General features: G+C 70.3%; 65 protein-coding genes and 1 pseudogene. 42 read left to right on the forward strand and 24 right to left on the reverse strand.

Annotated elements, in window-relative coordinates; genetic code table 11:
• Positions 1–92: 92 nt before the first annotated feature.
• The 16 genes from AB0G74_RS27330 to AB0G74_RS27405 form a co-directional block, all read right to left on the reverse strand.
• On the reverse strand, positions 93–1,010 hold the full coding sequence (locus AB0G74_RS27330; RefSeq protein ID WP_361151264.1) for a peptidoglycan-binding protein: 918 nt from the start codon (positions 1,008–1,010) through the stop codon (positions 93–95).
• 58 nt (positions 1,011–1,068) lie between these two features.
• Complete coding sequence (locus AB0G74_RS27335; RefSeq protein ID WP_361151267.1) at positions 1,069–1,209, reverse strand: hypothetical protein; 141 nt, start codon at positions 1,207–1,209, stop codon at positions 1,069–1,071.
• Positions 1,206–1,922: a hypothetical protein gene (locus AB0G74_RS27340; RefSeq protein WP_361151269.1), complete on the reverse strand. Its 717-nt coding sequence runs from the start codon at positions 1,920–1,922 to the stop codon at positions 1,206–1,208. Before AB0G74_RS27340 ends, AB0G74_RS27335 begins: the two co-directional genes overlap by 4 nt.
• A complete protein-coding gene (locus AB0G74_RS27345; RefSeq protein ID WP_361151272.1) occupies positions 1,922–3,034 on the reverse strand; it encodes a hypothetical protein in 1,113 nt (370 codons plus the stop codon). Before AB0G74_RS27345 ends, AB0G74_RS27340 begins: the two co-directional genes overlap by 1 nt.
• Positions 3,031–4,098 carry a hypothetical protein gene (locus tag AB0G74_RS27350; protein WP_361151275.1) on the reverse strand — a complete coding sequence of 356 codons (1,068 nt, stop codon included), beginning with the start codon at positions 4,096–4,098 and terminating at the stop codon, positions 3,031–3,033. The genes AB0G74_RS27345 and AB0G74_RS27350 overlap by 4 nt, the downstream gene beginning before the upstream one ends.
• A gap of 53 nt (positions 4,099–4,151) precedes the next feature.
• On the reverse strand, positions 4,152–5,069 hold the full coding sequence (locus tag AB0G74_RS27355; protein ID WP_361151278.1) for a phage tail protein: 918 nt from the start codon (positions 5,067–5,069) through the stop codon (positions 4,152–4,154).
• Positions 5,070–5,367: 298 nt separating this feature from the next.
• On the reverse strand, positions 5,368–6,630 hold the full coding sequence (locus AB0G74_RS27360) for a hypothetical protein (RefSeq protein ID WP_361151280.1): 1,263 nt from the start codon (positions 6,628–6,630) through the stop codon (positions 5,368–5,370).
• Positions 6,627–7,811: a phage tail protein gene (locus AB0G74_RS27365; protein WP_361151282.1), complete on the reverse strand. Its 1,185-nt coding sequence runs from the start codon at positions 7,809–7,811 to the stop codon at positions 6,627–6,629. Before AB0G74_RS27365 ends, AB0G74_RS27360 begins: the two co-directional genes overlap by 4 nt.
• Positions 7,812–7,847: 36 nt before the next feature.
• Positions 7,848–8,693 (reverse strand): hypothetical protein, encoded by an 846-nt coding sequence (locus AB0G74_RS27370; protein ID WP_361151284.1) that lies wholly within the window; start codon positions 8,691–8,693, stop codon positions 7,848–7,850.
• Positions 8,694–8,709: 16 nt separating this feature from the next.
• On the reverse strand, positions 8,710–9,030 hold the full coding sequence (locus AB0G74_RS27375) for a hypothetical protein (protein ID WP_361151287.1): 321 nt from the start codon (positions 9,028–9,030) through the stop codon (positions 8,710–8,712).
• Between the two features lie 95 nt (positions 9,031–9,125).
• Positions 9,126–9,425, reverse strand: coding sequence for a hypothetical protein (locus AB0G74_RS27380; RefSeq protein WP_361151289.1), 300 nt, complete (start codon positions 9,423–9,425; stop codon positions 9,126–9,128).
• A 90-nt stretch (positions 9,426–9,515) separates the two neighbouring features.
• Positions 9,516–10,118: a phage tail protein gene (locus AB0G74_RS27385; RefSeq protein WP_361151291.1), complete on the reverse strand. Its 603-nt coding sequence runs from the start codon at positions 10,116–10,118 to the stop codon at positions 9,516–9,518.
• Positions 10,119–10,310: 192 nt separating this feature from the next.
• Positions 10,311–10,769: a hypothetical protein gene (locus AB0G74_RS27390; RefSeq protein WP_361151294.1), complete on the reverse strand. Its 459-nt coding sequence runs from the start codon at positions 10,767–10,769 to the stop codon at positions 10,311–10,313.
• Positions 10,770–11,109: 340 nt separating this feature from the next.
• A complete protein-coding gene (locus AB0G74_RS27395; RefSeq protein ID WP_361151298.1) occupies positions 11,110–11,355 on the reverse strand; it encodes a MerR family transcriptional regulator in 246 nt (81 codons plus the stop codon).
• Entirely contained in the window at positions 11,352–11,987 is a 636-nt protein-coding gene (locus AB0G74_RS27400) for a hypothetical protein (protein ID WP_361151300.1), read from the reverse strand. Before AB0G74_RS27400 ends, AB0G74_RS27395 begins: the two co-directional genes overlap by 4 nt.
• A gap of 207 nt (positions 11,988–12,194) precedes the next feature.
• Positions 12,195–12,491 carry a WhiB family transcriptional regulator gene (locus AB0G74_RS27405; protein WP_361151302.1) on the reverse strand — a complete coding sequence of 99 codons (297 nt, stop codon included), beginning with the start codon at positions 12,489–12,491 and terminating at the stop codon, positions 12,195–12,197.
• A 194-nt stretch (positions 12,492–12,685) separates the two neighbouring features.
• Between AB0G74_RS27405 and AB0G74_RS27410 the strand changes: the two genes are divergently transcribed.
• From AB0G74_RS27410 to tuf, 6 genes are all read left to right on the forward strand, one after another.
• On the forward strand, positions 12,686–13,129 hold the full coding sequence (locus AB0G74_RS27410; protein WP_361151305.1) for a helix-turn-helix transcriptional regulator: 444 nt from the start codon (positions 12,686–12,688) through the stop codon (positions 13,127–13,129).
• A 382-nt stretch (positions 13,130–13,511) separates the two neighbouring features.
• On the forward strand, positions 13,512–14,273 hold the full coding sequence (locus AB0G74_RS27415; protein WP_361151307.1) for a hypothetical protein: 762 nt from the start codon (positions 13,512–13,514) through the stop codon (positions 14,271–14,273).
• 600 nt (positions 14,274–14,873) lie between these two features.
• Positions 14,874–15,245, forward strand: coding sequence for a 30S ribosomal protein S12 (gene rpsL, locus AB0G74_RS27420; RefSeq protein WP_003948652.1), 372 nt, complete (start codon positions 14,874–14,876; stop codon positions 15,243–15,245).
• A gap of 2 nt (positions 15,246–15,247) precedes the next feature.
• Positions 15,248–15,718: a 30S ribosomal protein S7 gene (rpsG, locus tag AB0G74_RS27425; RefSeq protein WP_006347241.1), complete on the forward strand. Its 471-nt coding sequence runs from the start codon at positions 15,248–15,250 to the stop codon at positions 15,716–15,718.
• 38 nt (positions 15,719–15,756) lie between these two features.
• Positions 15,757–17,883, forward strand: coding sequence for an elongation factor G (fusA, locus tag AB0G74_RS27430; RefSeq protein ID WP_361151310.1), 2,127 nt, complete (start codon positions 15,757–15,759; stop codon positions 17,881–17,883).
• Between the two features lie 153 nt (positions 17,884–18,036).
• Positions 18,037–19,230 (forward strand): elongation factor Tu, encoded by a 1,194-nt coding sequence (gene tuf, locus AB0G74_RS27435; protein ID WP_361151312.1) that lies wholly within the window; start codon positions 18,037–18,039, stop codon positions 19,228–19,230.
• A gap of 121 nt (positions 19,231–19,351) precedes the next feature.
• Here the strand turns inward: tuf and AB0G74_RS27440 are convergent, their stop codons facing one another.
• The 3 genes from AB0G74_RS27440 to AB0G74_RS27450 all read right to left on the reverse strand — a co-directional run bounded on the left by AB0G74_RS27440 (position 19,352) and on the right by AB0G74_RS27450 (position 23,069).
• Positions 19,352–21,499 (reverse strand): PIG-L family deacetylase, encoded by a 2,148-nt coding sequence (locus tag AB0G74_RS27440; RefSeq protein ID WP_361151375.1) that lies wholly within the window; start codon positions 21,497–21,499, stop codon positions 19,352–19,354.
• 257 nt (positions 21,500–21,756) lie between these two features.
• Positions 21,757–22,059 (reverse strand): hypothetical protein, encoded by a 303-nt coding sequence (locus AB0G74_RS27445; RefSeq protein ID WP_361151314.1) that lies wholly within the window; start codon positions 22,057–22,059, stop codon positions 21,757–21,759.
• Between the two features lie 38 nt (positions 22,060–22,097).
• Positions 22,098–23,069 carry a hypothetical protein gene (locus AB0G74_RS27450; protein WP_361151317.1) on the reverse strand — a complete coding sequence of 324 codons (972 nt, stop codon included), beginning with the start codon at positions 23,067–23,069 and terminating at the stop codon, positions 22,098–22,100.
• Positions 23,070–23,241: 172 nt separating this feature from the next.
• Between AB0G74_RS27450 and AB0G74_RS27455 the strand changes: the two genes are divergently transcribed.
• Positions 23,242–23,829, forward strand: coding sequence for a Uma2 family endonuclease (locus AB0G74_RS27455; RefSeq protein ID WP_361151320.1), 588 nt, complete (start codon positions 23,242–23,244; stop codon positions 23,827–23,829).
• Here AB0G74_RS27455 and AB0G74_RS27460 read toward each other — a convergent pair.
• Together AB0G74_RS27460 and AB0G74_RS27465 are read right to left on the reverse strand one after the other, a co-directional pair.
• Positions 23,820–26,027 (reverse strand): RNA repair domain-containing protein, encoded by a 2,208-nt coding sequence (locus tag AB0G74_RS27460; protein ID WP_361151323.1) that lies wholly within the window; start codon positions 26,025–26,027, stop codon positions 23,820–23,822. The two genes, AB0G74_RS27455 and AB0G74_RS27460, sit on opposite strands and share 10 nt — an antisense overlap.
• On the reverse strand, positions 26,014–27,885 hold the full coding sequence (locus AB0G74_RS27465; protein WP_361151325.1) for an RNA ligase family protein: 1,872 nt from the start codon (positions 27,883–27,885) through the stop codon (positions 26,014–26,016). Before AB0G74_RS27465 ends, AB0G74_RS27460 begins: the two co-directional genes overlap by 14 nt.
• A 777-nt stretch (positions 27,886–28,662) precedes the next feature.
• Between AB0G74_RS27465 and rpsJ the strand changes: the two genes are divergently transcribed.
• The 31 genes from rpsJ to truA all read left to right on the forward strand — a co-directional run bounded on the left by rpsJ (position 28,663) and on the right by truA (position 46,314).
• The gene (gene rpsJ, locus AB0G74_RS27470; protein WP_003948644.1) at positions 28,663–28,971 is read left to right on the forward strand and encodes a 30S ribosomal protein S10; all 309 of its coding nucleotides are present in this window, start codon (positions 28,663–28,665) and stop codon (positions 28,969–28,971) included.
• 14 nt (positions 28,972–28,985) lie between these two features.
• Positions 28,986–29,630, forward strand: coding sequence for a 50S ribosomal protein L3 (gene rplC, locus AB0G74_RS27475; protein WP_361151327.1), 645 nt, complete (start codon positions 28,986–28,988; stop codon positions 29,628–29,630).
• A gap of 6 nt (positions 29,631–29,636) precedes the next feature.
• Complete coding sequence (gene rplD / locus AB0G74_RS27480) at positions 29,637–30,290, forward strand: 50S ribosomal protein L4 (protein ID WP_358823833.1); 654 nt, start codon at positions 29,637–29,639, stop codon at positions 30,288–30,290.
• Positions 30,290–30,622, forward strand: coding sequence for a 50S ribosomal protein L23 (rplW, locus tag AB0G74_RS27485; protein WP_358823834.1), 333 nt, complete (start codon positions 30,290–30,292; stop codon positions 30,620–30,622). Before rplD ends, rplW begins: the two co-directional genes overlap by 1 nt.
• A 51-nt stretch (positions 30,623–30,673) precedes the next feature.
• Positions 30,674–31,510, forward strand: a complete 837-nt coding sequence (gene rplB / locus AB0G74_RS27490) for a 50S ribosomal protein L2 (RefSeq protein ID WP_361151331.1) — start codon at positions 30,674–30,676, stop codon at positions 31,508–31,510.
• Between the two features lie 12 nt (positions 31,511–31,522).
• Positions 31,523–31,804 carry a 30S ribosomal protein S19 gene (rpsS, locus tag AB0G74_RS27495; RefSeq protein ID WP_003948639.1) on the forward strand — a complete coding sequence of 94 codons (282 nt, stop codon included), beginning with the start codon at positions 31,523–31,525 and terminating at the stop codon, positions 31,802–31,804.
• Between the two features lie 51 nt (positions 31,805–31,855).
• Positions 31,856–32,203 (forward strand): 50S ribosomal protein L22, encoded by a 348-nt coding sequence (gene rplV, locus AB0G74_RS27500; RefSeq protein WP_361151378.1) that lies wholly within the window; start codon positions 31,856–31,858, stop codon positions 32,201–32,203.
• Entirely contained in the window at positions 32,203–33,036 is an 834-nt protein-coding gene (gene rpsC, locus AB0G74_RS27505; protein ID WP_361151333.1) for a 30S ribosomal protein S3, read from the forward strand. Before rplV ends, rpsC begins: the two co-directional genes overlap by 1 nt.
• A gap of 5 nt (positions 33,037–33,041) precedes the next feature.
• Positions 33,042–33,461: a 50S ribosomal protein L16 gene (rplP, locus tag AB0G74_RS27510; protein ID WP_006347227.1), complete on the forward strand. Its 420-nt coding sequence runs from the start codon at positions 33,042–33,044 to the stop codon at positions 33,459–33,461.
• Complete coding sequence (rpmC, locus tag AB0G74_RS27515; RefSeq protein WP_351565954.1) at positions 33,461–33,685, forward strand: 50S ribosomal protein L29; 225 nt, start codon at positions 33,461–33,463, stop codon at positions 33,683–33,685. Before rplP ends, rpmC begins: the two co-directional genes overlap by 1 nt.
• A complete protein-coding gene (gene rpsQ, locus AB0G74_RS27520) occupies positions 33,685–33,963 on the forward strand; it encodes a 30S ribosomal protein S17 (RefSeq protein ID WP_006347225.1) in 279 nt (92 codons plus the stop codon). Before rpmC ends, rpsQ begins: the two co-directional genes overlap by 1 nt.
• A 98-nt stretch (positions 33,964–34,061) precedes the next feature.
• A complete protein-coding gene (gene rplN, locus AB0G74_RS27525) occupies positions 34,062–34,430 on the forward strand; it encodes a 50S ribosomal protein L14 (RefSeq protein WP_003956455.1) in 369 nt (122 codons plus the stop codon).
• 2 nt (positions 34,431–34,432) lie between these two features.
• Positions 34,433–34,756: a 50S ribosomal protein L24 gene (gene rplX / locus AB0G74_RS27530; RefSeq protein ID WP_351226551.1), complete on the forward strand. Its 324-nt coding sequence runs from the start codon at positions 34,433–34,435 to the stop codon at positions 34,754–34,756.
• Positions 34,756–35,313: a 50S ribosomal protein L5 gene (gene rplE, locus AB0G74_RS27535; RefSeq protein ID WP_358823837.1), complete on the forward strand. Its 558-nt coding sequence runs from the start codon at positions 34,756–34,758 to the stop codon at positions 35,311–35,313. The genes rplX and rplE overlap by 1 nt, the downstream gene beginning before the upstream one ends.
• Before the next feature lie 5 nt (positions 35,314–35,318).
• On the forward strand, positions 35,319–35,504 hold the full coding sequence (locus AB0G74_RS27540) for a type Z 30S ribosomal protein S14 (protein WP_003956452.1): 186 nt from the start codon (positions 35,319–35,321) through the stop codon (positions 35,502–35,504).
• A 211-nt stretch (positions 35,505–35,715) separates the two neighbouring features.
• Entirely contained in the window at positions 35,716–36,114 is a 399-nt protein-coding gene (gene rpsH / locus AB0G74_RS27545; RefSeq protein WP_006347222.1) for a 30S ribosomal protein S8, read from the forward strand.
• A gap of 21 nt (positions 36,115–36,135) precedes the next feature.
• On the forward strand, positions 36,136–36,675 hold the full coding sequence (gene rplF / locus AB0G74_RS27550; RefSeq protein WP_361151340.1) for a 50S ribosomal protein L6: 540 nt from the start codon (positions 36,136–36,138) through the stop codon (positions 36,673–36,675).
• Positions 36,676–36,678: 3 nt separating this feature from the next.
• The gene (rplR, locus tag AB0G74_RS27555; RefSeq protein WP_361151342.1) at positions 36,679–37,062 is read left to right on the forward strand and encodes a 50S ribosomal protein L18; all 384 of its coding nucleotides are present in this window, start codon (positions 36,679–36,681) and stop codon (positions 37,060–37,062) included.
• Between the two features lie 46 nt (positions 37,063–37,108).
• Positions 37,109–37,714: a 30S ribosomal protein S5 gene (gene rpsE, locus AB0G74_RS27560; protein ID WP_030201551.1), complete on the forward strand. Its 606-nt coding sequence runs from the start codon at positions 37,109–37,111 to the stop codon at positions 37,712–37,714.
• A complete protein-coding gene (rpmD, locus tag AB0G74_RS27565; protein ID WP_006347219.1) occupies positions 37,714–37,896 on the forward strand; it encodes a 50S ribosomal protein L30 in 183 nt (60 codons plus the stop codon). The genes rpsE and rpmD overlap by 1 nt, the downstream gene beginning before the upstream one ends.
• A gap of 1 nt (position 37,897) precedes the next feature.
• Positions 37,898–38,353: a 50S ribosomal protein L15 gene (gene rplO / locus AB0G74_RS27570; protein ID WP_361151346.1), complete on the forward strand. Its 456-nt coding sequence runs from the start codon at positions 37,898–37,900 to the stop codon at positions 38,351–38,353.
• Positions 38,354–38,608: 255 nt separating this feature from the next.
• The gene (secY, locus tag AB0G74_RS27575) at positions 38,609–39,928 is read left to right on the forward strand and encodes a preprotein translocase subunit SecY (RefSeq protein ID WP_361151348.1); all 1,320 of its coding nucleotides are present in this window, start codon (positions 38,609–38,611) and stop codon (positions 39,926–39,928) included.
• A complete protein-coding gene (locus AB0G74_RS27580; protein WP_361151350.1) occupies positions 39,928–40,581 on the forward strand; it encodes an adenylate kinase in 654 nt (217 codons plus the stop codon). Before secY ends, AB0G74_RS27580 begins: the two co-directional genes overlap by 1 nt.
• Before the next feature lie 196 nt (positions 40,582–40,777).
• On the forward strand, positions 40,778–41,617 hold the full coding sequence (gene map, locus AB0G74_RS27585; RefSeq protein WP_361151353.1) for a type I methionyl aminopeptidase: 840 nt from the start codon (positions 40,778–40,780) through the stop codon (positions 41,615–41,617).
• Positions 41,618–41,866: 249 nt separating this feature from the next.
• Entirely contained in the window at positions 41,867–42,088 is a 222-nt protein-coding gene (gene infA, locus AB0G74_RS27590; protein WP_003956442.1) for a translation initiation factor IF-1, read from the forward strand.
• Between the two features lie 59 nt (positions 42,089–42,147).
• The gene (gene rpmJ / locus AB0G74_RS27595) at positions 42,148–42,261 is read left to right on the forward strand and encodes a 50S ribosomal protein L36 (RefSeq protein WP_003956441.1); all 114 of its coding nucleotides are present in this window, start codon (positions 42,148–42,150) and stop codon (positions 42,259–42,261) included.
• Between the two features lie 197 nt (positions 42,262–42,458).
• A complete protein-coding gene (gene rpsM, locus AB0G74_RS27600; protein WP_006347214.1) occupies positions 42,459–42,839 on the forward strand; it encodes a 30S ribosomal protein S13 in 381 nt (126 codons plus the stop codon).
• Between the two features lie 64 nt (positions 42,840–42,903).
• Positions 42,904–43,308, forward strand: coding sequence for a 30S ribosomal protein S11 (gene rpsK, locus AB0G74_RS27605; protein ID WP_003956432.1), 405 nt, complete (start codon positions 42,904–42,906; stop codon positions 43,306–43,308).
• Between the two features lie 182 nt (positions 43,309–43,490).
• Positions 43,491–44,513: a DNA-directed RNA polymerase subunit alpha gene (locus AB0G74_RS27610; protein WP_003956430.1), complete on the forward strand. Its 1,023-nt coding sequence runs from the start codon at positions 43,491–43,493 to the stop codon at positions 44,511–44,513.
• A gap of 282 nt (positions 44,514–44,795) precedes the next feature.
• Positions 44,796–45,308 (forward strand): 50S ribosomal protein L17, encoded by a 513-nt coding sequence (gene rplQ / locus AB0G74_RS27615; RefSeq protein ID WP_361151356.1) that lies wholly within the window; start codon positions 44,796–44,798, stop codon positions 45,306–45,308.
• Between the two features lie 106 nt (positions 45,309–45,414).
• Positions 45,415–46,314, forward strand: coding sequence for a tRNA pseudouridine(38-40) synthase TruA (gene truA, locus AB0G74_RS27620; protein WP_361151358.1), 900 nt, complete (start codon positions 45,415–45,417; stop codon positions 46,312–46,314).
• Here the strand turns inward: truA and AB0G74_RS27625 are convergent.
• Positions 46,285–47,229, reverse strand: a complete 945-nt coding sequence (locus tag AB0G74_RS27625) for a hypothetical protein (RefSeq protein WP_361151361.1) — start codon at positions 47,227–47,229, stop codon at positions 46,285–46,287. The two genes, truA and AB0G74_RS27625, sit on opposite strands and share 30 nt — an antisense overlap.
• A gap of 55 nt (positions 47,230–47,284) precedes the next feature.
• Here AB0G74_RS27625 and AB0G74_RS27630 point away from each other — a divergent pair, with 55 nt between their 5' ends.
• A complete protein-coding gene (locus AB0G74_RS27630; protein WP_361151364.1) occupies positions 47,285–48,907 on the forward strand; it encodes an ATP-binding cassette domain-containing protein in 1,623 nt (540 codons plus the stop codon).
• Between the two features lie 35 nt (positions 48,908–48,942).
• Here AB0G74_RS27630 and AB0G74_RS27635 read toward each other — a convergent pair whose 3' ends face one another.
• Complete coding sequence (locus AB0G74_RS27635) at positions 48,943–49,524, reverse strand: hypothetical protein (RefSeq protein ID WP_361151366.1); 582 nt, start codon at positions 49,522–49,524, stop codon at positions 48,943–48,945.
• 461 nt (positions 49,525–49,985) lie between these two features.
• Here AB0G74_RS27635 and rplM point away from each other — a divergent pair, with 461 nt between their 5' ends.
• The 3 genes from rplM (at position 49,986) to glmM (ending at position 52,547) form a co-directional block, all read left to right on the forward strand.
• Positions 49,986–50,429, forward strand: a complete 444-nt coding sequence (rplM, locus tag AB0G74_RS27640) for a 50S ribosomal protein L13 (protein WP_358823851.1) — start codon at positions 49,986–49,988, stop codon at positions 50,427–50,429.
• 43 nt (positions 50,430–50,472) lie between these two features.
• Positions 50,473–50,991: a 30S ribosomal protein S9 gene (gene rpsI, locus AB0G74_RS27645; RefSeq protein WP_361151369.1), complete on the forward strand. Its 519-nt coding sequence runs from the start codon at positions 50,473–50,475 to the stop codon at positions 50,989–50,991.
• A gap of 197 nt (positions 50,992–51,188) precedes the next feature.
• A complete protein-coding gene (gene glmM, locus AB0G74_RS27650; RefSeq protein WP_361151372.1) occupies positions 51,189–52,547 on the forward strand; it encodes a phosphoglucosamine mutase in 1,359 nt (452 codons plus the stop codon).
• 22 nt (positions 52,548–52,569) lie between these two features.
• Here glmM and AB0G74_RS27655 read toward each other — a convergent pair.
• Positions 52,570–52,654: pseudogene (locus AB0G74_RS27655) on the reverse strand (M4 family metallopeptidase); the annotation flags it as partial.

The raw sequence follows: 52,654 nt of genomic DNA on the forward strand, positions 1-52,654 counted from the left end.
ACAACGCTGGGGGCACCCCCGTGTCCGAAGGGCTACGGGGGAGAGTGTGCGTGCCGGGCGTCGCGGGCCAGGCGGGACTTTCGCAACACGCCCTACCCGGTGTAGGGGACTTTGAGGGCCTGCCAGGAGGCGTGGCCCGGCCAGCCGTCGGCGTCCGAACCCCGGTAGCCGAGCTTGCGCTGCCAGCGGGCGTACGACCGCCGGTCCGCGTCGCTCCAGCGGGGCCCGGGGCCCACCGCGTACTCGGAACACCCCTCGGCGACCAGCCGCCGCCCCATGGCGGTGATCACCGGGGAGCTGGGGCCGGACCGGAAGAAGGCCGTACCGGGGAAGGGGTGGTGGCGCGGGGTGCCCGGTCCGGTGGCGGGCGGGTCCACGGGTCGGCCGGGGGGCCGTTCGCCGAGGCGGCGGGCGATCGAGGTCCGCAGGTCGGGCATGGTGAATCCGCGGGGGTCCGGCTTCCGGTTCGACCACTCCAGATGGCCGATGACGCTCTTGGCGCTCCAGCCGTGGGCCCGGCAGAGCGCGGCCGAGGCCCGGACGATCGCCTCGGTCTGGGCGGCGGGCCAGGGGTCCTCGCCGTCGCCGAGGTTGACGCACTCGAAGCCGTAGAAGTGACGGTTGCCGTCGACGGCGCCCGGGCTGCCCTGGTGCTCGTTCGTGGGCGGCGGCCGGGTGCCGTACCGCTCGGCCGCCACCGCGCGCAGGACGTCCGGGTCGCCGCCGCCCGCGTGGTTGGCCCGGCCGTGGCCGACCAGATGGACGGTGCCGTCCTTGGCGATCACCCCGTGGCAGAGGGGACCGGGCAGGTCGGGACGGCCCCGGGAGCAGAGGGCGACCGTGGATGCCGTACCGGAGCTGACGGTGTGATGGATCATCACTCCGTTGACGGGCCCCCAGGGGCCGGTGTGATCACGGTTGTGGGTGCGCCAGCCGGGGCGCTCGACGACCGTGACGCCCTCGGCGCGCAGGGCGGCGAGCAGCCGGGCGGCGGTGAGTGGGGTGGCCATGGGTTGTCCTTACGTCGGCGGAAGGCGGTCTCGCGCGGCGCGCCGCTCGGCCGCGCTCTCAGTGGTCACCGGGTACCGGGGCGGGCTGCGGCTCGGGGGCCGGTGGCAGCCGCAGCTCGCCACCGGGCGGTACGTGGGTGGTTTCGGCGGCTTCGGGTCGTGGCCCGGAGTCCCGGGGACGGCGGGGTGGCAGGCTCATGACTGGCGGCCCTCCGCGTACAGCACGCCCACCGCGGCCCGGCCCGTACCGGCCGTGACCCGGCCCTCGACATGGAGATTGCTCCAGCTGTAGCCGGGGCTCCCGTGGAGGGCGGTCACCTCCTCGGTGAAGGCGGTACCGGTGGCGGTCACCACCTGGCCGAGCCGGGCCGTCGTACCGTCGGCGGCGAGATAGCGGACCCGGGCCTCGACGGTGGTGCCGGGGTCGGCCTGGACCCAGACACCGACCGAGATCCGGGGGTGCTGGAGATACATGCCGCCCTGGAGTACCCGGGTCCAGTCCGCGGAGGTGATCGCGGCGGGCGCCGGATAGAGGGGGATCGGGATGTACGGCCGGGCGAGCCCGGCCCCGGCGGCGTCGTCGGCGACGACCACGGCCCCGGCCCGGTCCTGGACGTTCAGGGACTGGCCGCCGTCCCCGGAGCCGTACAGACCGAGGGCGAGGGTGCCGTCGTCCCGGCGGAACAGCACGCCCTGCTGCCGGCTGCCGTCGGCGTTGACCCCGATGGCTCCCAGGGTGATCAGCTCGGTGTCCGTACCGTCGCGGACACTGAGCCGCCCGGCGTCCGTCATGGTCAGGGCGCCGGTGACGGCGCCCTGGGCCGGGCGGGTGACGGCCGCCAGGGACACCCGGTCCAGTCGGCGGCGCAGATCGTGGATGAGGTCGATGAGGTCTTCGGGTAGGGCGGGCATCAGAGCGCCTCCAGAAAGAGTTCGGCGGTCTCGGGGCGGCCCCGCTGGGGTGGGGTGATCTTCACCCCGACCACGCGGAACCGCTGGTCGAGCCCGGCGGGGTGCCATTCGTCGGTGATCCGCAGCCGGACCGACCGGCCGATCAGCTGCGGCGGTACCGGGATCCGCTCGTCCAGCCGTACGGTCACCTCGGGCACGGTGACCACCCCGTGGGCCTTCGCGAGCTGGGCCCTGGCCAGCCGGAAGAGCCGGATCGGGTTCTTCACCTGCGGATGGTCCGAGCTGAGGTCGATCCGGGGGTAGCCGCCCTCGATCAGCCGGTGGGCCACGACCTCCGGCGAGACGATCGGGCGGCCCTCCTGGTTGGGGGAGGTGGTCTCCCGGGTGGCGCCCCGGGCCCGGGCGTGGGTGCCGCCCCGGGTGGCGTCCCGGGGGAAGGAGTAGGTGAGGATCGAGCCGGGCCGGTCGAGGACGAGATCGTCGCCCTCGTGCAGGATCCGGGGCGAGCGCAGCCGGAGCCGTTTCGTCCGGGTGCCGGTGTCCGGGTCGCGGCTGACCTCGATGTAGTGCTCGAAGCCGTTCTCGGCGTCGGCGAGTTCCCGGATGGCCTCGTCGGCGACGATCTCGTCGCCGTCCCGCCAGACGACCTCGGCGGTCTCCCCGGACAGTTCGTCGCCGATCGCGACGCCGATATCGCCGCCCGCCGTCTCCTGGAGATAGCTCCACAGCTGCCGGACGAGGAGGAGTTCGTCCTGGGGCGCGGTGTGGACGAAGTCCCGGCGGATCCGGCGCCGGGCCGGGTACGAGTCGAAGGTCGCGGCCTGGACGGCGAGGGACATCACGCCCTTGTCGTCGGCGCTGAGGGTCGACGTCCACAGGATGCCGCCCCACCACAGGTCGCCGCCGCGTTCCAGATAGACGGCGGTCCGGCCGTCCTCGATCGCCCGGGCGCGCTCGGCGGTCCGGGCGTCGGGGATCGACAGGGTGCCGGTGAGCGATCCGGAGCGGCCGATGTAGTCGTCGACCTGGACGTCCCGCAGGGGGAGCGAGTCGATGGGCCGGTCGGTACGGAGATCGCAGAACAGCACCCGGTAGGGGCTGACGGCCGTCATAGGGTGACCGCCGCCTCGTAGGTGCCGCTGCCGACGATGTAGTCAGTGGGCTTCCAGGTCCACGGGTAGCTGCGGTCGGCGATACCGACGAAGGAGTGGACGCCGGCACGTGCCTTGGCGGAGCTGATGTGCAGTTCGAAGACGTTGACGGTGGCGATCCGGATCCGGGCGTTGGCCCGGTCCGCCGGGGTCGGGACCTGGTCCTCGGCCTGGTTCACATCGCCGTAGCCCGCGCAGTGAAGGGTCCGGGCCGCCGTCACCGGCAGGCTGAACCGCCAGTTGGAGTTGTTGCCGCTGCCGAAGGTGGTGGTGGTGCCGAAGGTGATCCGGAAGTTGAAGTGGACGGTGGACGCGATCTGGACGTAACGGCCCTCCACGTTCGCGTTGCCGTAGTTCGGCGCGGTTCCGGCGGTCGCGGTCCAGGTCGGCCGCCAGTCCTGCCAGACCGGGACCCGGGGGTAGGCGAACCAGTCGGTGCCGTCGAACCGCTCCAGCCGCTCGCCGGTGTCCCGGTACTGGCCCCGGTACTGGCCCCGGAAGCCGTGGGTGGGCACGATGCCGCCGAGCGCCGCGGTCGGGTAGCGGCGGTTCTCCACGCCGCTGCCCCAGTTGACCGACCCGGCGCTCTTGGGGACGTTGACCACATAGAGCGGCAGGGCGTTGGGCGGGGTCTGCGGTTCGACCGGCGCGGTGGCCGACTCCGCGCCCTGGATCACCCGGATCACGGCCTGGTTGGTGGCGCCCCCGTCGAAGGCGCTGTCCTCGATCGCCAGCACGATCAGGTCCTTGCGGTCGCCCCCGGGGGTGCCCGGGGCGATGGTGACGGTCTCCACCTCGGTCACCGCGACCATGTAGGCGCCCTGGAGAGACGCGGTCTGGACGACGGCCCGGCCCGGCTGGATCGTGCACTGGAGGGCGCTGGCGCCGCGGAGTTCGAGACCGCCGGGGACGACCCCGCCCCGGGAGGTCAGCTCACCGGTGGGGGTGAGCAGCAGGGAAGTGGCGAGCCGGGTGTCCTGCTGGGTCTGCCCGGTGGGGGCGTGCCAGACGCTGCGAATGGTCATGGGGTGCTCCTCGGAGGTTCGCGATGGGAGTTATGGGAGGGCCGGGGGCGTGGTCACCATTCGGCGCTGCGCCAGTTCACGGCGAGGGTCGCCTCGGGCGCGGCCGTACGCGGCCGGAAGGCGAGGTCGTTGACGCCGGGCTCCAGGGTGAACAGCTCCTCGGGGGTGCTGTCGGGCGCGGCGGTGTGGCGGCGGGACGCGGTGCCGTTGAGGGTGACCGAGCCGTCGGCGGTGTCGACGGCGAGTTCGTCGTTGGCGCCCAGGTCGATGAGGTAGCGCAGCCGCCGTCCGGTGGTGCGGTTGACGACCACGGGCTGGGAGCAGGGGCCGCGGAAGGTGATCCGGGGGTGGGCGGGGGCGCTGCCGTCGTTGTCCACGGCCAGATCGCCGTTGACGGTCGGCAGCCCCCAGACCAGGGGCCAGGTCAGCGGCCAGGCCAGCCCGGTCCCGGGCCGGGGCGCGCCGGTCACCAGCCGCCGGGCCTCGACGGCGTACCGGCGTGGATCGGTGGCCAGCCACTGGAGGGTGACCCGGCCGACGCCCTGGGCCACCAGGGACCGGTCGGCGGGCAGTACGCGCTGGACGAGCCGGGCCCGTACCGCCAGGGTCTCGCCGTGGATCCGGACCGCGAGCCACTGCTGCGCGTCGGCGAGGGCGAGGGCCCGGCGCAGCTCGCGCAGGGTGAGGGCGGGGTCCGTACCGGGTGCGGGCAGTACCCAGACCTGGCCGGTGATCCGGCGCGGCCGGGCGTACTGCGCTCCGGGCCAGGCGCCGTGCGTGGTGGGCCGGTCGGCGTCGGTGGTGTCGGCGTCCGGCAGGTCCTCCCAGCCGGTCAGGCCCTGCCGGTCGATCTCGTACGGGGTACCGGGGCCGAGCAGCAGTCCGCCCCACTGGATCTGCCCGTCGAGGGTGATCCGTGAGGCGGGGGCGATTTCGATGTCGGCTGTGATGGGCGGGGCGGGTGTGGCCATGGGGCCGTCACCTCCTGGGGCGAAGTCGGCGGTACGGGCCGGGGCGCGGCGGGCCGGTCCCGGCGCGGGGCGAGGGCGCGTCGCGGGGTCGGGGAGTACGGCGTGCTTCGTACGCGGCCGGGGCCGGTTTGGCGCCAGTGCTGTGACCGGAAAGGTTTGCCGTGGGCCCGCGGCGTTCGGTGCGGTGCGTCGCAAGGCGGAGGTCCACGGCTCGTACTGGACGTACTTGCGTGGTCCGACAACGCGGCGAAGTGCCGTGCCGGGCGTCGCGGGCCGGTGAACGTTTCCGGTCACAGCACTAGGCCGCGCGGGTGAGGAAGAGCAGGTCCTCGGCGATGTCATGGGCCGTGGCTCCGGCCGGCTCGTGGAAGGACTCCACCCGGCGGAGCCGCCGTACGGTACGTGACGACCGGGCGTCGGGCTCGGCCGCCCGCAGCCCGGCGACGTCCCCGAGCGGGGTGATCGAACCGGGGAGCGTGCCGTGCGGCGGGCTGACCAGGCCGCCCTCCGCCAGGAAGGAGACGATCTTCTTGCCGATCGACTTCGGGTCGAACAGCTTCTTGAAGTCGATGGCCTCCCATTTCTCGATCAGCCATTCGACGAACCGGGCGGGGGCGTGCACGAAGCCGGTGAAGCCCTGGAAGCCGAGGGCGATTCCGTCGGCGATCCCCCGCAGCAGATCGCCGGTGGCGTCCTTGACCCGGTCGAAGAACGGCGGGATCTTGTCCCGGATCCACCGGGCGGCCGGGTCGACGACCGCCTTGATGCCGTTCCACGGGTCCCTGACGAGCTTGGTGAAGTTCGTCAGCGCCTTCTTGATGCCGTCGCGGGCGGCGGCGAAGGCGTTCCTGACCGTGGTGCCGATCGACTTCACGGGGTCGACGATCCGGTCCCGGACGAAGCGGATCCCCGTCTCGACCGCCTCCCGGGCCTTCGAGATCACCGGGAAGACCTTCTTCTTGATCCAGTCGAAGCCCTCGCGGAGCTTGTCGAACCCCTTCTTGACCAGGCGCTGACCCGTCTCGGTGTTGAGCGCGAAGTCCACCAGCAGACCGATCACGGTGACCGCGATCGCGGCGGCCCCGCCGAACGGGTTGGCCTGCATGGCGACCGTGATCGCGGCCATCGCGACCGCGCCCCCGGTCAGCCCGATCCCGAGGGTCGTCAGCAGGGGCGAGGCCAGCCCGATGGCCGTGCCGAGCGGGCCGACGAGCCGGTCGAAGGCCCCACCGCCGTCGGCGAGCCGCTTGGCGGCCCGGCCCGACGAACGGGACGAATCACGGGCCTTGGCGATCTGACCGGCCGCGATACCGGAGTTCCGGCCGACCGCCCGGATCGGGGCGAGCGCGGGGGTCGAACCGTCCCGCAGCCCGGCCAGCGCCGTACCCGCGTCCCGGGCCGCGGCCCTGATCCGGTCGGCCGCGCCGCGCGCCCCGCCGACCTGCCGCACGGCGTTCCGGACGGCCCCCACCGCCCCGTCGTGCCGGGACCGCAGGGTGCTCATCGGACCGGCGACCCCGGCCAGCGGATTCAGCGCGCGGGAGGCGGCGATCGTACTCATCCGCGCGCCTTGACCAGGAACATCAGCGCCTTCGCCGTGGCCCGGGGGTCACTGGTGGGCGCCGCGTGGTAGTGCTCGATATGGAACCCGGGACCCGCGCCCGCGCCCGACTGGGCCCGGGCCCGCAACGCCGTGTGCCGCAGCAGCCGGTTCAGCTTGGAGAGCGGCAGTACGGCTTCGGCCTCACCGGCCTCCGCGATGATCGCCGGAACGCCGCCGGCCCGGGGCGCGACCAGTCCGCCCTCGGCCAGCTTGCCGATCCTGGGGATATCGGGGAGGCCCTTGCCGCCGATACCCGGCACCCAGTTCGGCACCTTGAAGTCAATGGAATTGATCTTGCCGATCGCGCCGTTGATGATATCGATGACGCTGTTGATCGGGGCCTTGACCTTGTCCTTGATCTTGCCGAAGGTATCGCTCGCGATGTCCTTCAGCTTGCCCCACTTCTTGCCCAGCTCGTCCTTGACGTGCGTGAACACCTTCGGGACCTTCTGGATGAAGTCGGCGACGGGCTTGATATAGCCCTTGATCTTGCCCCAGATGTCCTTGACGGTGTTCCGGGCCGTTCGCAGCGGGCCCTCGATCCGCTTCTTGACCGCCTCGAAGCCGTCCTTGACGTACTTCCTGATCTTTCCGACGATGTCCGAGACCTTCTCCCGGGCCTTGTCGAAGATCCGCTTGATCAGGGCGCCGAAGTCCTTGATGACCGGGCCGACCTTTTTCCAGACCGTCTCGATGGCCTTCTTGACGGCGTCGAAGGCCGTCTTCACGACCCGCCGCAGGGTCTTCGACTGGGTCGCCATCTCGACGACCTTCTCGATGAGCGGCATGAAGAGTTCGAGCAGCCGGGTGAAGATATTGCCCTTCATGGACTTGTTGAGTCCGTCCATGCCCCGCTTGGCGTTGTCCGCGCCGCCTTTGAACTTGCCGATACTGGTACCGCCGGTCTGCCCCGACCGCCCGGCCTTGGCCACCGCCTTCTCGGCACTGTCCGCGTTCCGCCGCAGGGTCCTCAGCTCGGACGCGGCCCCCTTGGCCGCGTCCTTGAGCTTCTTGACCCCGCCTTCGCTGTTCTGCGCGCCGTTCTTGAGTCCGTTGGCGGCGCGCCCGGCGCTGTCGGACCGGTCCTTGAGCGTTTTGAGGGAGCCATTGGCATTGTTGAGTGCTCTGACCAGAGACATCGGGAGTCTCCTTCGTTCTCCGTTTCCGGGGTCGGGTCAACGTCCGTCGACGGCCTGGGTGAGGTTGTTCACGTCCTGGGTGAGGGGGCGCAGGTTCGGGGCGGCGACGGGCTGACCCCCCGCCCCGGGCCGCGCGGTGGTACCGGCGTTGCCGGGGGCTCGGCGCTGCTGGCCGGTCGTGCCCTGGCCGTCCCCGCTCCGGTTGCCTCCGCCGCCCGCGCCCGGGGTGTTCCGCGGCGCGCCCGGCCGGTCGCCTTCGAGTGCCGCGATACGTCTGCCGAGCAGATCCATCTCGCGTTGCGCCTGGTCCATGGGGGTGCGCCAGGCGCGTTCCTCGTCGTCCGGGGAGAGGCCGATCCGGGCCCGCATCGAGCCCGCCTGGGCCTGCCGCAGCTGGTAGAAGCGTCGTCTCGGCTGCGGGGCCGGGTCCGCGCCGGACTCCGGGGCCGGGGCCGGGTCAGGGTCCGGGACACCGTGCAGCCAGCGGCGGACCCTGTTCCCCGCTCCGTAGATCGGTCTGCGCACGATGTTGTTGACCTTCTCCGAGAGGTCGAAGATCGCCAGGTCCATCTTGACGAGCACCAGGCCGAGGGCGAGCAGGAACACATCGGGCTGGGCCTTGACCATCTCGGGGCTGATATTGAACGGACCGATCTGCGTTCCGCCGCCCCCGCCGCCGCCCCCGGCCGGTTCGCCCGCCTGGGCCTTCACCCACTTCTCGGTGGCCAGCGGGTCGCCGTCCTTCAGCGCCTCCTTGCGGACCTGATCGACGGTGAGGAATTCTGTCGCCGCCTTGTCTGCTTTTTTCGCAATTTGCTGCTCCAGCAAGGTCCTGAGGCTGGCGATCTGCTGTTCGACGCTGGGGTCCTTTGCACCTGTCACGACCACTCCTCGCGGGTCAGCTGAAGAACCGGGCCAACTCGGCCGGGTCGGGCGGGCTCACATCCCCCGTCGGCGCCCCGGGGCCACCGGGCGCGTGGTCGTCCGCGTCCTCGTGCTCTCCGGGGAGCCCCGGGCGGGTGACCGGCTCCGGAGGGTCCGGCGGTTCGTCGGAGTGGACGGAGGTGAACATCCAGTTGGCGACTGCCAGATGGTCGACGACGGCGGCCAGCAGATAGTCCGTCACGGACCACTCCGCCGACTCTCCGTCGACCTCCCGGTTCACCGCGCTGCCCGGCGGGAGATGTTTGATCAGCACCCGGAGCCGACGGGACGACATCGAGCCCCGGTGCCAGTCGAGAAGATCCGCGCGGTAGTACCGCAGCAGATCGGCTTCGAGCGCCTCGGCGTGTTCTTCGACGAACGCGTCGAGGCTCAGTCTTCCCCCACGCCGAGCCCGGTCTCCTGGCCGTAGGCGTCGAGGACGGCGGCGATGTCCTGCATGGTGACGTCGTGCTCCGCGAAGCCGGCGAACTGCTCTTCGCCCATCAGCAGGGCGAGCAGTCCGTCGACGTCGTTGTCCTCCAGCTTCCGCAGCGCCTTGGCGGTCGCCCGGCTGATCTCGGTGGGGAGTTCGAAGGTGTCGCCGTCGAGGTGGAAGGACCAGGTGCGGCCGTGCGCCTCCTGGCGCTGAGCCCGGGCGGCGTTGATGTCGAAGTTGGCCGAGTGAGCCATGAGGTTCTCCTGGATCGGGGTGATCGGGACGCGGCGGAATACCGGGCGGGGCCGGACCCGTGAGAGGGACCGGCCCCGCCCGGAGGGGTGTTACGGGGTGACGGGCGGCGACGCGTAGGCCGGGTCCTTCATGTAGAAGGTGGCCAGTGGCGACGTCGTACCCGGGGAGAGGGCGGTGAAGGTGACGCCCAGCGACGCGGCCGACTTGCGGGCCAGCTTCACGTCGTCGGCGGCGGTCACCTGGCCGCGGGGGATGACGAAGCGGTAGGTGATGTCCTTCCCGTCGGTGAATTCCAGGCCCAGAGCCCGCTCGTCGAAGGTCGGGCCGTCCGGGATGTCGATGCTGTAGACCCCGGTGTTGGTACCGACCGGCTTGACGTCACCCTTCGACCCGCCGATGAAGAAGGGCAGGGTGTTCTCGTTGAACTGGAGCATCGCGAACTTCAGGGTCAGATCACGATCCGAGTAGACGAACCGGGCCGGGCTGATCGCCTGCCAGGTCTCCACCGGGTCCAGCTTGTCCTTCTTGGCGAAGGTCACCCCGTCGGTGGTGGTGTAGCCGAGGTCCGTCCACGCGGCGCTCCAGTCGGCCGCGGGGTTGGCGGAGAAGGTGGTGGGCGCCGCCGCGCCGACCGCGCCGACGAGGACGCGGCCGGTACCGGCGACGCGGATCTCGGACGAGTTGCCTGCCATTGAGGGCTCCTTGGGTGTGGGTGGTGCGGGGGTGGGCGCCCCGGGCCGGACCGGGGTACCGGCGTACCGGAGTCGGAGTTCCGGCGGGCCGGCCCGGGGCGGATCGCCGTGGATACGGCGAAGGCCCCGTCCTGGAGGGAGGGCGGGGCCGGTCCGTGGCGGCGGCTCGGGGCCGCCGGAGGAGGGGGCGGGTCAGTAGACCCGGAGGACGAAGCGGAGCACGCTTTCGTAGCGGTTGGCGCCCGCGTGGATGAAGTCCGGCTGCCAGCGCGGCCCGTCCAGCTCCACCACATCGGTGACGACCGTGGTGATGCTGCCGGGGGGCGCGGGCTGGGCGGGGGCGAACGTCCGGCCCCGGAGGGGGAGCAGGGCCCCGCGCGCCTTGTTGGCCAGGATGTGCGCCGCCGCCTTCGTGGGGCCGTACACCTCCAGCTCGATGAGCGGCTGGTCGACATGGAGGTCTTCGAGCCAGGCGCCGCCGCGCCGGGAGACGAGGACCGCGGGCTGGGTGCCGTTGAACCCGGCGGGCGGGGACTGCCCGATATGGACGTCCGCGCCCAGCTTGCTCTGCGCTTCCTGGAGCAGCTTGACGACGATCTCCTCGACGTCGGGGAAGGACGTCGGAAGCGGTGAGGGCGGGGGAGTGGTCATCGGGAGATCTCCTCTGCGTACGCGGGCGGCCGGGCCGGTCCCGGGACGGCGCGGATCCGCGCGGGCCCCGCCGGAGAGAGGGAGGGAGAACCGGCGTGGAAACGCGGCGGGGCCGTGCCCGGGAGGGATCCGGAGGGATGCGGGCACAGCTCCGCCGCTGCACCTATTGTGATTGCTATCGCGCGAGTGCGCAACCAGTTCGCGCGAGGGCGCACGGAAGAATGCGAAAGGGCGGCCATCCGGTGAGGGATGACCGCCCCTGTGGGACGCGTACTTCCGGAGGCCGCGCGACCGGCGTCGGTGGACCGTGGCGCGCGGACCGTGGCGCGCGGATGGCGGATCAGCTCCGGGCCGGTCGCCTCCGCTCCCGGAGGCCCTCGCCCCGCGCGGCCCGCTCCGCCGCGAAGACGTCCGCCAGCCGGTAGAGCCCGGCCCGGCCCCGGCGGGCCGCCGGGGTCAGATGGCCCAGCTGGACCCACTTGCGGATGGTCGCGGGCGCGACGCCCGCCTCCGTCGCCGCCAGCGCGCCGGTGATCAGCGGGCCGTCCGGGGCGGCCCCGGCCCCAAGGGCGGGCGCGGCCCTCATCGGCGGGCGCCTTCCGCCGCCGCGTCCATCGCCGCCGTGATCGCGCCGGGGTCCGTGCCGGGCGGAGTCGTACCGTCCTCCGGGTACCAGGTGTGGCGGTGGGCCGTCTCCGTCGCGCACGGGCAGTCCGCCGTACCGCAGCGGCAGGCCGGGTTGACGCAGAGCACCGCGCGCCGCTCCGGGAAGGCCCGCAGGGAGACCGAGTCGCACCACGGGCAGCGGCCGTCGATCCTGATCACCGGCTCGGGGTCGCCGAGGGCCCGCCCGCAGCGGCCCGTCATCCGCCGGGCCTCGTCGCGGACGTGTTCGGCCAGGTCGGAGTGGGCGTCGACCTCGCCGAGCAGCCCGGCTATCCGGGTCAGCCGGTGCGGTACGGGGGCGTGCCGGGGGCGGCCGAGGCGGAGCCGGTCGTGGACGGCCTCGTCCAGCTCGACGACCCCGTCGGTGATGTCGCGTACGGCGTCCGAGACATGGAACCGCAGCGGTGCGGACGGTCCGCCGCGCGCGGTACGTCCCGTGCCGCCGCCCGACCCGGGGGAGCGGTGGCGGGGGGCCAGTTCGGTGAGCAGCTCGGGGAATCGGCGGTGGAGCGTCTCGATCCAGAGTGCCGCGTCCTGGGTGGCCGGGTTCAACGGTGCCTCCTGTGCGTGCGGTGCGTGCGGTGCGGATGTTCCGACGGCCGCGCTCCGGCCGGGTCCTCGGTGCGGACACCGCCCGGCCCGCCGGGGCCGGGGCGACGCGCACGGATCGGCGACGGCGTGTACGACCCGTGCGCCGGATGTGTTGAGTCGGCGTACGCCTGGGTAAGGAGGAGTGAATGCGCGCTTCACAGAGTCCGCCTACGCCACGATCACGGCGTCGAAGTCGGAGGTATCGATCGGGCGCGCAACATATTCGCCGCGGAGTCGTACCAGCCGGCCGTTGCGCCACAGCCGTCCGCCGCTGACGCCGTCGAAGTAGCTCTCGGCCGGGGCCACCGACTCCTCGCAGCGCCGGGCCACCGGACACCGGTGACAGGCTTCCAGTGCAGGTCGGGCCTCTTTCTCCCGCCGGGCGAAGATGATTTCCGGGGGCAGTCCCGCACAGGCGGCGGCGGTGCGCCAACGCGGGGAAGCGGGCGAATCGGGTACGGCCATAGGGGCGCCTCCTGAGCCTGGGGCAGGTCGGTTCGCTCTCGCACCGTGACACGTTGCGAGCGCACGCGCAACTAACTTCGAGGGTGGCGGTGGGCTGCCACCCGGTGGCGCCGGGGTGACCGGGTGCGCAATCACGTAATTCCTTGCGCGCAAGCGCGATATCCTGAGGCCCGCTTCGGAGGGAGGCGACCCGAATGACTGCCAGTGGCCTGGAACAGTTCGCCACCTGGATCGAAGACCTCATCCGCCGCCGCGGATACGACATCGACAGCCCGCGTGGCGGCGGGAAATCCCGGCTGGCCGACGAGGCCGGGGTGCACCGCGCCGCGATCACCCGGCTGCTCCAGCGGCAGTCGATGCCCGATCTGGAGACCACCCGCCGCCTCGCCCATGTGCTCGACGTACCGGTCAGGGACATGCTGATCCGCTCGGGCCGTCTCACCGAGGAGGACCTGCCGCTGCCGCAGTCACCGGAGTCGGGCGCCGGGGACGGGGCGGAGCAGCGCCGGCTGACGCTGGAGGAGGCCGCCGCCGGGCTGGGCGTGCCACCCGATCAGCGGGAGATGTTCATCCGGGTGGCGGGACAGTTTCTGCCGCCCGCGACGGCCCGCCGCCGCGCACCCCTCGCCCAGGACTGACCGCAACCCGGAAGCCGTCCCCGGGCCGTCCCCGGGCCGGGCCCGACACCGGGCCCGGCGCCATGGCTTGGCGCGCGGCCCCGGGGCGGCACCCGGCCGCTTGCCCGTCCCTGCCTGTTTTCGCCCGTCCCCGCCCGTCCGCTCCGTCTGTACCGTCCGGTGGTCCGCCGGACGCCGTCGGCCCGTCCCCCGGGGGCGTAAGCACCCCTGCCGGGCCACCGCCGGAAACGGCGCCATCAGTAAACTGGCACCGCCTGTTCCCCCATATCCGCGCAGGCCGTCCGCCGTACGAGGCGGAAACGGCCCAGGGGTGTCGCCGGGGGCGTTCACGTCGGACGGCGCGCGAGCGGGTGGTCGGTGAAGGACGGGGCTGGGGGCGCGTATGTCCGAGTACGAGGGGTCGGCGGGCGAGGTGAGGGCACCCCGTACGCCGACGGCCCCGTCGTCCCCCCGGCACTCAGACGGCGCCGCCCTGCCCGGCGAGCCGCCCGCCGACGGCCTGCCCGAGCTGCTGGCCTTAGTCGGACGGCTGCTCGAAGGCCACGCTCCCGCCGAGATCGCCGTCCTGCTCCGCGAGGAGCTGGACCGGCGCGAGATCGAGGCGTACGCCAAGGGCTGGCGGGACGCCTCGGACGAGTACGGCCCGGCGCTGGAGGAGGCCCTGGCCGCCGCCCGGCCGCTGCGGCTGGTGGACCGTACGCCCGGCCGGGCGGCGGTCATCCCCTTCCCCTACGAGCCCCACGACCCCGGCGCCCCGCGCGCCCGCCGCGACTCCCCCGATTCCCCTGAGTCCCGCCGTTCCCGTGACGCCCGTGACCCGCACGCGTCCGCGTCCCGGGAGCGGTCCGGGCCGTACCCGGGCGACGAGGCGACCCGGCGCCGGCCGCCCGAGGGCGCTGACGGCGGCGACCTCTCGTCACCTCCGGTCGCCGCCCCGGACGGCCCGGCCGCCCGGACCGGGTCGGCGGCCGAGGGCGACGAGGGGCCGGGGTCGGCGCAGCCGCGCCCGGCCTTCGGGGTCAAGAGCCGCAAATCGAAGGTGCCGACCATTCCCCAGCTTCCGGCGCCCCGCCGCCCGCCGCGCGACCAGGGGGGCCGTACGGACGACACCCCCGGCGGCGCCCCGGACGACCACGTCGGCTGACCCGGACCCGGACCCGGAGCCGGAGCCGGAGCCGGAGCCGGAGGAGGCTGGCCCGGACCCGGACCCGGGCCGCCCGTATGAAGCGCCGATACGATCCGCCCGGCCCGGCCCGCCCCCTCCGTGTACAGCCCGTACGTCCCGTACAGTCCGTACACCGCCGTCCGTCCCGTACGGAGCAGGCCCGCACCGCCCGGCCCCGACCCGCCCGGAGCCGTATATCCGGCCTATCGGTCATATGCCTACGCCCGGCCCGTACCCGGCGCCGACCCGCCCCGTACCCGGCTCCGGCCCCGGTCCCCGCCCGGCCCGGAGCCGTACCGCCGCCCGAACGGGCCGTTCCGGGGGCTCGGCCGGGCCGCGCTCCGCGTGGGCATTTGTTTTGACCCAAGTCCGTGCGATAGGTACGCTCAGACCTTGTGCCTGGGGTGTGCCTGGGCTCTTGTGCGTGTCCTCAGCCGCATACGAGTCCACTGAACGGCCACCGCAATCTGCGCCATCCCCGCTTCGCGGAGAGCCCCGCAGTATTCGACACACCCGACCGCGTGGGTCGGTGACGTTCCAGGTTAGTTTCACGAACGGCACACAGAAACCGGAGAAGTAGTGCCTACGATCCAGCAGCTGGTCCGTAAGGGCCGGCAGGACAAGGTCGAGAAGAACAAGACGCCCGCACTCGAGGGTTCGCCCCAGCGCCGCGGCGTCTGCACGCGTGTGTTCACGACCACCCCGAAGAAGCCGAACTCGGCCCTGCGCAAGGTCGCGCGTGTGCGTCTGACCTCTGGCATCGAGGTCACGGCCTACATCCCGGGTGAGGGACACAACCTGCAGGAGCACTCCATCGTGCTCGTGCGTGGTGGCCGTGTGAAGGACCTGCCGGGTGTTCGTTACAAGATCATCCGCGGCTCCCTTGACACCCAGGGTGTCAAGAACCGCAAGCAGGCCCGCAGCCGCTACGGCGCCAAGAAGGAGAAGTAAGAATGCCTCGTAAGGGCCCCGCCCCGAAGCGCCCGGTCATCATCGACCCGGTCTACGGCTCTCCTCTGGTGACGTCGCTCATCAACAAGATCCTGCTGAACGGCAAGCGTTCCACCGCCGAGCGGATCGTCTACGGCGCCATGGAGGGTCTTCGTGAGAAGACCGGCGCCGACCCGGTCATCACGCTGAAGCGCGCGCTCGAGAACGTCAAGCCGTCTCTCGAGGTCAAGTCCCGCCGCGTCGGTGGCGCCACCTACCAGGTGCCGATCGAGGTCAAGCCGGGCCGCGCCTCCACCCTCGCGCTCCGCTGGGTCGTGGGTTACTCCCGCGCCCGCCGCGAGAAGACCATGACCGAGCGCCTCATGAACGAGCTGCTGGACGCCTCCAACGGCCTCGGCGCTTCGGTCAAGAAGCGTGAGGACACGCACAAGATGGCCGAGTCCAACAAGGCCTTCGCGCACTACCGCTGGTAGTCGCTACCCCCATCGAGACCGAGAGAAGACTGAGCCATATGGCCACCACTTCGCTTGACCTGGCCAAGGTCCGCAACATTGGGATCATGGCCCACATCGACGCGGGCAAGACGACGACCACCGAGCGCATCCTGTTTTACACCGGTGTGAGCTACAAGATCGGTGAGGTCCACGACGGCGCTGCCACGATGGACTGGATGGAGCAGGAGCAGGAGCGCGGCATCACCATCACGTCCGCCGCGACGACCTGTCACTGGCCGCTCGAGGACGTCGATCACACGATCAACATCATCGACACCCCGGGTCACGTCGACTTCACCGTCGAGGTGGAGCGGTCGCTCCGCGTCCTCGACGGCGCCGTGACCGTCTTCGACGGTGTCGCCGGTGTCGAGCCGCAGTCCGAGACCGTCTGGCGTCAGGCGGACCGCTACGGCGTGCCGCGTATCTGCTTCGTCAACAAGCTCGACCGCACCGGTGCCGAGTTCCACCGCTGCGTCGACATGATCAGCGACCGCCTCGGCGCGACGCCGATCGTGATGCAGCTGCCGATCGGCGCCGAGGCCGACTTCAAGGGTGTCGTCGACCTCGTCACCATGAAGGCGTTCGTCTGGTCCGCCGAGGCGACCAAGGGTGAGATGTACGACATCGTCGACATCCCGGCCACCCACACCGAGGCTGCCGAGGAGTACCGCGGCAAGCTGCTGGAGACCGTCGCCGAGAACGACGAAGAGCTGATGGAGCTGTACCTGGAGGGCCAGGAGCCCACCGTGGAGCAGCTCTACGCGGCGATCCGTCGGATCACCATCGCCTCCGGCAAGTCCGAGGGCGTCACGGTCACCCCCGTGTTCTGCGGTACCGCGTTCAAGAACAAGGGCGTCCAGCCCCTGCTCGACGCGGTTGTGCGCTACCTCCCCTCCCCCCTGGACGTCGAGGCCATCGAGGGCCACGACGTCAAGGACGCGGAGAAGGTCGTCACGCGCAAGCCGTCGGACGACGAGCCGCTGTCGGCGCTGGCGTTCAAGATCATGAGCGACCCGCACCTCGGCAAGCTCACCTTCGTGCGCGTCTACTCCGGCCGTCTGGAGTCCGGCACCGCGGTGCTGAACTCCGTGAAGGGCCGCAAGGAGCGCATCGGCAAGATCTACCGCATGCACGCCAACAAGCGTGAGGAGATCGAGTCGGTGGGCGCGGGCGACATCGTCGCCGTCATGGGCCTGAAGCAGACCACCACCGGTGAGACGCTGGCGGACGAGAAGAACCCGGTCATCCTGGAGTCCATGGACTTCCCGGCGCCGGTCATCGAGGTCGCCATCGAGCCCAAGTCCAAGGGCGACCAGGAGAAGCTGGGTGTCGCCATCCAGCGGCTCGCGGAGGAGGACCCCTCCTTCCAGGTCCACACCAACGAGGAGACCGGCCAGACCGTCATCGGCGGTATGGGCGAGCTTCACCTCGAGGTGCTGGTCGACCGGATGCGCCGCGAGTTCAAGGTCGAGGCCAACGTCGGCAAGCCCCAGGTCGCGTACCGCGAGACGATCCGCAAGGCCGTCGAGCGCGTGGACTACACCCACAAGAAGCAGACCGGTGGTACCGGTCAGTTCGCCAAGGTGCAGATCGCGATCGAGCCGATCGAGGGCGGCGACGCCTCGTACGAGTTCGTGAACAAGGTCACCGGTGGCCGCATCCCCAAGGAGTACATCCCCTCGGTGGACGCGGGTGCGCAGGAGGCCATGCAGTTCGGCATCCTGGCCGGCTACGAGATGACTGGCGTCCGCGTCACGCTCATCGACGGTGGCTACCACGAGGTCGACTCCTCCGAGCTCGCCTTCAAGATCGCCGGTTCGCAGGCCTTCAAGGAGGCCGCGCGCAAGGCCAGCCCCGTACTGCTCGAGCCGATGATGGCCGTAGAGGTCACCACGCCCGAGGACTACATGGGTGACGTCATCGGCGACATCAACTCCCGCCGTGGCCAGATCCAGGCCATGGAGGAGCGGGCCGGCGCCCGGGTCGTCAAGGGCCTGGTGCCGCTCTCGGAGATGTTCGGCTACGTCGGCGACCTCCGCAGCAAGACGTCGGGTCGCGCGAGCTACTCGATGCAGTTCGACTCCTACGCCGAGGTTCCCCGGAACGTCGCCGAGGAGATCATCGCGAAGGCCAAGGGCGAGTAACTCACCCGAGTACACGCTTTAGGCTTGTTCCCGGAGCCTATGGGGGCATTTCCCGCCGAACCGGTGGGAAGTGCCCCTGGCCCCGGCATCCCAGCAAAGATCACCTGGCGCCGATGAGTAAGGCGTACAGAACCACTCCCCAGGAGGACCCCAGTGGCGAAGGCGAAGTTCGAGCGGACTAAGCCGCACGTCAACATCGGCACCATCGGTCACATCGACCACGGTAAGACGACCCTCACGGCCGCCATTACCAAGGTGCTGCACGACAAGTACCCGGACCTGAACGAGGCCTCGGCCTTCGACCAGATCGACAAGGCTCCCGAAGAGCGCCAGCGCGGTATCACCATCTCCATCGCGCACGTCGAGTACCAGACGGAGTCGCGTCACTACGCGCACGTCGACTGCCCGGGTCACGCTGACTACATCAAGAACATGATCACGGGTGCCGCGCAGATGGACGGCGCCATCCTCGTGGTCGCCGCCACCGACGGCCCGATGCCGCAGACCAAGGAGCACGTGCTCCTGGCCCGCCAGGTCGGCGTTCCGTACATCGTCGTCGCCCTGAACAAGGCCGACATGGTGGACGACGAGGAGATCCTGGAGCTCGTCGAGCTCGAGGTCCGTGAGCTCCTCACCGAGTACGAGTTCCCGGGCGACGACGTCCCGGTCGTCAAGGTCTCGGCGCTGAAGGCGCTCGAGGGCGACGCCGAGTGGGGCGAGTCCGTACTCAACCTGATGAACGCCGTCGACGAGGCCATCCCGCAGCCCGAGCGTGACGTCGACAAGCCGTTCCTGATGCCGATCGAGGACGTCTTCACGATCACCGGTCGTGGCACCGTCGTCACCGGTCGTATCGAGCGTGGTGTCCTCAAGGTCAACGAGACCGTCGACATCATCGGCATCAAGACCGAGAAGACCACCACCACGGTCACCGGCATCGAGATGTTCCGCAAGCTGCTCGACGAGGGCCAGGCCGGTGAGAACGTCGGTCTGCTCCTCCGTGGCATCAAGCGCGAGGACGTCGAGCGCGGCCAGGTCATCATCAAGCCGGGCTCGGTCACCCCGCACACGGAGTTCGAGGCGCAGGCGTACATCCTGTCGAAGGACGAGGGTGGCCGTCACACCCCGTTCTTCAACAACTACCGCCCGCAGTTCTACTTCCGTACCACGGACGTGACCGGCGTCGTGACCCTCCCCGAGGGCACCGAGATGGTCATGCCGGGCGACAACACCACCATGACCGTCGAGCTGATCCAGCCCGTCGCCATGGAGGAGGGCCTGAAGTTCGCCATCCGTGAGGGTGGCCGGACCGTGGGCGCCGGCCAGGTCGTCAAGATCACGAAGTAATTTCGCGGTCTGACCTGGTTGCTCCGTAACGAGCACCGCGAGAGGCCCCGCACTGAAAGGTGCGGGGCCTCTTCGTCGTTCCCGGCGCTCCCGGAGGTCTCGGGCCGTCGGCCGCCGTCGGCTACCGCCTCGCTTCGGCCGCCCGTACGGTGCCACCGCCCACCGGGCGCATCACCCACGGCCGGGCCGCCGTGTCCAGCCCGACCGCCGCGACCGTACCGCCCGCCGCCACCAGGACCGGTGAGTCCAGGGAGCCCGGCCGCCGTACGCCGCCGCCGCGTCCCGTCAGCTGTATCCGTCCCCGCAGATCCCGGCCCACCAGGACCGGGGCGCCGCCGACGGAGGCCGCGCCGACCGGGCCGTACCCCTCCATCGCCGGTACGGCCCGCACCGGGGGCGCGATCCGGGTGGCGGTCGCCGCCGCGGAGCCCGTACCCGCCGTCGCGCCGCCGACGGTCACGGCGACCAGCCGTCCCGACGCGGGCCTGCGGTAGTACAGCTCGATCCGGCCGTCCGGCAGCGGTACGGCCGTCACCTCGTCACCGGGCGTCGGCAGCGCGTCGCCGTCCGCGCGGAGGGCCACCGGGCCGCCGACCCGGTCCTGCGACCAGTGGCGTACGCCCTCCCGGGCCGCCGCGAAGAGATGGACCCGGCCCCGGCCGTCGGCGATCGCCGACAGCCCGTCCTGGATCTCCGAGCCGCCGAGGTCGTGCCAGCCGCTCCAGCTCCCGTCGACGGCCCGGACCCGGGTACTGACCCCCTTGGCGGCGTTCCGGACGAAGACATGGACCCGGCCGTCGCCGCCGGTCACAGCCGTGGGGACGCCGATCCGGCGGCTCCGGTCGGCGGTGGGCTCGGGGGCGCCGAGCCCGTCCCAGGCGCGGAACCCGCCGCCCGCCGCCCGCTGCTCCAGCAGCACGATCTCCCGCCGGTTCTCGGCATGCCGGCCGCCGATCGCGGTGAAACGCAGCCCGAACAGCAGCAGCCGCCCGTCGGGCAGAACGGTGTGCCCGAGCGCCGGGGCGAGCGGGCCGCCGCCGAGATCGGCCGGGTCCTGCCAGACACCGCTGCCTGGCGCGGTCTCGTGCCAGCGGACCGCGCGCAGCCCGAGGACCCCGTAGGCGGTGAGCCGCCCGTTCCGGTCGGCCACGGCGACCGGGCGGGGGCCCGGGTAGCGGTGGTGGGTGGAGCGCACCCAGCCCTTCCGGTTCCGCAGCGGCCGGACGCCGCCGACGGCGTAGTCCCCGCAGCCCGACGGATTGCCGCAGTCCCACTCCGGGTCGCCGCCGTAGGGCACCAGATGGGACGCCTTGGTCCGCAGCACCTCGGGCGGCAGGTTCTTCGGCCAGTGCCGGTTGTAGTAGCCGCGGAACGCGGTCGTCACGAACCCCGGCACCGGCTCGCCGCGCCGGGTGGTGTCCCGTACCCACCGGATCATCGCGGCCCAGCTGAAGCAGGCGGCGGCGGTATGGTCGCCGTGGTCCGAGTAGCCGGGCTGTTCGGAGTCCTTGCGCCGGGTCCGCTCGTCGCTGTGCTGGATGTCGGGGTCCGGGTCGAGGGTCTGCACCACGGTCGGCCGGTACCGCTCCAGCAGCCCCACGAGGACGTCGATCAGCCCGTCATAGGTGTACGGGGAGCTGTGCCGCAGCGGCGAGTCCTTCGCCACCACGGTCTGTACGCCGATCCCGCCCCGGTCCTTCCAGAGCCCGGGCAGCGCGTTGCGGCGGCGCCGGGTGTGCATCGGGAGATTGAGGAAGATCAGCTCGACCCGGCGCCCGGCGTGGGACAGGGTGTCGATCTCGGCCCGCCGGTCGCCGCTGAGCGTGAGGACGTCCCGGTGCCACGGGGTGAACTTGTCGAGGCCGAGCAGGGTGGCGTACGCCTGCCGCAGCCCCTGGTGCCGGGCGGAGGAGTAGCCGGGCCGGTCGGCGACGGGCTCCTCCTCCGAACCCGGTACGACATTGATCCCGTTGTGCTCGCCCGCGGTGACATAGACGCAGACCAGCGGGGTACCGGCGGCCAGGGACCGCTGGGTGTCGGGGTTCATGAAGTACAGATCGTCGTCCGGGTGGGCCAGGATCTGCATCAGCAGCGCCCGCCGGGTCCCCGCTATCGGCATTCCGGGCGCGGGATCGGCCGTCGGTACGGAATCGGGGCTCGCCGGCACGGTACAGGCGGCGGCCCCCGCCCCCAACCCGGCCAGCGCCGTCAACGCGCCGACCACCGTACGCCGACGCGGCCGCCGGGCCGGGACAGGGGTAGGTGGCATATGCATGCGTCTTGGCTCCGTCCGCTCCCGGCAGCGGGCGGGCTGCCCCCGTGGGCGTACTCGTGACTTCGATCAGGGATGGGCGGAAGAGGCTGGTCGGACCGGTCCCGCGATCATCTAGACGGATTATCGTGCGACGAGGTTGCCCTACCGCCCCCCTTTCCGGCGACCCGGGTGACCCGGAGGTGTGAGCCCCGGACACGAGAACGCCACGCCGGTCCGCGACCGGCGTGGCGTTCTCGTCTTCGGCGGGGCGCTCAGCCCCGGGCCTCGTCGCCCCCCTCGATGAACAACTCCTCGGCACTGTCGACGGTGAGTACTCGGTCCCACCAGCGGTCGAGCACATCGAGGTCGGTGCAGTCGGCGATCCGGGCGCGGTGGTCGTCGGTGGTGGGGATGTCGCGCTTCTCCAGGACGCTGAGAATCAGCCGGGAACGCTCTGCGGCCTGCCCTGCGGCGCGCCCCTCGGCGAGGCCCTTTTCCTGCCCTTCGGCGACGCCCTTGAGGAACGACCGCTCAATCATGGTGCCGCGGCCGGGGAAGTACGTGCCTACTGCCATCAGGTTCCTCCAGTGTGCTCCGGCCGGGACCGCGGCGTTCAGCCCTGGGGGTCGTCGTGCTCGTCGGTGAACAGTTCCTCGGCGCTGTCGACGGTGAGTACTCGGTCCCACCAGCGGTCGAGCACATCGAGGTCGGTGCAGTCGGCGATCCGGGCGCGGTGGTCGTCGGTGGTGGGGATGTCGCGCTTCTCCAGGACGCTGAGAATCAGCCGGGAACGCTCTGCGGCCTGCCCTGCGGCGCGCCCCTCGGCGAGGCCCTTCTCGCGTCCTGCGGCGAGGCCCTTTTCCTGCCCTTCGGCGACGCCCTTGAGGAACGATCGCTCGATCATGGTGCCTCGGCCGGGGAAGTACGTGCCTACTGCCATCAGGTTCCTCCAGTGTGCTCCGGCCGGGGTGTCGCCCAGGCCGATTTCCAGCAGTTCGGTGAAGTAGTCGCCCGACTCGCCGTCCTTGGCGGCGGATCCGAGCGCGGAGGCCAGCGCCTCCAGTATGGCGTCGACCTCCGGATGGGTGGTGTGTGTCAGGGCGGAAAGGCTGGCCAGTGCGAGGTTCTTCCGGGCCTCGCGGGGGCTGGTGATCACCGGCAGGTTCTCCGGCCCCACGACCATCGGGTGGGTGCTGAGGGCGGTCCAGCCCTCGACTCCCGTGGTGAACGGCCCCGCCGCCCATTTCGCGGTGGCCCGGTCGTGGCAGACGACCAGCAGCAGGGCCGGGATCCCGTACTTCGCCTTCAGGTAGGCGAGGTAGTACGTCCAGCTGGCGGCCTTCTCCGGATCGCGCCGCCGCTGTGCCTCCACGGCCAGCAGAAACCGCTCGCCGTCCGACGACTCGACCCGCAGCAGACTGTCGACCCGGCGCTCCAGCGGCCGGATCTCGGTGACATCGCCCGTGAGTACCTCGATGGAGGTCTTCGCGGGCAAAGGGACGCCCAGGACCCGGAAGACCGGGCTGAGCAACTCGGGCCGGTCCTGGAAGATCCGGTGCGCGGCCTCGTGTGGGGAAGTGACCATGGCATAGACGCTAGGCACATCGATCGCATGAAGATACGTAATTCAGTATATTCATGCGAACGAGTGATCGGTGTTCGGAAGGTTGACGACGGCCTTCGAAATCGACGTACCTCTAGCATGGAGGCGGATCTCCGGCCGCTTGCCCGGACCGCAGTCAAAGGGAGCGAGTGCCATGACCCTGGCCCCAGATCAGATAGAGCGCGATGTCTTCCAGTACCAGCGGATGCGGGATGTAGCCGAGCGTCTTCAGGACAGCGTGCCGGGCAAGCTCGAGATCACGTTGGAAGGGATTGTGCACGACATGATGTCTCCCGGGGGGCCGCACGAGCTGACCGCCGCGCGGGTCAGTCGGCGGCTGGAGAAGGTGATGCCGGAGGGGCTGCTGGCCCATACCGGGACGCCGGATGTCGAGGACATCGCCCGGGGGGTGCTGCGGCATCCGGACGTGATGGTGATCTCCGAGAAGGATATGGAGGTCGAGGGGCCTTTCGACCCCCGGTCGCTGGTGGCGGCGATCGAGGTCGTGTCCAGGTCCAATCCGGACAACGACTGGGTGGGCAAGATCCGGGACTATCCCCTGCTGGGGATCCCCCTCTATGTGATCTTCGATCCCCGGACGGGGGAGGGCGCGGTGTTCTCCGAGATCCATCCCACGGCGAGCGGTCCCCGCTACGCCAGCCGGAAGGACTTCGTCTACGGGGAGGACGTCACCATCGGCGAGTGGACGATCTCCACGGAGAACCTGCCCCGCTACTCCTGACCGAGTGGCCCGGGAAGCTCCCGGCGCAGGGTCAGCGTCACGCCCGGGAGGCCGGCCGTCCAGCCCGCCGTGGTGGTGGTGAAGCGGGTGGGCGACGGGGGTGTCGGGCCGAGGCCGATCGTGAAGTGGAGCGGGGGCGTGCCGAGCGGGTGCGGCCAGCCTTGGACGTCCGGGAGGCCCGACTCCTCCAGGAGGGCGATCAGGGCGCGGATCCGGCCGCGGACCCGGCCCAGAAGGGCGGGGTCCGGGGCCGGGACGGAGATCACGGCCCAGGCGGTGTGGCGGTCCGGCAGCGGGGGCGGGGCCGTGAGGGCGGGCCAGGGGTCGGTGCCGGGGGGTGTCGTCTCCAGGAGGTGCCAGGCGTCGTACAGCTCGCGGGCCAGGGCCGTCCGGGCGCCGGTGCCCATCGTGGCCGTCAGGGAGCGGGCCGGTGCTGTGGGGGTGGTCAGCCGTACGGGGTCGCGGGCGTCGGCGTCCCAGTCGCGGGCCGCCCAGGTCGCGAAGAAGTGCCGGAGGGGTTCGTCGCCGCCCGCCGCGAGGAGCGCCGGGTCCGCGTCTCGTACGGTACGGGCCGCGAGCACGGCCCAGCCCAGGCCGGGCAGTCCGCCGAAGGGCGCCGAGTCCAGGCCCTTCGCCCGGGCCCAGGCTTTCACCGCGCGGGCGAGGGCGGTGAAGTCGTCGCGGCGGGCCGCGCCCGCCGATTGGAGGACCGCGTCGCCGTCGCTGACGGCGCTCAGCGCGATCGCCGCCGCCTCACCCAGTTCGGTACGGCGCTCCACGGCCCGCCCCGGGGGTATGTCGCCGGTGCCCGCCACGACCAGGTCGACATCGAGCCCGCCGGTACTGAACCGCAGCCCGTCCGACCGCGCCCCGGTGACCACCCGGGGCCGTCCCGCGTCGGGGACCGCCCGCCGGATCCGTTCGCGGACGTCCTCGATCGCGGGCGTGCCCGGCAGCGCGGCGACCAGGTCGAGATCGGCGCCCGGCAGTTCGCACTCCGTCCGGCGGGAGCCCACCAGATGGACGAAGCCCTCGGGGAACGCGTCGGCGATCCGGCGCAGTGTGTCGGCGGCCCGGGCCGCGCCCGTGTGGTCGGCGGTGGGGCGGGGGACCGTGGGGCGCGGGGCGAGTTCGGCGAGGACGCCGTAGTGGTCGGAGGCGTACAGGCCGGTGCGGTCCGGCACCGTACCGACCAGCCGGGCCCGGGCCGCCAGGTACCGGCCGCGCAGGAACACCCGGTCGATCCGGCCCGCCCGGCCGGTGAGGGAACTGATGGCCGCCAGCGGGTTGACCCGGGGGTCGAAGGTCGGCGCGTCGGGGTCGTCGGGCACGGTCTCGGCCCCGTCGTCCGTCCAGGCGTCGTCCAGGCCGAGGGTTTCGCCGGGCAGCCGGGTGGCGTCGTTCATATCGCCCATCAGCACCAGGTCGCCTTCGGCTCCGGCGAGGCCCCGGCGCAGGGTGGCGAGCTGGGCCCGCCGCAGCGCCGGGCCGTCGGCGGTGTGGTCGCTGGTCAGATGGGTGGTGGCGACGGTCAGCGGCCCGCCGGCGGTTTCCACGACGACCGCGAGTACCGCCTTGTGGGGGCCGAGGACGTGCAGTCCGGCCTCCCGGACCGGCAGCCGGGACATGATCAGCAGCCCGTACTCCCCGGCCGCCCGCCGCCCCGGGACCAGCGACCAGCCGCCGTCCCGGACCCACTCCGCGTCCCGCAGCAGGTCGTACAGCGGTGGCTCCACCTCCTGGAGCGCGATCACCTCCGCGTCGGCGGCGCGCAGCGCGGCCAGCAGCAGTGGGCGGCGGCGGGCGGTCTCGACGCGCTCGGCGTCGTACCGGTCCCACAGCGTGTTCCAGGTCAGCACCCGGGGCGTCCGGCTCGCCGCCCGCCCGGGGTCCGCCCCTACGGCCCCGATCGCCACCGGCTCGAAGAACGGCGGGGCCAGCAGTCTCGGCGCCCGGGCCCGGCCGGCGTCCGAGGTGTCGAGCCGGTCGGTACCGGTCTCCCGGTCCCAGAGCCGTTCCCCGTCGGCCTCGAAGAAGATCACCCGGTGCCAGGGGACGTCTCCGCCGGGCGCGAACGAGGGCAGCGGGATCCGTTTCGGTGCGGCGCCGCCCCGCTGGGCGACGCCGATGACGAACCGGCCCGGGTCGAAGCGGGCGTCCCACCGCACCCGGTGGTAGATCTGCTCACTCGTCCGCATGTCCGCCGCTCTCCGTCCGGTCCCCGCCAGTGTTGTCGCCGTCCTCGACGGTGCCGTCGGCGCCGATGTACCAGGTCCGGTGCGCCTCACCCGGGTACGGGGGCGTGTAGCGGCGGAGCTGGCGGTCGAGTACGGCGGCCGGTACGGGATGTTCCCGTACCCGGTTGCGGCGGACCAGTTCCGCCGGGTCGACCACCGTCACGGCCTGGGTGACCAGCGCGTTCCGGCGGGCGGCGACCGCCAGGACCCGGGCCCGCTGGTGCCGGTCGATACCGGTGGCGTCCCAGACCGTGGTCCCGCCGTCCGCGAGGGCCGCGTCCAGCCGGGCGACGGCGCGCCGCAGTACGTCGTCGTCGGCCCGCTGGTCCGTCCGGTCCCCGGCTTCCTCGCGCAGCGCGTCGAGGGAGATGCACCGGTCGGCCCGGACACCCGCCGCGAACCGGCTCTTGCCGCTGCCGGACGGTCCGACGAGCTGGATCAGCCGGGGGAAGGCCCCGTCGCGCCACCGCCAGGTCGCCGCGACGGCCTCCCGCGCCCCGCCGACCGTGCCCCGGGCGTACGCCTCCCTGGCCTCGGCCCGGCAGCGGTCGGCCGGATCGGGGGCGAGGCCGCCGAAGGACCACGATTCCCAGGGCGCGGGGTGCTCGAAGAGCCCGGCGTCGGCCGCCCAGAGCGCCGACCACTCGGTCAGCTCCCGGGCCTCGGGGGTCGGGGCGAGTACGTGGGCCACGGTGTGCAGGATCCGAGGGTCGGCGGCGTAGGCGAGCCGGACGAGACCGGCCCGCCGTTCCTCGTCGGGGAACGGCCGGTACAGCTTGGGCCGCAGCCTGACCAGGTCGGCGACCCGGCGGGCGGTCCGCACCCCGACGAGGGGCGCGAGCCGCCCGGCGAGCGGGCCGCGTTTCCCGGCCGCCAGCAGCAGGCCGAGGGCGGCGGTCAGCCGCTCGTCGCCGAGGAGGTCGAGACCGGCGAGGGCTTCCGGCAGATCGAGCCGGGTGCCGGTGGTGAGGGGGACGTACGTGTCGGGGAGGTATGTGCCGGGGGCGTCCGGGCCGCCCCGACCCGGGCCGGTCGGCCGCGCGCCGGGGGAGGGGCCGTACGTGCCGGTCGGCGGCGCCCCGGGGCCCGTGTCCCGCCCCGCCGTCCGCGCCGGGGCGAGTACCGGGGCGATTGCCGTGCCCAGTTCACCGGCGGTCACCGGCGCGCCCGCCCGGACGTCCCACAGCACGGCCCCCGGGCCCCGGCGGTTCTCGACGACGGCGGAGTGCATCCAGTGCCGGTCGGTAGTGACATGCCGGGGCCTGACCCATTTGGCGACCCGGTCGCCGAACTCGCCGTAGCCGAACCCGGCCGTGGTCCTGACAACGTATCCCTCCTGCCGGGCCGGGTCGATCCGGAGCGCCCGCAGGGCCCTCTCGTCGTAGTCGCCGCGCCACAGCACCCTCGGTACGGGGATGCCGAGACCGCGCAGGAAAGCGGTCGTACGGTCCCAGCCGAGGCAGTGGTTCCGGTCGTCCCAGACGGAGAAGCCGTAGAAGTAGGCGTCGAGGTCGTCGTAGCCGAGGGAGTGCCGGGCGAGCAGGTTCTCGCCGCAGATCCGCCAGCCGGGCGGGATCGCCCGGCCGGTCACGGCCTGGAGCGCCTTGACCCGGGTCCGGGACGGATGGTGGCCGGAGTCGCGTGAGCGGGCGTGCAGACCGTCCCGGTAGAGGGTGGTGTTCTCGCCGTCGAGCTTCTCGGTGACGACGATCTCGCGCCCGGCGAAGGAGCCCGCCCCGGCCCGGGTGATCCGCAGATCGTCCGGGCTCGCCCCGGGGGACCAGGGCAGATGGGGCGTACGGGGGTACTGGATACGCATCCGTCCCTCCCCCTCCCGATTCTTCGGTTCCTCGGTTCCCGGCTTCCGTGCGGCATGCGCCCACGCGGCCGACGCACACAGGTCCGCGAGTCGCCCACTGTAGGAACGGCCGGGGGAGGGTTCGAATGAATTTGCCGCCGGACGGTTCCGCCGGCCGCGTCGCGGGCCGGTTCCGCCGTACGGTGCCGCGGTACGGCTCCGGGCCCGGGGAGCCCTCGCGCGCCGGCCGGACCGGACGGCCCCCCGTCCCTCGGAGGCGGTGATTCCGCAGGTTGGCGCGGGGGTCGGCCGGGCGCTGTCCCGGTGGTGGTACCGGGGCCGGGCCCGGTGAACCTTCCCGGCCCGCCGGGTGTGCCGGAGTTTGACAGCGGGGGTGCTGCGGGTACCCTCTTCCGCCCGATTGGCCAGGTCCCGGCCCTGTATGGCAGACTAGTCGGGTTGCTCGGTTGAGTGCCGATGCTGCGCGCCTCCCGCCGGGAGGACCGGAAGCGAGTCCCACAGTACTCGTCGCCCCAACTGCCCAAGGCCGCAAGGTCCGCGGGCAGCGCTGGAGCGGACGTACGGGAATCTTCCGGGAAGTGTCAGCGGGGTACCGACCAGGCATCCGGTGGGTGGTTCTCCCCCGGCACGCGGGCTCGGCCCGCACCCCCTTGGTTGGGATGTCCCCTGGGACATCTGCGTAGAGGGAGTGCGACACGCCCGACCGCGTGGGTCGGAGGGAATCGCGGTACCCGCCGGGTTCCGGAGCGTACGAAGAGACAGGACTACTGAGTAGCCATGGCGGGACAGAAGATCCGCATCCGGCTCAAGGCCTACGACCACGAGGTCATCGATTCCTCGGCGAAGAAGATCGTCGAGACGGTGACGCGTACTGGTGCGTCGGTCGCGGGCCCGGTGCCGCTGCCCACTGAGAAGAACGTGTACTGCGTCATCAAGTCGCCGCACAAGTACAAGGACTCGCGCGAGCACTTCGAGATGCGTACGCACAAGCGCCTGATCGACATCCTCGACCCGACGCCCAAGACCGTTGACTCGCTGATGCGCCTGGACCTTCCGGCCGGCGTTGACATCGAGATCAAGCTCTGAGAGGCGCGGAAGAGATGGCAAAGCAGATCAAGGGCGTCCTGGGCGAGAAGCTCGGCATGACCCAGGTCTGGGACGACAACAACCGTGTCGTCCCGGTGACCGTCGTCAAGGCCGGGCCCTGTGTCGTTACCCAGGTCCGTACCAATGACCGCGACGGCTACGAGTCGGTTCAGATCGCCTTCGGCGAGATCGACCCGCGCAAGGTGAACAAGCCCCTCAAGGGCCACTTCGCCCAGGCCGATGTGACCCCGCGCCGCCACCTGGTGGAGCTCCGTACCTCCGACGCCAGCGAGTACACGCTCGGCCAGGAGATCACGGCCGAGGTGTTCGAGTCCGGCGTCAAGGTCGACGTCACGGGCAAGAGCAAGGGCAAGGGCTTCGCCGGTGTCATGAAGCGTCACAACTTCAAGGGCCTCGGCGCCGGTCACGGTACCCAGCGCAAGCACCGCTCGCCCGGTTCCATCGGTGGCTGCGCCACCCCGGGCCGTGTGTTCAAGGGCCTCCGCATGGCGGGCCGTATGGGCAACGAGCGGGTCACCACCCAGAACCTGACCGTTCACGCCGTTGACGCGGAGAAGGGCCTGCTGCTCATCAAGGGCGCGGTTCCTGGTCCGAACGGCGGCCTCGTCCTGGTCCGCACCGCGGCCAAGGGGGCCTAAGGGACTATGAGCACCATTGACATTCTGTCGCCCGCGGGCGACAAGACCGGGACCGTCGAGCTCCCGGCCGAGATCTTCGACGCCAAGGTCAGCGTTCCGCTGATCCACCAGGTCGTCGTCGCGCAGCTGGCCGCCGCCCGTCAGGGCACGCACAAGGTCAAGACGCGTGGCGAGGTCCGCGGTGGTGGTAAGAAGCCGTACCGCCAGAAGGGCACCGGCCGCGCCCGTCAGGGTTCGACCCGCGCCCCGCAGTTCGCCGGCGGTGGCGTCGTCCACGGCCCCGTGCCGCGTGACTACTCCCAGCGGACCCCCAAGAAGATGAAGGCCGCCGCCCTGCGCGGTGCCCTCTCGGACCGGGCCCGCCACTCCCGTATCCACGTCGTCTCCGGCGTGATCGAGGGCGAGGTCTCCACCAAGGCCGCCAAGACGCTGTTCGGCAAGATCTCGGAGCGCAAGAACCTGCTCCTGATCGCCGAGCGCTCCGACGAGGCCGCGTGGCTGTCCGCCCGCAACCTGCCCCAGGTGCACATCCTGGAGCCGGGCCAGCTGAACACGTACGACGTGCTCGTCTCCGACGACGTGGTCTTCACCAAGGCCGCTTTCGAGTCCTTCGTGTCCGGGCCCGCCAAGGCCGTCGAGACCGAAGGGAGCGACGCCTGATGTCCGAGAACAGCACGGCTGTCGTCACCAGCAAGACCTACTCGGACCCGCGTGACATCCTCGTCAAGCCGGTCGTTTCCGAGAAGAGCTACGCGCTGCTGGACGAGAACAAGTACACGTTCGTCGTCGACCCGCGCGCCAACAAGACCCAGATCCGCCAGGCCGTCGAGGCGGTCTTCGCGGTCAAGGTCACCGGGGTCAACACGATCAACCGGCAGGGCAAGCGCAAGCGCACCCGCACCGGTTTCGGCAAGCGCGCCAACACCAAGCGCGCCATCGTGACCCTCGCCGAGGGCGACCGCATCGACATCTTCGGCGGCCCCACCTCCTGACGGAGGTAGGGACGTCTAGATAGTCCGGATTCTTCCGAGGACTGAGAGACAATGGGTATCCGCAAGTACAAGCCGACGACCCCGGGCCGTCGTGGCTCCAGCGTCGCCGACTTCGTCGAGATCACGCGGTCCACGCCGGAGAAGTCGCTGGTCCGCCCCCTGCACAGCAAGGGCGGCCGTAACAACACCGGTCGTGTGACCGTCCGCCACCAGGGCGGTGGCCACAAGCGCGCCTACCGTGTGATCGACTTCCGTCGTCACGACAAGGACGGCGTGCCGGCGAAGGTCGCGCACATCGAGTACGACCCCAACCGCACCGCGCGCATCGCGCTGCTCCACTACGCGGACGGCGAGAAGCGCTACATCATCGCCCCCCGTGGCCTGAGCCAGGGCGACCGGATCGAGAACGGTCCCGGCGCCGACATCAAGCCCGGCAACAACCTGGCGCTGCGCAACATCCCGGTCGGTACGACCATCCACGCCATCGAGCTGCGGCCCGGCGGCGGCGCGAAGTTCGCCCGCTCCGCGGGTGCCTCCGTGCAGCTGCTGGCGAAGGAGGGCCCGATGGCCCACCTGCGCATGCCGTCCGGTGAGATCCGCCTGGTCGACGTCCGCTGCCGCGCCACCATCGGCGAGGTCGGCAACGCCGAGCAGTCGAACATCAACTGGGGCAAGGCCGGCCGACTGCGCTGGAAGGGCGTCCGCCCGACCGTTCGCGGTGTCGCGATGAACCCGGTTGACCACCCGCACGGTGGTGGTGAGGGCAAGACCTCCGGTGGTCGCCACCCGGTCAGCCCGTGGGGTCAGAAGGAGGGTCGTACTCGTTCTCCCAAGAAGGCGAGCAACAAGTACATCGTCCGCCGCCGCAAGACGAACAAGAAGCGCTAGGAGCGGGTTTAGATGCCGCGCAGTCTCAAGAAGGGGCCCTTCGTCGACGACCACCTGATCAAGAAGGTGGACGTCCAGAACGAAGCAGGCACCAAGAACGTCATCAAGACCTGGTCCCGTCGCTCGATGATCGTCCCGGCCATGCTGGGCCACACGATCGCGGTGCACAACGGCAAGACCCACATCCCGGTGTTCGTCACCGAGTCGATGGTCGGCCACAAGCTCGGCGAGTTCTCGCCGACGCGCACCTTCCGCGGCCACGTCAAGGACGACCGGAAGTCGAAGCGCCGCTAACGCGGGGTGTGAACGACTATGACGAACGTGTCAGACACTGAAGGGACAACCATGGAAGCCAGGGCCCAGGCGCGGTACATCCGCGTCACGCCCATGAAGGCCCGCCGCGTGGTGGACCTCATCCGTGGCATGGACGCCACGGAGGCTCAGGCGGTCCTGCGTTTCGCCCCGCAGGCCGCGAGCGAGCCCGTCGGCAAGGTGCTGGACAGCGCCATCGCCAACGCGGCGCACAACTACGACCACCCGGACGCCGCCACGCTGTTCATCAGCGAGGCGTACGTGGACGAGGGCCCGACCCTGAAGCGGTTCCGTCCGCGTGCCCAGGGCCGTGCCTACCGGATCCGTAAGCGGACCAGCCACATCACCGTGGTCGTCAGCAGCAAGGAAGGAACCCGGTAATGGGCCAGAAGGTTAACCCGCACGGGTTCCGGCTCGGCATCACCACGGACTTCAAGTCCCGCTGGTACGCCGACAAGCTGTACAAGGACTACGTCAAGGAAGACGTCGCCATCCGCCGGATGATGACGTCCGGCATGGAGCGCGCCGGCATCTCCAAGGTCGAGATCGAGCGCACCCGTGACCGCGTGCGGGTGGACATCCACACCGCGCGTCCCGGCATCGTCATCGGCCGCCGCGGCGCCGAGGCCGACCGCATCCGCGGCGACCTCGAGAAGCTCACCGGCAAGCAGGTCCAGCTGAACATCCTCGAGGTCAAGAACCCCGAGGTGGACGCTCAGCTGGTGGCCCAGGCCGTGGCCGAGCAGCTGTCCTCCCGCGTCTCCTTCCGCCGCGCCATGCGTAAGAGCATGCAGTCGGCGATGAAGGCGGGCGCCAAGGGCATCAAGATCCAGTGCGGTGGCCGCCTCGGCGGCGCCGAGATGTCCCGCTCGGAGTTCTACCGCGAGGGCCGTGTGCCCCTGCACACGCTCCGCGCGAACGTCGAGTACGGCTTCTTCGAGGCCAAGACCACCTTCGGCCGTATCGGCGTGAAGGTCTGGATCTACAAGGGCGACGTCAAGAACATCGCCGAGGTCCGCGCCGAGAACGCCGCCGCCCGCGCCGGCAACCGCCCGGCCCGTGGTGGTTCCGACCGCCCGGCCGGCCGTGGTGGCCGCGGTGGCGAGCGTGGCGGTCGCGGCCGCAAGCCGCAGCAGAGTGCCGCTGCCGAGGCCCCCAAGGCCGAGGCCGCCGCCGCTGCTCCGGCTGCTGAGAGCACCGGAACGGAGGCCTGACCGCCATGCTGATCCCCCGTAGGGTCAAGCACCGCAAGCAGCACCACCCGAAGCGCAGCGGTATGTCCAAGGGTGGTACGACGGTTGCGTTCGGCGAGTACGGCATCCAGGCCCTCACGCCGGCTTACGTGACCAACCGCCAGATCGAGGCGGCTCGTATCGCGATGACCCGCCACATCAAGCGTGGCGGCAAGGTCTGGATCAACATCTACCCGGACCGCCCGCTCACCAAGAAGCCCGCCGAGACCCGCATGGGTTCCGGTAAGGGTTCCCCCGAGTGGTGGATCGCGAACGTCAAGCCCGGTCGGGTGATGTTCGAGCTGTCCTACCCGAACGAGAAGATTGCTCGTGAGGCGCTCACCCGCGCTGCTCACAAGCTTCCGATGAAGTGCCGCATCGTTCGGCGCGAGGCAGGTGAGGCGTGATGTCGGCCGGAACCAAGGCGTCCGAGCTGCGCGAGCTGGGCAACGAGGAGCTGGTGAACAAGCTCCGCGAGGCCAAGGAAGAGCTGTTCAACCTCCGCTTCCAGGCGGCGACCGGACAGCTCGAGAACCACGGTCGGCTGAAGGCCGTCCGTAAGGACATCGCGCGGATCTACACCCTGATGCGCGAGCGCGAGCTGGGCATCGAAACGGTGGAGAACGCCTGATGAGCGAGAACAACGTGACTGAGAACGAGCGCAACGCACGGAAGACCCGCGAGGGCCTGGTCGTCAGCGACAAGATGGACAAGACCGTCGTCGTCGCTGTCGAGGACCGCGTCAAGCACGCTCTGTACGGCAAGGTCATCCGCCGTACGAACAAGCTCAAGGCCCACGACGAGCAGAACGCCGCCGGCGTCGGCGACCGTGTCCTCCTGATGGAGACCCGGAAGCTGTCCGCCACCAAGCACTGGCGCGTCGTCGAGATCCTCGAGAAGGCCAAGTAATCGCCCGAGGGCTTTCCCTCGGGTCAGTTCCGCCAGGCTCCGGGGGCCGCTTTCCGAAGCGGCCCCCGGGGAACCGGCAGACAAACAGGAGATAAGACGTGATCCAGCAGGAGTCGCGGCTGCGTGTCGCCGACAACACTGGTGCCAAGGAGATCCTTTGCATCCGTGTTCTCGGTGGTTCCGGCCGCCGCTACGCGGGCATCGGTGACGTCATCGTCGCCACCGTCAAGGACGCGATCCCCGGTGGCAACGTGAAGAAGGGTGACGTCGTCAAGGCGGTCATCGTTCGCACCGTCAAGGAGCGCCGCCGCCAGGACGGCTCGTACATCCGCTTCGACGAGAACGCCGCCGTCATTCTGAAGAACGACGGCGACCCTCGCGGCACCCGTATCTTCGGCCCCGTCGGCCGTGAGCTGCGCGAGAAGAAGTTCATGAAGATCATCTCGCTCGCGCCGGAGGTGCTGTAAGCATGAAGATCAAGAAGGGCGACCTGGTCCAGGTCATCACCGGTAAGGACAAGGGCAAGCAGGGCAAGGTCATCGCGGCCTTCCCCCGCGAGGACCGTGTTCTGGTCGAGGGTGTCAACCGGGTCAAGAAGCACACCAAGGCGAACCAGCCGGGCCGCGCCTCGCAGGCCGGCGGGATCGTCACGACCGAGGCCCCCATCCACGTGAGCAACGTTCAGCTCGTCGTGGAGAAGGACGGCAAGAAGGTCGTGACCCGCGTCGGTTACCGCTTCGACGACGAGGGCAACAAGATCCGCGTTGCCAAGCGGACGGGTGAGGACATCTGATGGCTACCACCACCACTCCGCGTCTCAAGACGAAGTACCGCGAGGAAATCAAGGGCAAGCTGCTCGAGGAGTTCTCGTACGAGAACGTCATGCAGGTTCCCGGCCTCGTGAAGATCGTGGTCAACATGGGTGTGGGCGACGCCGCCCGCGACTCCAAGCTGATCGAGGGCGCCGTCAAGGACCTCACCACGATCACCGGCCAGAAGCCGGCCGTGACCAAGGCCCGTAAGTCCATCGCGCAGTTCAAGCTGCGCGAGGGCCAGCCGATCGGTGCCCACGTCACCCTCCGTGGTGACCGTATGTGGGAGTTCCTGGACCGCACCCTGTCGCTGGCGCTTCCGCGTATCCGCGACTTCCGCGGCCTGTCGCCGAAGCAGTTCGACGGCCGGGGCAACTACACCTTCGGTCTCACGGAGCAGGTCATGTTCCACGAGATCGACCAGGACAAGATCGACCGCGTCCGGGGTATGGACATCACCGTGGTCACCACGGCGACCAACGACGACGAGGGCCGTGCCCTCCTTCGTCACCTCGGCTTCCCCTTCAAGGAGGCGTGAGCGAGATGGCGAAGAAGGCTCTCATTGCCAAGGCCGCCCGCAAGCCCAAGTTCGGTGTGCGCGCGTACACCCGCTGCCAGCGCTGTGGCCGTCCGCACTCCGTGTACCGCAAGTTCGGCCTCTGCCGCGTGTGCCTTCGTGAGATGGCTCACCGTGGCGAGCTGCCGGGCGTGACCAAGAGCTCCTGGTAGTTCCCGCTTTTCGGGAATGACCGGAGTCTCTCGGTAAGCAAAGGGTTGGTGGGAGCCCGGCCCTCCATGGCTTAGGCTTGGAGGGTTGGGCGCCCGCCGCCCGTACGACTTACTACGCCGTAGGTCCCCGCGCCGCACCCGTCCCGCCCCAGTGTGGGGAGAGGGATGGCGCATACAGGAAACCCCGGCGAGAGAGGCCGAAGGCCAATTCATGACCATGACTGATCCCATCGCAGACATGCTGACGCGTCTGCGGAATGCGAACTCGGCGTACCACGACTCCGTGACGATGCCGCACAGCAAGATCAAGTCGCACATCGCGGAGATCCTCCAGCAGGAGGGCTTCATCACGGGCTGGAAGGTCGAGGACGCCGAGGTCGGCAAGAACCTCGTCCTGGAGCTCAAGTTCGGCCCGAACCGTGAGCGCTCCATCGCGGGCATCAAGCGGATCTCGAAGCCGGGTCTCCGGGTGTACGCGAAGTCCACCAACCTGCCCAAGGTTCTCGGTGGCCTCGGCGTGGCGATCATCTCCACGTCGCACGGTCTCCTGACCGGCCAGCAGGCGCAGAAGAAGGGCGTGGGTGGGGAAGTCCTCGCCTACGTCTGGTAGTTCGGGAACGGAGGAAAAGCAATGTCGCGTATCGGCAAGCTCCCCATCCAGGTTCCCGCCGGTGTGGACGTCACCATCGAGGGCCGCACGGTCGCGGTGAAGGGTCCCAAGGGCACCCTCACGCACACCGTCGCGGCGCCCATCGAGATCGCTAAGGGCGAGGACGGCGTTCTGTCCGTCACCCGCCCCAACGACGAGCGTCAGAACAAGGCCCTGCACGGCCTGTCCCGCACGCTGGTGGCGAACATGATCACCGGTGTGACCCAGGGATACACCAAGGCGCTCGAGATCAGCGGTGTCGGTTACCGCGTGGCCGCGAAGGGCTCCAACCTGGAGTTCCAGCTCGGCTACAGCCACCCGATCCTGGTGGAGGCCCCCGAGGGGATCTCCTTCAAGGTCGAGTCGCCGACCAAGTTCTCGGTCGAGGGCATCGACAAGCAGAAGGTCGGCGAGGTCGCCGCTAACATCCGCAAGCTGCGCAAGCCCGACCCGTACAAGGCCAAGGGCGTCAAGTACGCGGGCGAGGTCATCCGCCGCAAGGTCGGAAAGGCGGGTAAGTAAGCCATGGCATACGGTGTGAAGATCGCCAAGGGTGACGCGTACAAGCGCGCTGCCATCAAGCGGCGCCACATCCGCGTCCGCAAGCGCATCTCCGGCACGCCGGAGCGGCCGCGCCTGGTCGTGACGCGTTCCAACCGCCACATCGTGGCGCAGGTCATCGACGACCTCGCGGGGCACACCCTCGCGTCGGCGTCGACCCTGGACACCTCGATCCGCGGTGGCGAGGGCGACAAGAGCGCCCAGGCCAAGCAGGTCGGCGCCCTGGTCGCCGAGCGCGCCAAGGCCGCCGGTGTCGAGGCCGTCGTGTTCGACCGCGGTGGCAACCAGTACGCCGGGCGGATTGCCGCTCTGGCCGACGCCGCCCGCGAAGCCGGGCTGAAGTTCTGAGCCCCGGTTCCGGAGCTAGCGGACGTAACAGAGAGAGGTAATTCCAATGGCTGGACCCCAGCGCCGCGGCAGCGGTGCCGGTGGCGGCGAGCGGCGGGACCGGAAGGGTCGCGACGGTGGCGCCGCCGCCGCCGAGAAGACCGCGTACGTCGAGCGTGTCGTCGCGATCAACCGTGTCGCCAAGGTCGTGAAGGGTGGTCGTCGCTTCAGCTTCACCGCGCTGGTCGTGGTGGGCGATGGTGACGGCACCGTCGGTGTCGGTTACGGCAAGGCCAAGGAGGTGCCGGCCGCCATCGCCAAGGGTGTTGAGGAGGCCAAGAAGCACTTCTTCAAGGTCCCCCGTATCCAGGGCACCATCCCGCACCCCATCCAGGGCGAGAAGGCCGCGGGCGTCGTCCTGCTGAAGCCTGCTTCCCCCGGTACCGGTGTTATCGCCGGTGGCCCGGTGCGCGCCGTTCTGGAGTGCGCCGGCGTTCACGACATCCTGTCGAAGTCGCTCGGCTCCGACAACGCGATCAACATCGTGCACGCGACCGTGGAGGCCCTCAAGGGCCTGCAGCGTCCCGAGGAGATCGCGGCCCGCCGCGGTCTGCCGCTCGAGGACGTGGCCCCCGCGGCCCTGCTGCGTGCGCGTGCGGGAGCGGGTGCGTAATGGCCCGCCTCAAGATCACGCAGACGAAGTCGTACATCGGCAGCAAGCAGAACCACCGCGACACCCTGCGCTCGCTCGGGCTGAAGAAGCTCAACGACGTGGTTGTCAAGGAGGACCGCCCCGAGTTCCGCGGCATGGTGCACACCGTCCGCCACCTCGTGACGGTCGAGGAGGTCGACTGATATGGCGGAGCAGAACCCGCTGAAGGTCCACAACCTCCGTCCCGCCCCCGGCGCCAAGACCGCCAAGACCCGTGTTGGTCGTGGTGAGGCGTCGAAGGGTAAGACGGCTGGTCGTGGTACCAAGGGCACCAAGGCCCGTTACCAGGTTCCGGAGCGCTTCGAGGGTGGGCAGATGCCCCTCCACATGCGGCTTCCGAAGCTGAAGGGCTTCAAGAACCCGTTCCGCACCGAGTTCCAGGTCGTGAACCTCGACAAGCTGGCCGCGCTCTACCCCGAGGGTGGAGAGGTCACGGTGGCCGATCTGGTCGCCAAGGGTGCCGTTCGCAAGAACCACCTCGTCAAGGTTCTCGGCCAGGGCGAGATCTCCGTGGCGCTCACGGTGACGGTCGACGCCGTCTCCGGGTCCGCCAAGGAGAAGATCACCGCCGCGGGCGGTTCCGTCACCGAACTGGTCTGAGACCCGTTCAGTGGCTGAAGGCTGAAATCACCGACCGGGGATGCCTCCCAAAAGGGGCATCCCCGGTTGGTCGTTCCAAGGGTGGCGCCCTCGCCGGTAAGGTAGCGGCGTCACACCGCTGTGAACCTATTCCGAACGGCCGGCTCCTCACCGGGAACCCGGCCGGGCGTTTTGCTGTTAGTTAGCTGACAAGTATCCGTCGATCCTCAAGACCGTCACCTCTGACGCAGTAGCGCGGGGGTCGCAGGAGGCACCGTGCTCACCGCGTTCGCCCGAGCGTTCAAGACGCCCGACCTGCGCAAGAAGCTGCTCTTCACGCTCGGCATCATCGTGCTGTTCCGGCTCGGATCACACGTCCCCGTCCCGGGCGTCGACTACCGGAACGTCCAGACCTGTGTGGATCAGGCGGCCGAGAGCAACAACAGCCTGTTCGGCCTGGTGAACATGCTCAGCGGTGGTGCGCTGCTGCAGATCACCGTCTTCGCGCTCGGCATCATGCCGTACATCACCGCGAGCATCATTCTCCAGCTGCTCACCGTGGTGATCCCCCGGCTCGAGGCCCTCAAGAAGGAGGGCCAGTCCGGTACCGCGAAGATCACCCAGTACACCCGTTATCTGACGGTCGCCCTCGCCGTGCTCCAGGGCACCGGCCTGGTGGCCACCGCCCGTAACGGCATGCTGTTCCAGGGCTGTTCCGTCGGTACCGAGATCGTTCCCGACAAGTCGATCTACACCACGATCGTCATGGTCGTGACCATGACCGCGGGCACCGCCGCCGTGATGTGGCTCGGTGAGCTGATCACCGACCGCGGCATCGGCAACGGTATGTCCATCCTGATGTTCATCTCGATCGCCGCCGGCTTCCTCGGCTCCCTCTGGGCCATCAAGGAGAGCGGCAAGCTCGCCGACGGCTGGATCGAGTTCAGTACCGTCATCCTCATCGGATTCGTGATGGTGGCCCTCGTCGTCTTCGTCGAGCAGGCCCAGCGCCGCATCCCGGTCCAGTACGCCAAGCGGATGATCGGCCGCCGTTCGTACGGCGGAACCTCGACGTACATCCCGCTCAAGGTGAACCAGGCCGGTGTGATCCCGGTCATCTTCGCCTCGTCGCTGCTCTACATCCCGGCGCTGATCGCACAGTTCTCCAGCGGTACCTCGTCCTGGAAGACGTGGATCGAGAACCACCTGGTCAAGGGCGACCATCCGTACTACATCATCACGTACTTCCTGCTGATCGTCTTCTTCGCGTTCTTCTACGTCGCCATCTCGTTCAACCCCGAGGACGTAGCGGACAACATGAAGAAGTATGGTGGCTTCATCCCGGGCATCCGGGCTGGTCGACCGACTGCCGAGTATCTGAGCTACGTGCTCAACCGGATCACTTGGCCGGGCTCGCTGTACTTGGGTCTGATTGCTCTCGTCCCGACGATGGCGTTGGCGGGCTTCGGAGGCGCGAACCAGAACTTCCCGTTCGGCGGGACGAGCATCCTGATCATCGTGGGTGTGGGTCTGGAGACCGTGAAGCAGATCGAGAGCCAGCTCCAGCAGCGCAATTACGAAGGGTTCCTCCGCTGATGCGAATCGTCCTCGTCGGACCTCCCGGGGCCGGCAAGGGAACGCAGGCTGCGTACCTTGCCGAGAACCTGTCGATCCCGCACATCTCCACGGGCGACCTCTTCCGCGCCAACATCAGCCAGGGCACCGAACTCGGGCGCCAGGCGAAGTCCTACATGGACGCGGGAGAGCTGGTGCCCGACGAGGTCACCATCGGTATGGCCAAGGAGCGGATGAGCCGTCCGGACGCCGGCAACGGCTTCCTGCTCGACGGTTTCCCCCGCAATGTGTCCCAGGCCGAGGCCCTCGACGCGATGCTGAAGTCCGAGGGCATGACCCTGGACGCGGTACTGGATCTGGAAGTCCCCGAGGACGAGGTGGTCAAGCGGATCGCCGGCCGCCGGATCTGTCGGAACGACTCCAGCCATGTCTTCCACGTCACGTACCACCCGCCGAAGGCGGAGGGTGTCTGCGACACCTGTGGTGGCGACCTGTACCAGCGCGACGACGACTCCGAGGAGACCGTCCGCAAGCGCCTGGAGGTCTACCACACCCAGACCGAGCCGATCATCGACTACTACCGGGGTCAGGGCCTGGTCGTGACGATCTCGGCACTCGGTCCGGTCACCGAGGTGACCGGGCGGGCGATGGAAGCGCTGGGCAAGAAGGACTGACCCGCCCCGGGCCGCGAGACGGCCCGGAGGCGGTACGGCGTACGACGCCGAACGACGGCCGCGGTGTCCGGTGGACGCCGCGGCCGTACTGTTGAGCGAGAGCCCCCTCGCGTCCGGGGCGGTCCGGCTCCGGGCCGGAGCCGGGCGCGGTACGGACGCGTTACGTACGAGATCGGTGAGAGGCAAGGACACGGGCATGGTGCAGATCAAGACCCCGGAGCAGATCGCGAAGATGCGCGAGGCGGGGCTGGTCGTCGCCGCCGTCCACGCGGCCACCCGGGAGGCGGCCGTCCCCGGCGCCACCACCCGGGACCTGGACGAGGTCGCCCGCAAGGTGATCGCCGATCACGGCGCGAAGTCGAACTTCCTGGGTTACGGCGGCTTCCCCGCCACCATCTGCACCTCGGTCAACGAGGTCGTCGTCCACGGCATCCCGGACGCCAAGACGGTCCTCAAGGACGGCGACATCATCTCCATCGACGCGGGCGCCGTCATCGACGGCTGGCACGGGGACGCCGCGTACACCGCTTTCGTGGGCACGGGTCACGCTCCGGAGCTGGTCGAGCTGTCCCGGGTGACCGAGGAATCGATGTGGGCCGGGATCGCCGCCATGAAGGCCGGGAACCGGCTGGTGGACATCTCCCGGGCGATCGAGGGCTATATCCGCCGCCAGCCCAAGCCGGGCGGCGGCCGGTACGGCATCGTCGAGGACTACGGCGGCCACGGCATCGGCACCGCGATGCACATGGAGCCGCATCTGCTGAACTACGTCTCCCGCAAGCGCGGCAAGGGCCCCCGGCTGGTGCCCGGCTTCTGTCTGGCGATCGAGCCGATGGTCTCGCTCGGCACCCCGAAGACCGAGGTCCTGGCCGACGAGTGGACCGTGATCAGCACGGACGGCACCTGGTCCTCGCACTGGGAGCACTCCGTCGCGCTGACCGAGGCGGGTCCGCTCGTGCTGACCTCCCCGGACTGCGGCCGGGCCAAGCTCGCCGAGCTGGGTATCACCGCCGCCCCCGACCCGCTGGCCTCCTGACGCGGGACCCGCGGGGTTCGTGCCGGGTTCGGACGCCTCCGTACGGTGCCCCGTCGGCCGCCCCCGTCCGGGGGAGTACGGCCCGGCGGGGCATAAGGATCATGCCGACTGGGCAAACTCGGTGGATTCGTCTTTTCGGATGGCCTGACGTAGACTGATGCGTCGGCTCTCGTGTACCCGTCTGTCCGCGTGCGCGCGGTCCCGCCGGGGACGAGAGTCGATCAAGGTAGCCGATTCGAAGGGCGAAGCGTGGCCAAGAAGCAAGGTGCCATCGAAATCGAGGGCACCGTGATCGAGTCCCTCCCGAACGCCATGTTCAAGGTGGAGCTTCAGAACGGTCACAAGGTCCTCGCGCACATCTCCGGCAAGATGCGGATGCACTACATCCGAATCCTCCCGGACGACCGGGTCGTCGTGGAGCTGTCTCCGTACGACCTGACGCGTGGCCGGATCGTCTACCGATACAAGTAGATCTTGTCCCGTTCCGCGGTGACGCGGGACGGTGCACTGACCCGGAGAACCTCACACCCATGAAGGTCAAGCCGAGCGTCAAGAAGATCTGCGACAAGTGCAAGGTGATCCGCCGTCACGGCCGGGTCATGGTCATTTGCGACAACCTGCGCCACAAGCAGCGCCAGGGCTGACGCACGCCGACCAGCACATCGCAGTACTTCGCGCGACGCGAGCAGAACATCGTTCATACGCAGAGTCCGCCCAGCCCGTCAGGGCCGGCGACACCTCCGGCGGGGGCCGGGGACCCGTACGTACCACCATCCCTTTCGGATGGTCGGCGGCCGGGAGTGGCTCTGCGGAAGACCCCCGAGTACACAGGAGCCATTGAATGGCACGCGTTTCCGGTGTCGACATCCCGCGTGAAAAGCGTGTGGAGATCGCACTCACTTACGTCTTCGGGATCGGCCGCACCCTGGCGCAGGAGACCCTCGCCGCCACCGGTGTGAACCCGAACACCCGCGTTCGTGACCTGGCCGAGGAAGACCTGGTCAAGATCCGCGAGTACGTGGACAACAACCTCAAGACCGAGGGTGACCTCCGTCGCGAGATCCAGGCCGACATCCGCCGCAAGGTCGAGATCGGCTGCTACCAGGGTCTGCGTCACCGCCGCGGTCTGCCGGTCCACGGCCAGCGCACCAGCACGAACGCTCGTACCCGCAAGGGTCCGCGTCGCGCCATCGCCGGTAAGAAGAAGCCGGGCAAGAAGTAGTCCTCAGCGGACGCTCATCAGCGGTCTTCGCTGTAGGACCGACCACCTCCCGTAGGAGTTAGAGATGCCCCCCAAGGGACGTCAGGGCGCTGCCAAGAAGGTGCGCCGCAAGGAAAAGAAGAACGTCGCTCACGGCCACGCGCACATCAAGAGCACGTTCAACAACACGATCGTCTCGATCACGGACCCGTCCGGCAACGTGATCTCCTGGGCCTCCGCCGGCCACGTCGGCTTCAAGGGCTCGCGCAAGTCCACCCCGTTCGCCGCGCAGATGGCCGCCGAGTCGGCCGCGCGCCGCGCGCAGGAGCACGGCATGCGCAAGGTCGACGTCTTCGTCAAGGGTCCCGGCTCCGGCCGTGAGACCGCGATCCGCTCCCTCCAGGCCACGGGCCTCGAGGTCGGTTCGATCCAGGACGTCACCCCCACGCCGCACAACGGCTGCCGTCCGCCCAAGCGTCGCCGCGTCTGACGTCGGCTTCGCTTCGGAGCGGTCCGCCGCTCCGAGTGGCTTGTCGCGGCGGTACGGACTCACCTCCGGACCGTTGCGACCGGGCGGTACGTCCCCTTCGGGGCGTACCGCCCGTACCCTGTTTTAAGCAACACCTGTCGGGCGTCAAATAGCGGGCGCCCCCGACTGAAGGAACGATCCGCATGCTGATCGCTCAGCGTCCCTCGCTGACCGAAGAGGTCGTCGACGAGTACCGCTCCCGGTTCGTGATCGAGCCGCTGGAGCCGGGCTTCGGCTACACCCTCGGCAACTCCCTCCGCCGTACCCTCCTCTCCTCGATCCCGGGCGCGGCCGTCACGTCCATCCGGATCGACGGTGTCCTGCACGAGTTCACCACCGTGCCGGGCGTCAAGGAGGACGTCACCGACCTGATCCTCAACATCAAGCAGCTCGTGGTCTCCTCGGAGCACGACGAGCCGGTCGTGATGTACCTGCGCAAGCAGGGCCCGGGTCTGGTCACCGCCGCCGACATCGCGCCCCCGGCCGGTGTCGAGGTCCACAACCCCGACCTCGTCCTCGCCACCCTCAACGGCAAGGGCAAGCTGGAGATGGAGCTGACCGTCGAGCGCGGTCGCGGCTATGTCTCCGCCGTGCAGAACAAGCAGGTCGGCCAGGAGATCGGCCGGATCCCGGTCGACTCCATCTACTCGCCGGTCCTCAAGGTCACGTACAAGGTCGAGGCCACCCGAGTCGAGCAGCGCACCGACTTCGACAAGCTGATCGTCGACGTCGAGACCAAGCAGGCGATGCGTCCCCGTGACGCCATGGCCTCCGCGGGCAAGACCCTGGTCGAGCTGTTCGGTCTCGCCCGTGAGCTGAACATCGACGCCGAGGGCATCGACATGGGCCCGTCCCCGACGGACGCCGCGCTCGCCGCGGACCTGGCCCTTCCGATCGAGGAGCTGGAGCTGACGGTTCGCTCCTACAACTGCCTCAAGCGCGAGGGCATCCACTCGGTGGGCGAGCTGGTGGCCCGCTCCGAGGCGGACCTGCTCGACATCCGCAACTTCGGCGCCAAGTCGATCGACGAGGTCAAGGCGAAGCTGGCCGGGATGGGCCTGGCGCTCAAGGACAGCCCGCCCGGATTCGACCCGACCGCCGCGGCGGACGCGTTCGGCGCGGACGACGACGCGGACGCCGGTTTCGTGGAGACCGAGCAGTACTGAGGCGGCTCCCCCGGGGGGTTCCGGGTCGGACCGTAGGTCTACTGCCCGGTGGGGGTTGCGCGGCCGTCGTGGCTGGTCGCGCAGTTCCGCCCCCTACGCCTGGCGGCGTGGGGGGACCCCCAGCGCCCCTGAAGGGGCGCGCCTCGAGCCCCCTACGCCTCGCGGCGTGGGGGACCTCAGCGCCCCTCTGAGGGGGCGTACACAAACTGCCCGCAGGCGGCCGCCTGCGGGGCCCTGACATCGGTACCTGATACGGCCGGTGCAGACTGAAGGAGAAACACCATGCCGAAGCCCGCCAAGGGCGCCCGTCTGGGCGGCAGCGCAGCGCACGAGCGGCTGCTTCTCGCGAACCTCGCGAAGTCGCTGTTCGAGCACGGCCGGATCACCACGACCGAGGCCAAGGCCCGTCGGCTGCGTCCGGTCGCCGAGCGGCTGATCACCAAGGCGAAGAAGGGCGACATCCACAACCGTCGCCTCGTTCTTCAGACGATCACGGACAAGGGCATCGTGCACGCGCTCTTCACCGAGATCGCTCCGCGCTACGCCGAGCGCCCGGGTGGCTACACCCGGATCACCAAGATCGGCAACCGTCGCGGTGACAACGCCAAGATGGCCGTCATCGAGCTGGTCGAGGGCGAGATCGCCAAGAAGGCGACCGTCGCCGAGGCCGAGGCCGCGACCGTGCGCGCGGTCAAGGAGGACGCCCTGAAGAAGGAGTCCGCCGAGGCCGAGGCCGCTCCGGCCGAGGACGCCAAGCCGGCCGCCGAGGCCGCCGAGGAGTCCAAGGACGCCTGATCGGTTCTCCCGATCGCGTTCCGAAGGCTGATGGACGGGCCCGTTCCCTCTCGGGGGGACGGGCCCGTTCCGTTCGCGGTATCCGCAGAGACGAGGATCTTCAGAGATGACCGATGACGGCTACGGCGTCCCGGCCGGGCGGGTGCGGGTACGGCTCGATCTGTCGTACGACGGCACCGCCTTCTCCGGCTGGGCCAAGCAGGCCGCCGGGCGCCGGACCGTGCAGGGCGAGATCGAGGACGCGCTGCGTACGGTGACCAGGTCGCCGGAGACGTACGAGCTGACCGTCGCCGGGCGGACCGACGCCGGGGTGCACGCCCGGGGCCAGGTGGCCCATGTCGATCTGCCCGCCGGGGTGTGGGCCGAGCACCGGGAGAAGCTGCTGAAGCGGCTCGCCGGGCGGCTGTCGCGCGATGTCCGGATCTGGCGGGCCGAGGAGGCCCCGACGGGCTTCGACGCCCGGTTCTCGGCGGTCTGGCGGCGGTACGCGTACCGGATCTCCGACCATCCGGGCGGGGTCGACCCGCTGCTGCGCGGACATGTCCTCTGGCACGACTGGCCGCTCGACGTGGCCGCGATGAACGAGGCGTCCCGGGGCCTGCTGGGCGAGCACGACTTCGCCGCGTACTGCAAGCGGCGCGAGGGCGCGACCACGATCCGTACCCTTCAGCGGCTGGAGTGGGAGCGGGACGCGGACGGCATCATCACGGCGACCGTCCGGGCCGACGCCTTCTGCCACAACATGGTCCGCTCCCTGGTGGGCGCGCTGGTCTTCGTCGGCGACGGGCACCGGCCGGTCCAGTGGCCCGCCCAAGTGCTGGCGGCGGGTGTGCGGGACTCCGCCGTCCATGTCGTACGGCCGCACGGGCTGACCCTGGAGGAGGTCGGCTATCCGGCCGACGAGCTGCTGGCGGCCCGCAGCCGGGAGGCCCGCAACAAGCGGTCCCTGCCGGTGGCCGGAGCCGGGGCCGCCGGGTCAGTCGGCGGGCCCGCCGACTGCTGCTGACGCCTGTGCGGTGCCCCGGGCCGCGATCTGCTTGAAGACGAAGTCGGCGACGTCGTTGTTCATCCGGTAGGCCCGGTCGTCGCCGGGTGTGACGTTCTTCGCCCCGGTGTAGCCGGTCGCCGTGTAGTACGCGTACCGGCCGACCTGGTTGGACGTGAAGAGGCAGACCCGGCGGCCGCCCTGGCAGAAGGACGGGACACCCTCCCCGGCCAGCGGGGCGACGTTCCGGCTGGTTTCCTTGGCCCGCTGGGCCTCGGCCGTGGTGCCGAAGACCGCGATACCGACGGTGACCGCCAGCCCGTCCCGGTGGTACGTGGCCCGGAACATCTGGTCGCAGTCGTTGGCCCGGAGCGTGGCGGCGAGGCCCCGCTGGGCGACGGCCGCGCAGTCGCCGGTCCGGTGTGTGCTCCCCTTCGCGTACGACCGGTCCCCGGCGGTGATCCGGTCGCCGGGGAAGAGGCCGTCGGCCGTCAGCGGCGCCTTGTCCTTCTTCTCGTCGGCGATGAAGTCATTGGGGTTCGGCGGGGGCGGCGGGGCGACCGAGGAGAACGACGGCCCCGGCTCGGACGGGCCGGGGGCGGTGCTCTGCTTGCCGTCGGCCCGGTCGCCGCCGCCCTTGCCGTCGTCGGAGGTGACGATCGCGGTGGCCACGATTCCGGCGATCGCGACGGTCGCCAGGGCGCCGCCGCCGATCATCAGCAGGCGCTTGCGCCGGGCGCGGGCCGCGGAGGCGTCCGCCAGGGCCGCCCAGTCGGGGGTGGCGCCGGCGTCCGGGCCCTGGGCGGAGTGGTCGCCGTACGGGTCGTGGCCCGGGCCTCCGGAGCCGTACGGCGTCCCGCCCTGCCACGGGTTCTGGTTCCGCGGCTGCTGTCCCTCACCGGCCCCCCACGGAGGCCCCCCCTGACCGAAGCTCATGCCGCGCATCCTAAACCGGTTGGGCGCGGGGGGTATCGGCCCGCATCATCGGAGGATGGGACATCTCGAAGCCGCGCATCTGGAGTACTACCTTCCCGACGGGCGGATCCTGCTCGCCGACGCTTCCTTCAGGGTCGGCGACGGTGCGGTGGTCGCTCTGGTGGGGGCGAACGGCGCGGGCAAGACGACCCTGCTGAGACTGCTCTCGGGCGAGCTGAAACCGCACGGCGGCTCGGTCTCGGTCAGCGGCGGACTGGGGGTGATGCGCCAGTTCATCGGCTCCGTACGGGACGACCGCACGGTCCGCGACCTGCTGGTGTCGCTGGCCCCCGAGCGGATCAGGACGGCCGCCCTGGCGGTCGACGAGGCCGAGCACCTGATCATGACCGTGGACGACGAGGCGGCCCAGCTGCGGTACGCGCAGGCGCTCAGCGACTGGGCGGAGGTCCGGGGGTACGAGTCCGAGACGCTCTGGGACATGTGTACGACGGCGGCGCTCGGGGTGCCGTACGAGCGGGCCCAGTTCCGGGATCTGAAGACGCTCAGCGGCGGCGAGCAGAAGCGGCTGGCGCTGGAGGCGCTGCTGCGCGGCCCCGACGAGGTGCTGCTCCTGGACGAGCCGGACAACTATCTGGACGTGCCGGGGAAGCGCTGGCTGGAGGAGCGGCTGAAGGAGACCCGTAAGACGGTCCTCTTCGTCTCCCACGACCGCGAGCTGCTGTCCCGGGCGGCGGAGAAGATCGTCAGTGTGGAGCCGAGCCCGGCCGGTTCGGACGTCTGGGTGCACGGCGGCGGCTTCGCCACCTACCACCGGGCGCGGGCGGAGCGGTTCGAGCGGTTCGAGGAGCTGCGGCGGCGCTGGGACGAGAAGCGGGCGCAGCTGAAGAAGCTGGTGCTCGACCTCCAGCAGTACGCGGCCCGCAGCGACGACATGGCCTCCCGGTACCAGGCGGCCAAGACCCGGCTGCGGAAGTTCGACGAGGCGGGGCCGCCGCCCGAGCCGCCCCGGCAGCAGGAGATCCGGATGCGGCTGACCGGCGGCCGGACCGGGGTGAGGGCCGTGACCTGCGAGGGCCTTGAGCTGACCGGGCTGATGAAGCCGTTCGACCTGGAGGTGTTCTACGGCGAGCGGGTGGCCGTGCTGGGCTCGAACGGCTCCGGGAAGTCGCACTTCCTGCGGCTGCTGGCCGGGGACGGCTCGGTGGGGCACGCGGGGCGGTGGAAGCTGGGCGCCCGGGTCGTGCCGGGGCACTTCGCGCAGACCCACGCCCATCCCGAGCTGGCCGGGCGGCCCCTGGTGGACATCCTGTGGACGGAGTTCGCCCGCGACCGGGGCGGCGCGATGTCCGTACTGCGCCGGTACGAGCTGGAGCGGCAGGGCGACCAGCCGTTCGACCGGCTCTCCGGCGGGCAGCAGGCGCGGTTCCAGATCCTGCTGCTGGAGCTGGCGGGGACCACGGCGCTGCTGCTGGACGAGCCCACGGACAACCTGGACCTGGAGTCGGCGCAGGCGCTCCAGGACGGTCTGGAGGCGTACGAGGGGACGGTGCTCGCGGTCACGCACGACCGGTGGTTCGCCCGCACCTTCGACCGCTATCTGGTCTTCGGCGAGGACGGGGTGGTCCGGGAGACCGACGGGCCGGTCTGGGACGAGCGGCGGGTCCGGCGGGCGCGGTAGCCCGGTACGACCCGGCTCGGCCCGGCCCGGGCCGGTCAGCGGGACTGGAGGGCGTCCAGGGCCACGGCCATGGAGAGCACCAGCCTGCGGTCGAGGCCCGGGTCCTGGATCCGGACCAGATAGCGGTCGCGGATGCCCCACTTCCGTTCCACCGAGAACACCGGGACGCCGTCCCGGACGAAGTCGAAGTGGAAGACGAAGGGGAGCGGTACCGCGAACGGCAGGACCATGTCCGCGATCTTCCACGCCCGGCGCAGTACGGCGATCCCGGCGCTGCGCTCGGTGCCCGTCACCGGCGGGTGCCCGGCCGGGGCGACGGACCAGGTCGAGCGGAGCAGGGACGCCTTCGCGTGTTTGGTGAAGCTGCCGATGTCCCGGCCGTCGGGGCCGGTGACGTCGCAGGTCGGGCCGAGATCCCAGACCTGGCGGGCGCGGAAGGAGCAGACTTCCTCCCGGCCGTCCTCGCCGGTGTGCAGGGCGACCCGCTCCTTGAGGGCGAGCCGCTTCTGCCGGGCGAAGGCGACCAGGGGCCCTTCGCCGTCCCCGGCGGTGATCCGGTACTGGTTGGCGACCGGGGTGATCTTCTGGGTCACGACGAACTCGGTGAGCTGCTGCATGATCCGGACGGTAGGCGGGGCCGGGCGGCCGGCGCAGGTGCCGGAAGTGGACGGGCCGGGCGACTTTCGTCGTACGCGGGGACCCGGCCGTACGCTCCTGGAACCGTCCGGCCCCGTCCGGCCCGTGGTTCCGGGGTCGTACGGCTCCGGCCGCGCCGTACCCGCAATGACGGGGGCGGTCGTCGCTCTCCGTCCGCGCCGGTCGACCGGGGGCGACTTTGACCCGTGCGAAGGGGGCCGGGTAAGCTTCTGCTTCGTTATGCGTATTGGCTTGCTCTATCTCACGTGAGGGGCCCTTACGCCGGTCCACCAGGCCGATGACCAGCGACAGGCACCCGGGTTGCGTCCCCGGCGTGCTGTCACGGCTGTCGTGATCGTTCAGGTGGCCTTGTCAGGACCTTCTTCTCCAGTCCTCGCGGACCGGGGAAGACCAACTCACTGAAGAAGCGAAGGCTACGACCGTGCGTACGTACAGCCCCAAGCCCGGCGATGTGACGCGCCAGTGGCACATCATCGACGCGCAGGACGTTGTCCTGGGCCGTCTGGCCACCACCGCCGCCACCCTTCTCCGGGGCAAGCACAAGCCGATCTACGCCCCCCACGTCGACGCTGGTGACTTCGTCATCATCATCAACGCGGACAAGGTGCACCTGTCCGGCAACAAGCGGACCCAGAAGATGGCGTACCGCCACTCCGGCTACCCGGGTGGTCTGCGCTCCGTCCGTTACGACGAGCTGCTGGCGAAGAGCCCGGAGAAGGCCGTCGAGAAGGCCGTCAAGGGCATGCTCCCCAAGAACACCCTGGGCCGTCAGATGCTCTCGAAGCTGAAGGTCTACTCGGGCGAGAACCACCCGCACGCTGCCCAGCAGCCGGTTCCGTTCGAGATCACCCAGGTCGCGCAGTAAGTCCGGCCACACCCCCTAAGACGAAAAGAATCTGAGGAGCATCGTGGCCGAGACCACCGCTGAGAACCCCGTCGAGGTCGAGGAGACCTACGAGGAGGTCACCACCTTCGAGTCGGAGACGCCCCTGGAGGGCGAGTACACCTCCGAGTCGCTGGCGTCCCGCTTCGGCGACCCGCAGCCCGCCGCCGGCCTGGGCCGCCGCAAGAACGCCATCGCCCGCGTCCGGATCGTTCCGGGCTCCGGCAAGTGGAAGATCAACGGTCGCACCCTCGAGGACTACTTCCCGAACAAGGTGCACCAGCAGGAAGTCAACGAGCCCTTCAAGGTGCTCGAGCTCGACGACCGCTACGACGTCATCGCCCGTATCGCGGGTGGCGGCGTCTCCGGCCAGGCCGGCGCCCTGCGCCTGGGCGTGGCCCGCGCGCTGAACGAGGCGGACGTGGACAACAACCGCGGCCCGCTGAAGAAGGCCGGCTTCCTGAGCCGCGACGACCGCGCGGTCGAGCGCAAGAAGGCCGGTCTGAAGAAGGCCCGCAAGGCCCCGCAGTACAGCAAGCGTTAATCACGCCTGCTCGGTCTGTTTCACACGTACGCCCCGGCGGCACTGTTCGTGCCCCCGGGGCGTACGTTTTGCACAGCTGAACGAAGCTGAACGAAGGAGTCCGCCCGTCCCGGCGGACCCTCGGGCCCGCGGCCGGGCCCGGTGTTTTCAATCCCGGAGCAGGGCTCAGGCTCACGAGGCACTTTCGGAGGACGGTTGTGGGACGACTCTTCGGCACGGACGGTGTGCGCGGTGTCGCCAACGCGGATCTGACGGCCGAGCTGGCGCTCGGTCTGTCGGTGGCGGCGGCGCACGTACTCGCCGAGGCGGGTACCTTCGAGGGCCACCGGCCCACCGCCGTGGTGGGGCGCGACCCGCGGGCGTCGGGCGAGTTCCTGGAGGCGGCCGTGGTCGCCGGTCTCGCCAGCGCCGGTGTCGACGTACTGCGGGTCGGTGTGCTGCCGACCCCGGCGGTGGCGCATCTGACCGGGGCGCTCGGCGCCGATCTCGGTGTGATGCTCTCCGCCAGTCACAACGCCATGCCCGACAACGGCATCAAGTTCTTCGCCCGCGGCGGCCACAAGCTCGCCGACGATCTGGAGGACCGGATCGAGACGGTCTACGAGCAGCACCGCACCGGCGCTCCGTGGGACCGGCCGACCGGGGCGGGCGTCGGCCGGGTCACCGACTACGACGAGGGCTTCGACAAGTACGTCGCCCATCTGGTGGCCGTACTGCCGAACCGGCTCGACGGGCTGAAGGTCGTCCTCGACGAGGCGCACGGCGCGGCGGCCCGGGTCTCCCCCGAGGCGTTCACCCGGGCGGGCGCCGAGGTGATCACGATCGGCGCCGACCCGGACGGCCTCAACATCAACGACGGCTGCGGCTCCACCCATCTGGGCCAGCTGCGGGCCGCGGTCGTGGAGCACGGCGCGGACTTCGGCATCGCCCACGACGGCGACGCGGACCGCTGCCTGGCCGTCGACGCGACGGGCGAGGAAGTCGACGGCGACCAGATCCTCGCGGTGCTGGCGCTGGCCATGCGCGAGGCGGGCACCCTGCGCGGCGACACGGTCGTGGCGACCGTGATGTCGAACCTGGGCTTCAAGCTGGCGATGGAGCGCGAGGGCCTCGAACTGGTCCAGACGGCGGTCGGCGACCGTTACGTCCTGGAGTCCATGAAGGAGCACGGCTACGCGCTCGGCGGCGAGCAGTCCGGCCATGTGATCGTCCTCGACCACGCCACCACCGGCGACGGCACCCTCACCGGTCTGATGCTGGCGGCCCGGGTCGTCGCGACCGGCCGGTCCCTGGCCGAGCTCGCGGGTGTGATGGAGCGGCTGCCGCAGATCCTGATCAACGTCCCGGACGTCGACAAGTCGCGGGTCCACACCTCGGCGGAGCTGGCGTCGGCGGTGACCGAGGCGGAGCGCGAGCTGGGCAGCACCGGCCGGGTACTGCTCCGCCCCTCCGGTACGGAGCCGCTGGTCCGGGTCATGGTCGAGGCCGCCGACATCGAGCAGGCGCGCGCGGTCGCGGAGCGGCTGGCGGACGCGGTGAAGTCGGCCCTGGGCTGACGGACCGACCGGTTCCCCTCCCGTGCCCGCCCAGCTCGGTGGCGAGCAGATAGAAGGCGTGGTTCGGGATGCCGGAGTTGATGTGGACTCCGCCGTTGTCCCGGCCG

Source organism: Streptomyces sp. NPDC020875, from assembly GCF_040641415.1.
GTDB lineage: Bacteria > Actinomycetota > Actinomycetes > Streptomycetales > Streptomycetaceae > Streptomyces.

What these genes read in the sequence shown, in the direction of transcription:
- AB0G74_RS27330 (WP_361151264.1), bottom strand. Translation starts at nt 1,010, where the DNA reads ATGGCCACCCCACTCACCGCCGCCCGGCTGCTCGCCGCCCTGCGCGCC.
- AB0G74_RS27335 (WP_361151267.1), bottom strand. Translation starts at nt 1,209, where the DNA reads ATGAGCCTGCCACCCCGCCGTCCCCGGGACTCCGGGCCACGACCCGAA.
- AB0G74_RS27340 (WP_361151269.1), bottom strand. Translation starts at nt 1,922, where the DNA reads ATGCCCGCCCTACCCGAAGACCTCATCGACCTCATCCACGATCTGCGC.
- AB0G74_RS27345 (WP_361151272.1), bottom strand. Translation starts at nt 3,034, where the DNA reads ATGACGGCCGTCAGCCCCTACCGGGTGCTGTTCTGCGATCTCCGTACC.
- AB0G74_RS27350 (WP_361151275.1), bottom strand. Translation starts at nt 4,098, where the DNA reads ATGACCATTCGCAGCGTCTGGCACGCCCCCACCGGGCAGACCCAGCAG.
- AB0G74_RS27355 (WP_361151278.1), bottom strand. Translation starts at nt 5,069, where the DNA reads ATGGCCACACCCGCCCCGCCCATCACAGCCGACATCGAAATCGCCCCC.
- AB0G74_RS27360 (WP_361151280.1), bottom strand. Translation starts at nt 6,630, where the DNA reads ATGAGTACGATCGCCGCCTCCCGCGCGCTGAATCCGCTGGCCGGGGTC.
- AB0G74_RS27365 (WP_361151282.1), bottom strand. Translation starts at nt 7,811, where the DNA reads ATGTCTCTGGTCAGAGCACTCAACAATGCCAATGGCTCCCTCAAAACG.
- AB0G74_RS27375 (WP_361151287.1), bottom strand. Translation starts at nt 9,030, where the DNA reads ATGTCGTCCCGTCGGCTCCGGGTGCTGATCAAACATCTCCCGCCGGGC.
- AB0G74_RS27380 (WP_361151289.1), bottom strand. Translation starts at nt 9,425, where the DNA reads ATGGCTCACTCGGCCAACTTCGACATCAACGCCGCCCGGGCTCAGCGC.
- AB0G74_RS27385 (WP_361151291.1), bottom strand. Translation starts at nt 10,118, where the DNA reads ATGGCAGGCAACTCGTCCGAGATCCGCGTCGCCGGTACCGGCCGCGTC.
- AB0G74_RS27390 (WP_361151294.1), bottom strand. Translation starts at nt 10,769, where the DNA reads ATGACCACTCCCCCGCCCTCACCGCTTCCGACGTCCTTCCCCGACGTC.
- AB0G74_RS27395 (WP_361151298.1), bottom strand. Translation starts at nt 11,355, where the DNA reads ATGAGGGCCGCGCCCGCCCTTGGGGCCGGGGCCGCCCCGGACGGCCCG.
- AB0G74_RS27405 (WP_361151302.1), bottom strand. Translation starts at nt 12,491, where the DNA reads ATGGCCGTACCCGATTCGCCCGCTTCCCCGCGTTGGCGCACCGCCGCC.
- AB0G74_RS27410 (WP_361151305.1), top strand. Translation starts at nt 12,686, where the DNA reads ATGACTGCCAGTGGCCTGGAACAGTTCGCCACCTGGATCGAAGACCTC.
- AB0G74_RS27415 (WP_361151307.1), top strand. Translation starts at nt 13,512, where the DNA reads ATGTCCGAGTACGAGGGGTCGGCGGGCGAGGTGAGGGCACCCCGTACG.
- rpsG (WP_006347241.1), top strand. Translation starts at nt 15,248, where the DNA reads ATGCCTCGTAAGGGCCCCGCCCCGAAGCGCCCGGTCATCATCGACCCG.
- fusA (WP_361151310.1), top strand. Translation starts at nt 15,757, where the DNA reads ATGGCCACCACTTCGCTTGACCTGGCCAAGGTCCGCAACATTGGGATC.
- AB0G74_RS27440 (WP_361151375.1), bottom strand. Translation starts at nt 21,499, where the DNA reads ATGCCACCTACCCCTGTCCCGGCCCGGCGGCCGCGTCGGCGTACGGTG.
- AB0G74_RS27445 (WP_361151314.1), bottom strand. Translation starts at nt 22,059, where the DNA reads ATGGCAGTAGGCACGTACTTCCCCGGCCGCGGCACCATGATTGAGCGG.
- AB0G74_RS27450 (WP_361151317.1), bottom strand. Translation starts at nt 23,069, where the DNA reads ATGGTCACTTCCCCACACGAGGCCGCGCACCGGATCTTCCAGGACCGG.
- AB0G74_RS27455 (WP_361151320.1), top strand. Translation starts at nt 23,242, where the DNA reads ATGACCCTGGCCCCAGATCAGATAGAGCGCGATGTCTTCCAGTACCAG.
- AB0G74_RS27460 (WP_361151323.1), bottom strand. Translation starts at nt 26,027, where the DNA reads ATGCGGACGAGTGAGCAGATCTACCACCGGGTGCGGTGGGACGCCCGC.
- AB0G74_RS27465 (WP_361151325.1), bottom strand. Translation starts at nt 27,885, where the DNA reads ATGCGTATCCAGTACCCCCGTACGCCCCATCTGCCCTGGTCCCCCGGG.
- rpsJ (WP_003948644.1), top strand. Translation starts at nt 28,663, where the DNA reads ATGGCGGGACAGAAGATCCGCATCCGGCTCAAGGCCTACGACCACGAG.
- rplC (WP_361151327.1), top strand. Translation starts at nt 28,986, where the DNA reads ATGGCAAAGCAGATCAAGGGCGTCCTGGGCGAGAAGCTCGGCATGACC.
- rplD (WP_358823833.1), top strand. Translation starts at nt 29,637, where the DNA reads ATGAGCACCATTGACATTCTGTCGCCCGCGGGCGACAAGACCGGGACC.
- rplW (WP_358823834.1), top strand. Translation starts at nt 30,290, where the DNA reads ATGTCCGAGAACAGCACGGCTGTCGTCACCAGCAAGACCTACTCGGAC.
- rplB (WP_361151331.1), top strand. Translation starts at nt 30,674, where the DNA reads ATGGGTATCCGCAAGTACAAGCCGACGACCCCGGGCCGTCGTGGCTCC.
- rpsS (WP_003948639.1), top strand. Translation starts at nt 31,523, where the DNA reads ATGCCGCGCAGTCTCAAGAAGGGGCCCTTCGTCGACGACCACCTGATC.
- rplV (WP_361151378.1), top strand. Translation starts at nt 31,856, where the DNA reads ATGGAAGCCAGGGCCCAGGCGCGGTACATCCGCGTCACGCCCATGAAG.
- rpsC (WP_361151333.1), top strand. Translation starts at nt 32,203, where the DNA reads ATGGGCCAGAAGGTTAACCCGCACGGGTTCCGGCTCGGCATCACCACG.
- rplP (WP_006347227.1), top strand. Translation starts at nt 33,042, where the DNA reads ATGCTGATCCCCCGTAGGGTCAAGCACCGCAAGCAGCACCACCCGAAG.
- rpmC (WP_351565954.1), top strand. Translation starts at nt 33,461, where the DNA reads ATGTCGGCCGGAACCAAGGCGTCCGAGCTGCGCGAGCTGGGCAACGAG.
- rpsQ (WP_006347225.1), top strand. Translation starts at nt 33,685, where the DNA reads ATGAGCGAGAACAACGTGACTGAGAACGAGCGCAACGCACGGAAGACC.
- rplX (WP_351226551.1), top strand. Translation starts at nt 34,433, where the DNA reads ATGAAGATCAAGAAGGGCGACCTGGTCCAGGTCATCACCGGTAAGGAC.
- rplE (WP_358823837.1), top strand. Translation starts at nt 34,756, where the DNA reads ATGGCTACCACCACCACTCCGCGTCTCAAGACGAAGTACCGCGAGGAA.
- AB0G74_RS27540 (WP_003956452.1), top strand. Translation starts at nt 35,319, where the DNA reads ATGGCGAAGAAGGCTCTCATTGCCAAGGCCGCCCGCAAGCCCAAGTTC.
- rpsH (WP_006347222.1), top strand. Translation starts at nt 35,716, where the DNA reads ATGACCATGACTGATCCCATCGCAGACATGCTGACGCGTCTGCGGAAT.
- rplF (WP_361151340.1), top strand. Translation starts at nt 36,136, where the DNA reads ATGTCGCGTATCGGCAAGCTCCCCATCCAGGTTCCCGCCGGTGTGGAC.
- rplR (WP_361151342.1), top strand. Translation starts at nt 36,679, where the DNA reads ATGGCATACGGTGTGAAGATCGCCAAGGGTGACGCGTACAAGCGCGCT.
- rpsE (WP_030201551.1), top strand. Translation starts at nt 37,109, where the DNA reads ATGGCTGGACCCCAGCGCCGCGGCAGCGGTGCCGGTGGCGGCGAGCGG.
- rpmD (WP_006347219.1), top strand. Translation starts at nt 37,714, where the DNA reads ATGGCCCGCCTCAAGATCACGCAGACGAAGTCGTACATCGGCAGCAAG.
- rplO (WP_361151346.1), top strand. Translation starts at nt 37,898, where the DNA reads ATGGCGGAGCAGAACCCGCTGAAGGTCCACAACCTCCGTCCCGCCCCC.
- AB0G74_RS27580 (WP_361151350.1), top strand. Translation starts at nt 39,928, where the DNA reads ATGCGAATCGTCCTCGTCGGACCTCCCGGGGCCGGCAAGGGAACGCAG.
- map (WP_361151353.1), top strand. Translation starts at nt 40,778, where the DNA reads ATGGTGCAGATCAAGACCCCGGAGCAGATCGCGAAGATGCGCGAGGCG.
- rpmJ (WP_003956441.1), top strand. Translation starts at nt 42,148, where the DNA reads ATGAAGGTCAAGCCGAGCGTCAAGAAGATCTGCGACAAGTGCAAGGTG.
- rpsM (WP_006347214.1), top strand. Translation starts at nt 42,459, where the DNA reads ATGGCACGCGTTTCCGGTGTCGACATCCCGCGTGAAAAGCGTGTGGAG.
- rpsK (WP_003956432.1), top strand. Translation starts at nt 42,904, where the DNA reads ATGCCCCCCAAGGGACGTCAGGGCGCTGCCAAGAAGGTGCGCCGCAAG.
- AB0G74_RS27610 (WP_003956430.1), top strand. Translation starts at nt 43,491, where the DNA reads ATGCTGATCGCTCAGCGTCCCTCGCTGACCGAAGAGGTCGTCGACGAG.
- rplQ (WP_361151356.1), top strand. Translation starts at nt 44,796, where the DNA reads ATGCCGAAGCCCGCCAAGGGCGCCCGTCTGGGCGGCAGCGCAGCGCAC.
- truA (WP_361151358.1), top strand. Translation starts at nt 45,415, where the DNA reads ATGACCGATGACGGCTACGGCGTCCCGGCCGGGCGGGTGCGGGTACGG.
- AB0G74_RS27625 (WP_361151361.1), bottom strand. Translation starts at nt 47,229, where the DNA reads ATGAGCTTCGGTCAGGGGGGGCCTCCGTGGGGGGCCGGTGAGGGACAG.
- AB0G74_RS27630 (WP_361151364.1), top strand. Translation starts at nt 47,285, where the DNA reads ATGGGACATCTCGAAGCCGCGCATCTGGAGTACTACCTTCCCGACGGG.
- AB0G74_RS27635 (WP_361151366.1), bottom strand. Translation starts at nt 49,524, where the DNA reads ATGCAGCAGCTCACCGAGTTCGTCGTGACCCAGAAGATCACCCCGGTC.